The organism is Enterobacter sp. UPMP2061, from assembly GCF_053709615.1.
Genome location: NZ_JBSKJP010000018.1, coordinates 1 through 56521, shown reverse-complemented (window position 1 = coordinate 56521; position 56521 = coordinate 1). Strand labels below are relative to the sequence as shown.

At 55.6% G+C, this 56521-nt stretch carries 58 protein-coding genes, 3 tRNA genes and 1 other annotated feature (1 of these 62 cut by a window edge); of the genes, 34 read left to right on the top strand and 27 right to left on the bottom strand.

Going from position 1 to position 56521, the window contains the following annotated elements:
* From ACWKXX_RS21560 to ACWKXX_RS21520, 9 genes are all read right to left on the bottom strand, one after another.
* On the bottom strand, nt 1-249 hold the 5' end (the start) of the coding sequence (locus ACWKXX_RS21560) for a GNAT family N-acetyltransferase (protein ID WP_261666452.1). Its footprint begins 261 nt before the window's first position; 249 of the gene's 510 nt are visible here — the first part of the coding sequence; its start codon is at nt 247-249; its stop codon lies off the left edge, out of view.
* Entirely contained in the window at nt 249-2540 is a 2292-nt protein-coding gene (opgB, locus tag ACWKXX_RS21555; RefSeq protein WP_017383843.1) for a phosphatidylglycerol--membrane-oligosaccharide glycerophosphotransferase, read from the bottom strand. The genes ACWKXX_RS21560 and opgB overlap by 1 nt, the downstream gene beginning before the upstream one ends.
* A gap of 271 nt (nt 2541-2811) precedes the next feature.
* On the bottom strand, nt 2812-3294 hold the full coding sequence (locus ACWKXX_RS21550) for a DUF2501 domain-containing protein (protein ID WP_015572603.1): 483 nt from the start codon (nt 3292-3294) through the stop codon (nt 2812-2814).
* Between the two features lie 84 nt (nt 3295-3378).
* Nucleotides 3379-4116, bottom strand: coding sequence for a DNA replication protein DnaC (gene dnaC / locus ACWKXX_RS21545; protein ID WP_003856580.1), 738 nt, complete (start codon nt 4114-4116; stop codon nt 3379-3381).
* Nucleotides 4113-4658: a primosomal protein DnaT gene (dnaT, locus tag ACWKXX_RS21540; protein ID WP_003856579.1), complete on the bottom strand. Its 546-nt coding sequence runs from the start codon at nt 4656-4658 to the stop codon at nt 4113-4115. The genes dnaC and dnaT overlap by 4 nt, the downstream gene beginning before the upstream one ends.
* 124 nt (nt 4659-4782) lie before the next feature.
* The gene (locus ACWKXX_RS21535) at nt 4783-5211 is read right to left on the bottom strand and encodes an organic hydroperoxide resistance protein (protein WP_003856578.1); all 429 of its coding nucleotides are present in this window, start codon (nt 5209-5211) and stop codon (nt 4783-4785) included.
* An 84-nt stretch (nt 5212-5295) separates the two neighbouring features.
* A complete protein-coding gene (locus ACWKXX_RS21530) occupies nt 5296-5748 on the bottom strand; it encodes a MarR family winged helix-turn-helix transcriptional regulator (RefSeq protein ID WP_023295883.1) in 453 nt (150 codons plus the stop codon).
* A gap of 44 nt (nt 5749-5792) precedes the next feature.
* The gene (locus ACWKXX_RS21525; RefSeq protein ID WP_015572605.1) at nt 5793-6266 is read right to left on the bottom strand and encodes a threonine/serine exporter; all 474 of its coding nucleotides are present in this window, start codon (nt 6264-6266) and stop codon (nt 5793-5795) included.
* Nucleotides 6257-7033 carry a threonine/serine exporter family protein gene (locus ACWKXX_RS21520; RefSeq protein WP_017383842.1) on the bottom strand — a complete coding sequence of 259 codons (777 nt, stop codon included), beginning with the start codon at nt 7031-7033 and terminating at the stop codon, nt 6257-6259. The genes ACWKXX_RS21525 and ACWKXX_RS21520 overlap by 10 nt, the downstream gene beginning before the upstream one ends.
* Before the next feature lie 389 nt (nt 7034-7422).
* On the opposite strand from ACWKXX_RS21520, the gene ACWKXX_RS21515 reads away from it, so the two are divergent.
* Nucleotides 7423-8160 carry a helix-turn-helix transcriptional regulator gene (locus ACWKXX_RS21515; RefSeq protein WP_017383841.1) on the top strand — a complete coding sequence of 246 codons (738 nt, stop codon included), beginning with the start codon at nt 7423-7425 and terminating at the stop codon, nt 8158-8160.
* Nucleotides 8157-8798 (top strand): DNA-binding transcriptional activator BglJ, encoded by a 642-nt coding sequence (bglJ, locus tag ACWKXX_RS21510; protein WP_015572607.1) that lies wholly within the window; start codon nt 8157-8159, stop codon nt 8796-8798. The genes ACWKXX_RS21515 and bglJ overlap by 4 nt, the downstream gene beginning before the upstream one ends.
* A gap of 31 nt (nt 8799-8829) precedes the next feature.
* Here bglJ and ACWKXX_RS21505 read toward each other — a convergent pair whose 3' ends face one another.
* Nucleotides 8830-9288, bottom strand: coding sequence for a YbaK/EbsC family protein (locus ACWKXX_RS21505; RefSeq protein WP_003856572.1), 459 nt, complete (start codon nt 9286-9288; stop codon nt 8830-8832).
* A gap of 328 nt (nt 9289-9616) precedes the next feature.
* Between ACWKXX_RS21505 and ACWKXX_RS21500 the strand changes: the two genes are divergently transcribed.
* A complete protein-coding gene (locus ACWKXX_RS21500; protein WP_003856571.1) occupies nt 9617-10963 on the top strand; it encodes a PTS cellobiose transporter subunit IIC in 1347 nt (448 codons plus the stop codon).
* 77 nt (nt 10964-11040) lie between these two features.
* Here ACWKXX_RS21500 and fhuF read toward each other — a convergent pair whose 3' ends face one another.
* Entirely contained in the window at nt 11041-11829 is a 789-nt protein-coding gene (fhuF, locus tag ACWKXX_RS21495) for a siderophore-iron reductase FhuF (protein WP_023303051.1), read from the bottom strand.
* Nucleotides 11830-11924: 95 nt separating this feature from the next.
* Nucleotides 11925-12989 (bottom strand): GGDEF domain-containing protein, encoded by a 1065-nt coding sequence (locus ACWKXX_RS21490; protein WP_003856569.1) that lies wholly within the window; start codon nt 12987-12989, stop codon nt 11925-11927.
* A 216-nt stretch (nt 12990-13205) separates the two neighbouring features.
* On the opposite strand from ACWKXX_RS21490, the gene ACWKXX_RS21485 reads away from it, so the two are divergent.
* Nucleotides 13206-13475: a DUF1435 domain-containing protein gene (locus tag ACWKXX_RS21485; protein WP_026080652.1), complete on the top strand. Its 270-nt coding sequence runs from the start codon at nt 13206-13208 to the stop codon at nt 13473-13475.
* A 42-nt stretch (nt 13476-13517) separates the two neighbouring features.
* Here the strand turns inward: ACWKXX_RS21485 and ACWKXX_RS21480 are convergent.
* The 4 genes from ACWKXX_RS21480 to rsmC form a co-directional block, all read right to left on the bottom strand.
* Nucleotides 13518-13604 (bottom strand) — tRNA-Leu (locus tag ACWKXX_RS21480).
* A gap of 32 nt (nt 13605-13636) precedes the next feature.
* Nucleotides 13637-13722: transfer RNA gene (locus ACWKXX_RS21475), tRNA-Leu, on the bottom strand.
* Nucleotides 13723-13750: 28 nt separating this feature from the next.
* Nucleotides 13751-13837: transfer RNA gene (locus ACWKXX_RS21470), tRNA-Leu, on the bottom strand.
* 144 nt (nt 13838-13981) lie between these two features.
* Nucleotides 13982-15010, bottom strand: coding sequence for a 16S rRNA (guanine(1207)-N(2))-methyltransferase RsmC (gene rsmC, locus ACWKXX_RS21465; protein WP_017383838.1), 1029 nt, complete (start codon nt 15008-15010; stop codon nt 13982-13984).
* A 102-nt stretch (nt 15011-15112) separates the two neighbouring features.
* On the opposite strand from rsmC, the gene ACWKXX_RS21460 reads away from it, so the two are divergent.
* The 8 genes from ACWKXX_RS21460 to ACWKXX_RS21425 all read left to right on the top strand — a co-directional run bounded on the left by ACWKXX_RS21460 (nt 15113) and on the right by ACWKXX_RS21425 (nt 21478).
* Entirely contained in the window at nt 15113-15526 is a 414-nt protein-coding gene (locus tag ACWKXX_RS21460; protein ID WP_023295888.1) for a DNA polymerase III subunit psi, read from the top strand.
* Nucleotides 15495-15938: a ribosomal protein S18-alanine N-acetyltransferase gene (gene rimI, locus ACWKXX_RS21455; protein WP_261666450.1), complete on the top strand. Its 444-nt coding sequence runs from the start codon at nt 15495-15497 to the stop codon at nt 15936-15938. The genes ACWKXX_RS21460 and rimI overlap by 32 nt, the downstream gene beginning before the upstream one ends.
* Before the next feature lie 19 nt (nt 15939-15957).
* Nucleotides 15958-16635: a pyrimidine 5'-nucleotidase gene (yjjG, locus tag ACWKXX_RS21450; protein WP_254309577.1), complete on the top strand. Its 678-nt coding sequence runs from the start codon at nt 15958-15960 to the stop codon at nt 16633-16635.
* Between the two features lie 92 nt (nt 16636-16727).
* Nucleotides 16728-18317 carry a peptide chain release factor 3 gene (gene prfC, locus ACWKXX_RS21445; protein ID WP_006810210.1) on the top strand — a complete coding sequence of 530 codons (1590 nt, stop codon included), beginning with the start codon at nt 16728-16730 and terminating at the stop codon, nt 18315-18317.
* A gap of 303 nt (nt 18318-18620) precedes the next feature.
* Nucleotides 18621-19238, top strand: coding sequence for a molecular chaperone OsmY (gene osmY, locus ACWKXX_RS21440; protein WP_015572610.1), 618 nt, complete (start codon nt 18621-18623; stop codon nt 19236-19238).
* Nucleotides 19239-19362: 124 nt separating this feature from the next.
* Entirely contained in the window at nt 19363-19524 is a 162-nt protein-coding gene (locus tag ACWKXX_RS21435; RefSeq protein ID WP_003856556.1) for a DUF1328 domain-containing protein, read from the top strand.
* A 122-nt stretch (nt 19525-19646) separates the two neighbouring features.
* Nucleotides 19647-20699 carry a patatin-like phospholipase family protein gene (locus tag ACWKXX_RS21430; RefSeq protein ID WP_003856550.1) on the top strand — a complete coding sequence of 351 codons (1053 nt, stop codon included), beginning with the start codon at nt 19647-19649 and terminating at the stop codon, nt 20697-20699.
* Nucleotides 20696-21478, top strand: a complete 783-nt coding sequence (locus ACWKXX_RS21425) for a TatD family hydrolase (RefSeq protein ID WP_032652508.1) — start codon at nt 20696-20698, stop codon at nt 21476-21478. Before ACWKXX_RS21430 ends, ACWKXX_RS21425 begins: the two co-directional genes overlap by 4 nt.
* Here the strand turns inward: ACWKXX_RS21425 and ACWKXX_RS21420 are convergent.
* Both ACWKXX_RS21420 and ACWKXX_RS21415 read right to left on the bottom strand, forming a co-directional pair.
* Complete coding sequence (locus ACWKXX_RS21420; RefSeq protein ID WP_048973366.1) at nt 21473-22333, bottom strand: YjjW family glycine radical enzyme activase; 861 nt, start codon at nt 22331-22333, stop codon at nt 21473-21475. The two genes, ACWKXX_RS21425 and ACWKXX_RS21420, sit on opposite strands and share 6 nt — an antisense overlap.
* Nucleotides 22308-23843: a YjjI family glycine radical enzyme gene (locus ACWKXX_RS21415; RefSeq protein WP_048973367.1), complete on the bottom strand. Its 1536-nt coding sequence runs from the start codon at nt 23841-23843 to the stop codon at nt 22308-22310. Before ACWKXX_RS21415 ends, ACWKXX_RS21420 begins: the two co-directional genes overlap by 26 nt.
* Nucleotides 23844-24105: 262 nt before the next feature.
* Here ACWKXX_RS21415 and deoC point away from each other — a divergent pair, with 262 nt between their 5' ends.
* From deoC to deoD, 4 genes are all read left to right on the top strand, one after another.
* Nucleotides 24106-24885, top strand: a complete 780-nt coding sequence (gene deoC, locus ACWKXX_RS21410) for a deoxyribose-phosphate aldolase (RefSeq protein WP_003856543.1) — start codon at nt 24106-24108, stop codon at nt 24883-24885.
* Nucleotides 24886-24984: 99 nt separating this feature from the next.
* Nucleotides 24985-26307, top strand: coding sequence for a thymidine phosphorylase (gene deoA / locus ACWKXX_RS21405; RefSeq protein ID WP_017383831.1), 1323 nt, complete (start codon nt 24985-24987; stop codon nt 26305-26307).
* A gap of 53 nt (nt 26308-26360) precedes the next feature.
* Nucleotides 26361-27584: a phosphopentomutase gene (deoB, locus tag ACWKXX_RS21400; RefSeq protein WP_003856540.1), complete on the top strand. Its 1224-nt coding sequence runs from the start codon at nt 26361-26363 to the stop codon at nt 27582-27584.
* Between the two features lie 126 nt (nt 27585-27710).
* Nucleotides 27711-28430, top strand: a complete 720-nt coding sequence (gene deoD, locus ACWKXX_RS21395) for a purine-nucleoside phosphorylase (protein WP_003856538.1) — start codon at nt 27711-27713, stop codon at nt 28428-28430.
* 85 nt (nt 28431-28515) lie between these two features.
* Here the strand turns inward: deoD and lplA are convergent, their stop codons facing one another.
* A complete protein-coding gene (lplA, locus tag ACWKXX_RS21390; RefSeq protein WP_015572614.1) occupies nt 28516-29532 on the bottom strand; it encodes a lipoate--protein ligase LplA in 1017 nt (338 codons plus the stop codon).
* 39 nt (nt 29533-29571) lie between these two features.
* The gene (locus ACWKXX_RS21385; RefSeq protein WP_015572615.1) at nt 29572-30216 is read right to left on the bottom strand and encodes a YtjB family periplasmic protein; all 645 of its coding nucleotides are present in this window, start codon (nt 30214-30216) and stop codon (nt 29572-29574) included.
* Nucleotides 30217-30333: 117 nt separating this feature from the next.
* Here ACWKXX_RS21385 and serB point away from each other — a divergent pair, with 117 nt between their 5' ends.
* The 3 genes from serB to nadR all read left to right on the top strand — a co-directional run bounded on the left by serB (nt 30334) and on the right by nadR (nt 34031).
* Nucleotides 30334-31302, top strand: a complete 969-nt coding sequence (serB, locus tag ACWKXX_RS21380) for a phosphoserine phosphatase (protein ID WP_003856524.1) — start codon at nt 30334-30336, stop codon at nt 31300-31302.
* Between the two features lie 75 nt (nt 31303-31377).
* Nucleotides 31378-32763 carry a DNA repair protein RadA gene (gene radA, locus ACWKXX_RS21375; RefSeq protein ID WP_017383829.1) on the top strand — a complete coding sequence of 462 codons (1386 nt, stop codon included), beginning with the start codon at nt 31378-31380 and terminating at the stop codon, nt 32761-32763.
* Nucleotides 32764-32798: 35 nt separating this feature from the next.
* Nucleotides 32799-34031, top strand: coding sequence for a multifunctional transcriptional regulator/nicotinamide-nucleotide adenylyltransferase/ribosylnicotinamide kinase NadR (gene nadR, locus ACWKXX_RS21370; protein ID WP_015572616.1), 1233 nt, complete (start codon nt 32799-32801; stop codon nt 34029-34031).
* Between the two features lie 85 nt (nt 34032-34116).
* On the opposite strand, the gene ACWKXX_RS21365 is transcribed toward nadR, so the two are convergent.
* A complete protein-coding gene (locus ACWKXX_RS21365) occupies nt 34117-35118 on the bottom strand; it encodes a zinc-binding alcohol dehydrogenase family protein (RefSeq protein WP_032652513.1) in 1002 nt (333 codons plus the stop codon).
* A 108-nt stretch (nt 35119-35226) separates the two neighbouring features.
* Here ACWKXX_RS21365 and ACWKXX_RS21360 point away from each other — a divergent pair, with 108 nt between their 5' ends.
* The gene (locus ACWKXX_RS21360) at nt 35227-36126 is read left to right on the top strand and encodes a LysR family transcriptional regulator (protein ID WP_015572618.1); all 900 of its coding nucleotides are present in this window, start codon (nt 35227-35229) and stop codon (nt 36124-36126) included.
* Nucleotides 36127-36254: 128 nt separating this feature from the next.
* Here the strand turns inward: ACWKXX_RS21360 and ettA are convergent, their stop codons facing one another.
* Entirely contained in the window at nt 36255-37922 is a 1668-nt protein-coding gene (gene ettA, locus ACWKXX_RS21355; protein WP_006810191.1) for an energy-dependent translational throttle protein EttA, read from the bottom strand.
* 226 nt (nt 37923-38148) lie between these two features.
* Between ettA and sltY the strand changes: the two genes are divergently transcribed.
* Both sltY and trpR read left to right on the top strand, forming a co-directional pair.
* Nucleotides 38149-40086 (top strand): murein transglycosylase, encoded by a 1938-nt coding sequence (sltY, locus tag ACWKXX_RS21350; protein WP_017694548.1) that lies wholly within the window; start codon nt 38149-38151, stop codon nt 40084-40086.
* 55 nt (nt 40087-40141) lie between these two features.
* Nucleotides 40142-40471 (top strand): trp operon repressor, encoded by a 330-nt coding sequence (gene trpR / locus ACWKXX_RS21345; protein ID WP_003856511.1) that lies wholly within the window; start codon nt 40142-40144, stop codon nt 40469-40471.
* A gap of 27 nt (nt 40472-40498) precedes the next feature.
* Here trpR and yjjX read toward each other — a convergent pair whose 3' ends face one another.
* A complete protein-coding gene (gene yjjX / locus ACWKXX_RS21340) occupies nt 40499-41014 on the bottom strand; it encodes an inosine/xanthosine triphosphatase (protein ID WP_015572619.1) in 516 nt (171 codons plus the stop codon).
* 48 nt (nt 41015-41062) lie between these two features.
* Between yjjX and gpmB the strand changes: the two genes are divergently transcribed.
* Nucleotides 41063-41710: a 2,3-diphosphoglycerate-dependent phosphoglycerate mutase GpmB gene (gene gpmB, locus ACWKXX_RS21335; RefSeq protein ID WP_032671448.1), complete on the top strand. Its 648-nt coding sequence runs from the start codon at nt 41063-41065 to the stop codon at nt 41708-41710.
* On the opposite strand, the gene robA is transcribed toward gpmB, so the two are convergent.
* Nucleotides 41707-42576, bottom strand: a complete 870-nt coding sequence (gene robA / locus ACWKXX_RS21330; protein ID WP_003856504.1) for an MDR efflux pump AcrAB transcriptional activator RobA — start codon at nt 42574-42576, stop codon at nt 41707-41709. The two genes, gpmB and robA, sit on opposite strands and share 4 nt — an antisense overlap.
* Before the next feature lie 214 nt (nt 42577-42790).
* On the opposite strand from robA, the gene creA reads away from it, so the two are divergent.
* Nucleotides 42791-43261, top strand: coding sequence for a protein CreA (creA, locus tag ACWKXX_RS21325; protein WP_032103047.1), 471 nt, complete (start codon nt 42791-42793; stop codon nt 43259-43261).
* Between the two features lie 48 nt (nt 43262-43309).
* Here creA and arcA read toward each other — a convergent pair whose 3' ends face one another.
* Complete coding sequence (gene arcA, locus ACWKXX_RS21320; RefSeq protein ID WP_003856501.1) at nt 43310-44026, bottom strand: two-component system response regulator ArcA; 717 nt, start codon at nt 44024-44026, stop codon at nt 43310-43312.
* A 95-nt stretch (nt 44027-44121) separates the two neighbouring features.
* Here arcA and yjjY point away from each other — a divergent pair, with 95 nt between their 5' ends.
* The 7 genes from yjjY to ACWKXX_RS21285 all read left to right on the top strand — a co-directional run bounded on the left by yjjY (nt 44122) and on the right by ACWKXX_RS21285 (nt 50928).
* Nucleotides 44122-44262 carry a YjjY family protein gene (gene yjjY / locus ACWKXX_RS21315; protein ID WP_001541509.1) on the top strand — a complete coding sequence of 47 codons (141 nt, stop codon included), beginning with the start codon at nt 44122-44124 and terminating at the stop codon, nt 44260-44262.
* A 399-nt stretch (nt 44263-44661) separates the two neighbouring features.
* Nucleotides 44662-45348 carry a tRNA/rRNA methyltransferase gene (locus ACWKXX_RS21310; RefSeq protein WP_261666448.1) on the top strand — a complete coding sequence of 229 codons (687 nt, stop codon included), beginning with the start codon at nt 44662-44664 and terminating at the stop codon, nt 45346-45348.
* A 211-nt stretch (nt 45349-45559) separates the two neighbouring features.
* On the top strand, nt 45560-45628 hold the full coding sequence (gene thrL / locus ACWKXX_RS21305; protein ID WP_015572623.1) for a thr operon leader peptide: 69 nt from the start codon (nt 45560-45562) through the stop codon (nt 45626-45628).
* Nucleotides 45567-45684 (top strand) — a sequence feature (Thr leader region). (Overlaps the previous gene by 62 nt.)
* Nucleotides 45685-45708: 24 nt before the next feature.
* On the top strand, nt 45709-48171 hold the full coding sequence (gene thrA / locus ACWKXX_RS21300) for a bifunctional aspartate kinase/homoserine dehydrogenase I (RefSeq protein WP_023295899.1): 2463 nt from the start codon (nt 45709-45711) through the stop codon (nt 48169-48171).
* 1 nt (nt 48172) lies between these two features.
* A complete protein-coding gene (thrB, locus tag ACWKXX_RS21295; protein ID WP_022650380.1) occupies nt 48173-49102 on the top strand; it encodes a homoserine kinase in 930 nt (309 codons plus the stop codon).
* 3 nt (nt 49103-49105) lie between these two features.
* Nucleotides 49106-50392: a threonine synthase gene (thrC, locus tag ACWKXX_RS21290; RefSeq protein WP_045339648.1), complete on the top strand. Its 1287-nt coding sequence runs from the start codon at nt 49106-49108 to the stop codon at nt 50390-50392.
* A 248-nt stretch (nt 50393-50640) separates the two neighbouring features.
* Nucleotides 50641-50928: a DUF2502 domain-containing protein gene (locus tag ACWKXX_RS21285; protein ID WP_015572627.1), complete on the top strand. Its 288-nt coding sequence runs from the start codon at nt 50641-50643 to the stop codon at nt 50926-50928.
* A gap of 32 nt (nt 50929-50960) precedes the next feature.
* On the opposite strand, the gene yaaA is transcribed toward ACWKXX_RS21285, so the two are convergent.
* Entirely contained in the window at nt 50961-51734 is a 774-nt protein-coding gene (gene yaaA, locus ACWKXX_RS21280) for a peroxide stress protein YaaA (protein ID WP_015572628.1), read from the bottom strand.
* A 66-nt stretch (nt 51735-51800) separates the two neighbouring features.
* Nucleotides 51801-53234 (bottom strand): alanine/glycine:cation symporter family protein, encoded by a 1434-nt coding sequence (locus ACWKXX_RS21275; protein WP_032652520.1) that lies wholly within the window; start codon nt 53232-53234, stop codon nt 51801-51803.
* 262 nt (nt 53235-53496) lie between these two features.
* On the opposite strand from ACWKXX_RS21275, the gene tal reads away from it, so the two are divergent.
* From tal to ACWKXX_RS21260, 3 genes are all read left to right on the top strand, one after another.
* Entirely contained in the window at nt 53497-54450 is a 954-nt protein-coding gene (tal, locus tag ACWKXX_RS21270) for a transaldolase (RefSeq protein WP_003856481.1), read from the top strand.
* Between the two features lie 110 nt (nt 54451-54560).
* The gene (gene mog, locus ACWKXX_RS21265; RefSeq protein ID WP_047052506.1) at nt 54561-55148 is read left to right on the top strand and encodes a molybdopterin adenylyltransferase; all 588 of its coding nucleotides are present in this window, start codon (nt 54561-54563) and stop codon (nt 55146-55148) included.
* Between the two features lie 122 nt (nt 55149-55270).
* Nucleotides 55271-56521, top strand: a 1251-nt coding sequence (locus ACWKXX_RS21260; RefSeq protein ID WP_454540879.1) for an MFS transporter, incomplete at its 3' end; no start/stop codon positions are given.

The window sequence follows — 56521 nt, the reverse complement described above, 5'->3', positions numbered from 1 at the left end:
TTCCACAATAAACAGCGACGATGGATGAGCTTCGGCGAGAATAAAACCCACGGGCCTGTCGTCAGCCAGCGCCAGCCAGTTTAATCCGCGTCCGGCGTAACCGAGGTGATCTTCAACAGAAATAACCTCATTGTCTGCCAGCCAGGCCAGCTCAGGAACGTCGCGAAACCGCTGCCCCGCCGCGCGTTCAATGGCGGGCAGGGCAGCGACGTCGTCGATGCGCGTCGGGCGAAGAGTGAACGCCGTCATCAGCCAGCGCTGCTCACAATTTTAATCTCCACCATGCCGATCCCCAGCTTGCGCGGAGCGTGACCGAGAATATTCCCTTCGTTAGTGGACTGCGGATCGGGTGGCACAATGACCAGCGTATTGCTGCGCGTTGGGTTATCGAAATGCAGCGTGCTGGTGGTGACATCGTTGCTCAGCGTCAGCGTCTGTTCTTTATCACCGACGCGCACCGGTATAGGACGGTTTGCGTTGGGACCAAATGCCCTGGCGGTGATCACCAGATCGAATTTCTCCGGCAGCGGATGGGTATATTCAATTTTCACCTCATCGCCCAACTGCGCGTTAGACCAGCGCCCCCAGGATTCCGGCCGTGAAATACCGCTGAACTGCTTCACCTCTTCCGGCGCGCCGGCAACATTAAAGATGAAGCTGTCTGCTTTATAACGAATGTCGTTGTCGACGATTTTCAGCAGGTCTACGTTGCGCTGATAGCGTGCGGTATCAATAATCGTATCTTTAAACGCGGTTTTTCCCTGCCACTGCGGTTTGTCAACGTGTTGCACGGTCTGCTCGCCGCCGAGTTGCCCCTGAGAGACGCACCAGTCGGTGGACAGCGACAGCTGTTGCGACCAGAGCTGGCCCATTTTGTAGCATTTGTCGACCCAGACGAAATTATCGCGCGGGGCAAATTCCGCCAGCTGGAAGCGCAGTGGCGCGGAGTATTCGCTTTCCGGCAGCGGCTCGACGCGGTTATCCGACACGCGCAGCAGCAGCGGCAGGCGGAAATGGCTGCCGGAGAACGCGATCATTTTTTTATCCTGATCGATGGTGAAGTCTTTTATCTCTTTCGGGAAGTTCCACAGACGAATGATATCCGGCTTCCAGGCGAGGATTTTTTCCTTCATGTTGAGGAAGATTTCCGACAGGGACTGGCCCGACAGCGTACTGCGGCCCAGGCCAATGAAGTTATCGCCACCCAGAATATCCAGCACGGTAGCGCCGTTATCCATCGAGTTACGTTTAGCGGCAATGATCTCCTGCTGCGGTTTATCGCCGCGCAGCACAAAGAACAGGTTGCTGCGATCCAGCTTATTCAGTTCATCCCAGGCGCTGTTTTTCATCGCCAGATGGTCAGATGAGACGACGATGACCGTATTTTTGAAATACGGCGACGCTTTGATTTTCTCGATTAACGCCGCGATATGCTCCTGGCTACAGGTCACGGCGCTGAACGACTTGTTGTTTTTACCGTCAATGTCATAGCCCTGACGTTTACAGGTGCGTGAGACGAAACCATCCGGATGATGCGTGTCAACGGTCAACGCAAACAGCGAGAAGCGTTTACCGGCGCGGGAAAGCTCCTCGAATTTCTTCCAGGTTTCATCCAGAACGGTATCGTCGTAAAAGCCCCAGTCGTTGCGGTAGGCCGGATCGGCCACCGTGGTTTTCAGCTCTTCGGAACCATACAGGTGATCGAAACCGTGGGATTTCAGGAACACATCTTTCCCGGCAAAGCGCAGGTTAGCGCCCTGCATAAAGTAGTTTTCATAGCCCGAGTTTTTTAGGATATCGCCGAGGCAAATGTTCTGCGGGAAGAAGCTCGACATTGAGGCGGAGGCGTTGCCTTCAAACGGGGCGAACAGCGGAATGCCGCACTGAGAGGCCACCATCCCGGCGATGGTGTAATCCGTGCCAGGGAGCTGCATGGTGTGGCTGAAGTCGAGGCCCTGGTTTTTCAGCGCGCCAAGCTCTGGCGTCAGGTTCGGGAAAGCATCGTTATCAAAATAGGTGCGTTCCAGACTTTCGCCGTAGATATAGACCAGGTTGAGTCTGGGATTGTCGATCTTCTTCGAGGGTTCTTTGTAATAGGCCGCAAAGTCCGGATCGCCATCGCGCGACTGGGATTTTACCAGCTCGGTAATTTGATGGAATGCCGGGCTGGCATCCACGGAGGCCAGCGCCAGGCACAGCGCCAGCAGGCTGTAGCCATGATGATGCGGACGGTGACGGCGACGGCGCAGAACCCAGGCCAGCGCGGCGAAGATGCCCACCAGGGCGACCACCAGCCCCAGACCCGGAAGGATGTACTTACCCACACCAGCGCCGGTGAGGCTGTTGGTCAACGTGTAGAGCACCGCGTCGTTAATACCGTCGCCGGTAAAGTAATCGCTGGCATATAACGTAATGTTTAAAACAATAAAAATGCCGAGCACCACCAGGGTGGCCACAAACCACCAGGTGTGACGACCGGCTTTCCAGGCATAAACGCCGATGGAAGCCAGGAAAAGGACAAGGGACATTAACTCTGACAACAGCAGATCCTCATCATGCCGGACGCTTAGCCGACTAATTGCTTATTTTTTGGGTAATACAATGTAATTGCGATGTCGCTTAGCTGCAATTTTAGTGTCACGAAAGTGTGCTGTTGTTAGGATTTGGTTTATAAAATCGGATTTTTGAATACAGTCGCAGCGTGGCACACGGAGGCTGAGGTGGTGGCAGGGGGTAAAAAAACGCACTTCACGCCGCGGTGTAAGACTAACGTAATAAACCCGGCGTGTTGTGGCAGAAAATGGGAGGCGATCAGGAGAGGAAATTAACGCCTTGTTTCAGCACCAGATCGCAGGCTTTCGTTTTTACCTGTTTCGCCAGAGATGAATTTCCAAGGGTGCTGAGGTTCAGCTGCTGGCCATTTTGCGCGTTCAGCAGACCCTGAATACCGTCCATATAGTTGGTGTCCGCTTTCTGCTCCTGGGTGTCCAGACCCAGTTTACCCAGTACCTGGTTTTTGATGTTTTCGGTATCGGTAACGGAAGCCAGTTTCTGCTTCGCGCAGTATTCCAGAATGCCCGCCGCGTTGTTCATCGTTCCGGCGCTCAGGCTTTGGGAGCTGTTACTCAGCAGGCCGGTGAGGGACGAGGCTGACAGCCCGCCCTGGGAAGTGCCGCTCTCTTTGGTTAACTCACTTGCTGCGCTGGAGAGCGACTCCTGCCATGATGCGGCCTGCGCTGCGCCAGTCACCAGCAGGGCGCCAGTAAGGATGCTGATAAGAAACTGTTTTTTCATAATGATTTACTCAACAAGGTCCGTTTTGGGCCAAAAGTGGGTTCAGTATATACCTCTGCTCTTCCAGTGCTCCCTGGAAATATCTTAATACTCTTTGCCGGTGACGCGGCTGCGATAGCTGTCCCAGTCGAAGATGACGTACAGGCTGTTACCCAGCTTCATGCGATCCATCACCCGCTCGCCAAGAAGTCGGGTCATCTCGTCGATATTGTGGTTCGTCAGCATACCGGTTGGGCGTTTTGACGACGAACGGCGATCGACAATCTGATTGATGATCACTTTTTCGTAGCGGGACTCCGTCTGGACGCCGATCTCGTCGATGACCAGCAAATCCACGTTACTCAAATCATTCAGCAGCTGTTCTTCGCTGGTTTCGCGGTTACTGAAGGTGTCCTTCATGGCGGACATAATATCGGCCACGGTGATAATCAGCACTGACTTCCCGCGCAGCAGCAGCTCGTTGCAGATTGCGGCCGCAAGGTGATTTTTCCCCGTGCCGGGTTTTCCGCTAAAGATGAAGCTGGCAATGTTGCCGTCAAATTCATCCACGTACTGGCGCGCCTGGTTGAGGGCGTTCATCTGCCCCTGTGACTCGACCTTATAATTCTCGAAGGAGCAGTTCTGGTGCAGAGGGCGAATGCCCGAGCGGTTAAAGGTGCGCTGCATTTTCATCGCGCGGTTTTCGCGGGCGAGGGCAGCCGCGCGAATTTTACCTTGCTCTTTTTGCCATGCCAGCAGCTCTTCACCGGTGGTGAAGGCGGGCTTCACGTTGGCGGGCATCATCTTCTGCAAACGTTTCATCAGGTCGCCGACGTTTTTCATTTCGCACCTCGGAATCCATCAGGGATTTTTTTGTCCGGTTCTGAAAAGGCATTGATATCACGTTTTGGCTGGCCATTGTTGCTGGCGCGGTTGATTTGCAGACTGCGCGCGAACTTTTGCTGCCACTGAACATGGTGGAAGACTTTTCCTTCAGCCTGCCAGTAAGCGGTAAAGGCCGCCAGCTCTTCTGGCGTCGCGGGCTGCGCGAGGGCTATTCCCCATAAGGCCGCCTGCCGCTGAAAATCGGCGTCCGGCTGCCAACCGGCGTACATGGGAAATTTCCCCATTGGAACGGCCACCGGGGCGCTGGCGGGTTCGTCAAAAAACTGATTATCCAGCATGACATCGCTCGCCGGACGCGACAGCTTCGCTTCAATTTCCAGAAGCTGCGCCAGACGTTCCGGCGTGACCGCATAAAACGCCGGGGCGTTGTCGGCAAATACCGCGAGCGTGCCGCCTTCGGCGTGCGTCAACACACCGCGAGGATCGCGCATAAAGGCATCAATGCCAGCAATGCTGGTGGTCAGGATTCTGGAGGACATAACACTTTCTCAACTGATTACTACGGACGTGATTGAGGGTTATGGTAGCACAGAGAGAGGAGAGGAAAGGAGAGGATTTCCCCGGCGGCGTTACGCTTACCGGGGCTAAAATCACAAGGGCTGTTTACGCGATGATGTTCAGCGTCACGTCGATATTGCCGCGCGTCGCGTTAGAGTACGGACAGACGATATGCGCTGCATCCACCAGTTTTTTAGCTTCCGCTGCGTCCATCCCTTCAACGTGGATGTTCAGCTTCGCTTCGATACCAAAACCGGTTGGCAGCGGGCCAATCCCCACTTCGCCTTCAATAAAGGCGTCTTTTGGCAGAGCGAATTTGTCGCGTGCCGCAACGAACTTCATTGCGCCCAGGAAGCAGGCGGAGTAGCCCGCAGCGAACAGCTGTTCAGGGTTGGTTACTTCACCCCCCATGCCGCCCATCTCTTTTGGCACACCCAGTTTGACATCCAGAACGCCATCGGAAGACGTTGCGCGGCCATCACGGCCTCCGGTTGCTTTGGCTTTGGCAGTGTAGACAACTTTTTCTAAAGACATGGCAGGTTCCTCATCTTACGTTTATATGCACTATTAAATAGCGCACGATGTATTAAGTTAAAATCAGACGCGTAAAGTATAGCCTTACGCGCGATGAAGCTGTTGGCGCAAAAGTTCGAGCTGGTGCTTGAGCGCCAGCATGGTGTCGGTATCACACTGCGCTGCACAGCCCACGGCGTGGGGTATCGTCACGGCCTGCTGTTGCAGCGCCCGACCCGCGTCGCTCAGGGTGACGGCGACCTGACGCTCATCCTGACGGGAACGCTGGCGGAAGATTAATCCTGCGCTTTCCAGGCGTTTCAGCAGGGGAGTCAGCGTGGCGGAATCCAGGAACAGCCGCTCGCCAATGTCTGACACCGTAATATCATCCTGCTCCCACAGCACCAGCATCACCAGGTATTGCGGGTAAGTCAGGTTAAGCGGCGCCAGCAGTTGCCGGTACAGCTTGTTAAGCGCCAGATTTGCCGAATAGAGGGCAAAACAGAGCTGGTTATCCAGCAGAAGCGCGTTGGTAGTGTCGTTCGTTTTTGCGTCCATGAAATGAATATAGATAGCGCACGATACAATTGCAAGCGATTTTATTATACGCGTGGACGTTTGCGGTAAAGCCATAATCCGGGGATCGACAGGCCGATGGAGAGCGCGCCCACAATCGACGAGGCTTTAAGGAAATTGCTCAGAAGCAGGATCATCTGCGGTTCGCTGTAGCCAAAGTGGCTGATTTTGACGGCGGAGATCATCGCCGTATAGGCTGAAATGCCCGGGAACATAGGAATGACTGCCGCCACGGTGAACACTTTCGGGTGCGCCAGATACCAGCGGGACCACTGAATACCGATGCTGCCGACCAGCATGGAGGCGATAAACGTCGACCATTCGATATTAAAGCCCGAGGTCATCATGATCATACGTGAGCCGTGGCCAATGGCACCCAGCAGCGCACACCAGGGTAATGCACGCTGTGGTACGTTAAACACCATCGCAAAGCCAACGGCGGGAAGGGCTGCCAGGAGCATGTCCTGCGCCAGTGCGAGCAGAAAATCCATCACGCCCATCCGCGTAACCCCCAGAGTGTCATGGCCATTACCACCCCGATACAGGTCGCCAGCGTCAGCAGGCTGGCTATCGCCCAGCGCGCCAGACCGGTGTTGATGTGGCCTTTGAACATATCAGCGACGGCGTTGATTAAGGGAAAACCCGGCACCAGCAGCAATACGCTGGCGGCCATCGCAACAGTAGGCGTGCTGGCGAAGTAAGGCTGGCGCAAAAGCAGGCCGGATACGGTTGTCGCCACGAACGCCGTGATGCAGAAGTTAATTTGCGGATGCAGTTGCCTGTGCGTCAACAACTGGCGGACATACATCGCGATGCTGCTGGCAAAGAAGGTCACGACAGCGCCGTCCCAGCCGCCCGCGTTGAGCTTGCAGAAGCAGGCGCAGGAGAGTCCCACCATCAGCACAACCAGCCAGCGTGGATACCGGAGAGGTTTGATCTGGTTGAAGCGTTTCTCTATCTCCCTCAGATCGAGCAGCTTGTGTTCAGCAAGGATCACGATGTGCTGCACTTCCGTCACGACGTGCATGTTAATGCCGCGGTCATGATTTTTACGGGTGGAGGTCAGGCACTGTCCGTCTTTAATGGTGGTCAGCACAATGGCATTTGACGAGATAGAGCTCTCAACGCTGTCCATCCCCAGCGCCAGCCCAAGGCGTGTGGAAAGTTCTTCCACGAGGGCGCTTTCTGCCCCGTGCTGTAAGAGAAAAAGCCCGCACTGAATACATAGCCGCGTGGTAGCACGTTGCGTAGACCGATCTGCCTGCATGAAACGCCCTGAAGAGAAGAGAGATTGCTTACTTTTAACACAAAGGGCAGGGCCCTTTGCGCTGGGCCAGATCAACATTTGTGCAATCAGTCGCGTGAGCAGGGGGAGAAAACCGCACTTTCTATTTATTTAATGAATATAAAAATAGAGATTTATAAAGACAATATATTAAGTATTTCTAATTTCATATTTTCAATCTTTTCACGCAATCTTAATTAAAGTTTTGTGGTCTTTATGCGATATTAAGCCAGTATTGGGCGTTTCTTAACCCATGTGACATTTCTTCTGATTTGCGAGTATTAAGCCGTTTTGTACTGAGGGATGCAAGCGTGTTTAAACTCGTAGGGTTAGTTCGTTCTTAAATAATGAATTTATGACAGGGAGGGTCTATGTTGCCATTGAATGGTAAACACGGAGTGGTGATTAGTAGAGTGCCGGTCATGCAAAATGGGCTAGGTGGCGTCATGACGCGTCATTTTCCTGATTTTGAAATAACGTACTGCCGTTCGATGCAGGAGTTGACGCTACTACAATTGCGTCGCGCTGGGGTCGTTATTGCCGATATTTCAGGTGAGTATCGTAATCCTCGCGGCACGCTTGAGCAGTATTATGGATTAATGAATCAGTATCGGGACATTCACTGGATATTCCTTGTCTCGCGTCCCCTTTATCCACTTGCAGTAGAGCTTCTTATGCGTCCGGAAAGCACGCTGCTTTCGGATATGGAACCGATCGAAGGCGTTATTAACGCTATTCGCGCGGGCAGTGAACGTGCCGAGCGAATAAGCCAGACGTTATTAATACCGGAAACGTCCGATATTGAAGAAGAGAGTGAGCAAATGATTGCGCTCACCCACTCTGAACGCAAGGTGTTGCGTTTATTAGGTAAAGGTTGGGGAATCAACCAAATAGCCACGCTGCTGAATAAAAGTAATAAAACGATCAGTGCACAGAAAAACAGTGCAATGCGCCGCTTATCACTTCGCAGTAATGCCGATATGTACGCGTGGATAAGCAGTACCCAGGGAATGCGAGAACTCAGTTTAATGTCGGCTTATGGAGAGTTTGAGGAATGGAAAAGACCACTGCAACAAGACATATCGCCGTCATCGAAAGCTGCTCAATGAGCGCTGTAGGGCTGAAGCATCTCTTTGCGATGCCCGCCCTGAGCCATTACCAGGTGCACCTGTTTAGCAGATTCGCCAGCTTTAAAGCGGCGCTCGTGGATATCTCATTCTATGCGGTTATCTATTCACTGTCTGATGAGCGTGAAGAGCGGAGAAACTGTCTGGCCTGTTTACGGGATCTCACCTTCACCCACAGCGACGTCCAGCGTATCGTGCTGGCCTCTGACGAAATGGAGGCGAGGCTGGTCAGCCATCTTTCGCCTTCTCGCTTGCATGGGATAATCAGTAAATCGGTTCCGCTAAAGCAGCTAATGGAGGGGCTGGAGACATTACTCAGCGAAACGCATCAGGTGAATGACAACATGTACAATCACTGGTGTGTGAGCCAGAATCGTATGTTAAGCCCAACCGAAAGGGCAATACTGCGTTATATGTCATCGGGATTTTCAATCCCTGAAATTGCGGCGCAGCTTGAACGCAATATTAAAACCATCCGGGCGCATAAGTTTAACGCAATGGTAAAGCTGGGCGTCAATTCTGACGTGGGATTACTGGATGCGGCGGATATCCTGGCGCATCTCCCTGCCCGGGAAGTGCGTCGTTCAGCTCTCACCGTTCCTTCATTCTCTCAGCGTTAAGTGGTGCGCCAGAGTTCTTCTGGCGCAACGTTTAAATGCAGACATCGACCCATTTTGCTGCGGTCAGCTCCGCCATTCTGTCGGGCGATATACGCACCGCACTGTGGATGGCACCCGCTGCGGGTAACACTTCCGCGTACTGTTTTAATGTGATGTCACAGTAAACAGAGAGCGGATTTTCCAGTCCGAAAGGGCAGACGCCGCCGACAGGATGACCCGTCAGGGTGACTACCTCATCGCTGCTGAGCATGCGGGCTTTTGCGCCGAATGTCTCTTTAAGCTTTTTGTTATCCAGACGCGCATCGCCTTTTGCAACCACCAGAATCACGTCATTTTTAATTTTCAGTGACAGCGTTTTGGCAATTTGGCCGGGTTCAACGTTGTGCGCGGCAGCAGCAAGGGCAACAGTCGCTGTGCTTTGGTTAAGCTCAATGATCTCTATATCCGGAGCGTGTTCGGCAAAAAACTGTTGTACAGACTGCAAACTCATTGATTCCTCCTGACAAATATCCTGCGTAATCTGTCATAAGAATTTAGTCGCTGTAAATATCCCTTAAGTAACAAATATCCGTCAGGGGCGATTTCTGGATCGCCTTCACATTCACAGAAACCGGTTACAGTAACCGGTTGCAGAGCGTGATGCAGAGATTAATACTAAGTGTGTAACTTCCCCTGTATCTAATAATAAGAGCTAATTATGAAACCATTCCGTTTGAGCAGTACCGCAGGTACACGATCCGGCAAGGTTGTGACGCTGATGTATGGAACAACGTGTGACGTGAGAGCGTCCAAAACGAACGTCTGACAGGAGATCTGCTATGTCTGCCAACCACGCTGCATTTAATCTGATTTTCCGCTTCGTTGAAAATTATGTCAGCCCTATTGCCGGGCGCATCTCTTCCCAGCGTCACGTTATGGCTATTCGTGACGGGTTTATCTCAGCGATGCCGTTTATGATTGTAGGCTCGTTTTTATTAGTGTTCGCTTACCCGCCTTTTTCGCCTGATACCACCTGGGGTTTTGCTCGCGCCTGGCTGGATATGGCGAAGCAGTTTGAAGGTCAAATTCTGACGCCGTTTGATATGACAATGGGGGTGATGTCCCTTTATATCTGTGCGGCTATTGCCTACAACCTGGGCAAACATTACGTTAAAACGCATCAGCTGGATCCGTTCATGTGCGCGATGCTGTCGCTGATGGCGTTCCTGCTGGTCGCCGCCCCTAAAACCAAAGGCGCTTTGCCGGTCGATAGCCTGGGAGGGACCGGTATTTTCACCGCGATTCTGGTGGCGATCTATTGCGTTGAGATGATGCGTTTCCTGAAAGCACACAATATCGGGATCCGCCTGCCAGACCAGGTACCGCCGATGATCAAAAACTCGTTTGACCTGCTGATCCCGGTGCTGGTGGTGGTGCTCACGCTCTACCCGCTGAGCCTGCTGATCCAGTCGCAGTTCGGTATGCTGATCCCACAGGCCATCATGTCGATATTCAAACCGCTGGTCTCTGCGGCTGACTCGCTGCCTGCGATCCTGCTGGCGGTGCTGATTGGCCACCTGCTGTGGTTTGCCGGGATCCACGGCGCGGCGATTGTCTCCGGGATGCTGCAAATGTTCTGGCTGACAAACCTGGGGGCGAACCAGACCGCGCTGGCGGCGAGCCAGCCTTTGCCACACATCTTTATGGAAGCCTTCTGGACGTTCTTTATCGTTATCGGCGGATCGGGGGCGACGATGGGGCTGGTGTTCTGCTATCTGCGTAGCCGCTCCGCGCACCTGCGCTCCATTGGACGCCTGAGCGTGGTACCAAGCATTTTCAATATCAATGAACCGGTGATTTTCGGTACGCCGATTGTGATGAACCCGGTGTTCTTTATTCCTTTCCTGCTGGCGCCGATGGTTAATGCCGTGCTGGCATGGGCAGCGATGAAGTTTGATCTGATTGGCCGCGTGATTTCCGTTGTGCCGTGGACGGCACCGGCTCCGGTTGGTGCCGCCTGGGCGCTGGGCTGGGATTTCCGTGCAGCCATTCTGGTGCTGGTTTTGGCCTGCGTTTCCGCCATTATCTATTTCCCGTTCTTCAAGGTGTACGAGAAACAGTTGCTTCAGCAGGAAGCGGAAGAAGCACAGCGTAATGGAGAAGAGGAAAATCAGCAGGTCGCTTAGGTAAAAGCAAAACGGCAACGCAGGTTGCCGTTTTTAATGTTTGTTCCCTCTCTCTGCGGGTTTCAGGCCGGGCCAGACTACTTAAGCGTGCAATCGCCACACTGCTGGACGTCCGGCAAACGGTAGCGCTGACAGCAGGTACGACGTACCAGAAGTCCCTCACGCGGAACCACGGTGCGGTAAAGAGGGTTATCCCGTCCATCCGACAGCTGTCTGGCAAAGAAACAGCTCTGACGCAGTGCATCCACTTTCTCGTCGCCGAGCAGCGGCTTCATCTCCGTTAAATACCAGTGGATAAGATACCCGGTATTACTCCAGATCAGTTTGCCGTTAATCTCTCCCGTCGCTTCCAGCGCATCAATGACCGGAACCAGCGCTCTTGTAATCAGCCGTTCCATACGCGCCTGCGCTGACAGGTGTCTCGCGCTCGGATCTTCGTGTACATCAATCCAGAAACAGGCAGCGCGCCCGGTTTCATGAAACTCAACATGGAAATGTTCCGACGAGAGATCGAGCATCGTTTCCTGGGTCAACAGGGCCAGCATGACAGGCGGCACCATCAGCCCGATATACCACTGTGCCCAGAGGGATAACAGCGGTTTGTTTTCCCGCGTCAGGGTAGGTTGGTTACGATAAATATGGTCGGAATAGGTTGCCAGCAGTGACTGCAGCTCCGCAGGGCGTTGCCACTCAGTCAGCGTCAGAGCATGATGCGGCGGTGCTTCATCCAGTTTGATGAAATCCAGCAGATGGGCGCGCGTTACGGCAATTTTTTCCCGAATGGCATCCGCAAGCGTCGTTTCCCCGGCGGAGAGTGGAGCTCGCCAGAGCAGGGGCTCAACGATGTGTGCGGTACGAGTCGCCATAGTGTGGATTACAAATCTAAATGATAATGATTGCCAATCCTAACTATAGATAAAACCGAGCGCAAGCGTTTTATCCTGGCGCTGTGAAGGCGGTTTCAGGCGGTATGAAGCTCTTCGCTCAGCAGAATGCTGTTACGTCCCATATGCTTGGCTTCATAGAGGGCTTTATCGGCTTTCGCCAGCGCGCCCTCAACGTCTTCACCTTCGAACATGGCGATGCCGATGCTGATGGTCACGTTAGTGGCGACGCTTTCGTTAAACATATGGGGGATTTTAAGATCGTAAACCTTCTGACGTATGCGTTCAGCCGTCTGTCGCGCTTGCTCCAGCGGGATGTTACTCAACAGCACCATAAATTCTTCCCCGCCAAACCGGGCGACAACATCGCGTGAGCGCACGGCGTCGCGTATCGCAGCCGAGACCCTGATCAAGGCCTGATCGCCCATCATATGGCCATAATGGTCGTTGTAGGCTTTGAAGTGGTCGATATCCATTAGCAGCACGAAGTGCTCGCCAGCGTCAGGCCTGGGAAGATTCTCCAGCCGGCTTTGCAGCCCGCGACGGTTATATAGGCCGGTGAGCGGGTCCATCATGCTGAGATCGGTCAGGGTTTCGCGCTCCTCCAGCAGTTCGGAAAGCAGCTCCTGGGCGAAACGGTCATTGCGCCGCTGAAGAACATGATGGATACCAATGGCGACCACCGGCAGCGCGAAAAAATAGGCCATTCTCAGCCAGTTTTCGGACGGACTAAGCCACAGGCAGGATATAAAAGCGGGAAATGAATGTAACGTAAAGGCTTTAATATTACTTGCGAACGCCAGAGACCCTATAAAAAGCACTGTTAATAGCGCCATCATTAAATAGGTCGCGTGATCGTGCGTGATTAACAGAAATTTAGAGACGATCTGCCAGGCCCATAAAAGACCAAAAATAGCTGAAACAACAGGGATATTTATTTTTCGCGTGCTGTTTTTCCAGTGCCAGATAAGTAAGCCTGTGCTGATAGTCAGTACGGCAAAGAGCGGGACTGATAACACACGCACGGAATAGAGAGGGTTTGTTACCGAGAACAATGCTGATGCGGCGTTCAGAAATAAAAACAAACGTAAAGATAGCTGATATTTCTTGTTGACTAAAGACAGCCAGGATTGTGATGTCATATGCGTGCGTTTTTATTAAAACTCAATTAAAACAATGAGCAAGGTGTTGTTGTGTAATATTGGGCGCTACAAAATTGAATTTTTATTATCAGAAAAACTTTATCGGAAGTTAACAGGTGGGCAATTTATCACCTTACACATTCTCTGTCATTATGGGAAAGCAATTGCTGGCGCAATTTCTTACGTCGCATGCTGACAAGTGATAATTACTATCATATGATACTGGTTATCATTATCAGTGCGAGAGGTGAAACCATGTTGAGCAAAGCGCTGGGAAGTGGGTGGGGAATATTACTGCCTGGTTCCATTATCGGTGGGCTAATGTTTGCCGATCTCCCCATTGATGTCTGGAAAGCAATGATTGTTTCAGGCTTGCTGGTGACATCCGCAATGATCTGGCACAAACAGTTACGGCATTACGTGCTGCTGCCATCATGCGTTGCTCTAATCAGTGGACTGCTGGTGATTCTGATGAGTTTGAAATAAAAGGGAAAAACAGGAGGCACTGCTGAGGGGATGTAAGATAATTGGTGCGAGGGGGGGGACTTGAACCCCCACGTCCGTAAGGACACTAACACCTGAAGCTAGCGCGTCTACCAATTCCGCCACCTTCGCACAGTCATCTTACTGGTTTGATATCGCCTCGTTGGTGCGAGGGGGGGGACTCGAACCCCCACATCCTAAGGACACTAACACCTGAAGCTAGCGCGTCTACCAATTCCGCCACCTTCGCCCAGTGCGAGCAATATCAACGTGATTTATGGTGCGAGGGGGGGGACTTGAACCCCCACGTCCGTAAGGACACTAACACCTGAAGCTAGCGCGTCTACCAATTCCGCCACCTTCGCATACCATCGACACTGTAAAAGTATCGTAACCACGGAGGCGCATTCTAGATGTTTTCAGCTTTACGTCAACAGAAAATTGCGCACGTTGTTTTGATTGCTGCAAAAATGGGCGATGGCAGCGTCAGCCATCGCCGGACCGGGGGTTTACTTTTTCGCCTGGCGCGTCATCACGGTGCGATAGACCTTAAAGCGGCCCGTCTGGGCGATCACTTCGTGGAAGCCAAAGGTTTCATCCAGCACTTTCGGGTACGCGAGGAAGGCGTTCGCTACGATACGCAGCTCACCGCCGCTGTTGAGGTGACGGGTTGCGCCACGGATCAGCGTTTGCGCCGCTTCAAGGCTGGTCTCCATTCCGTCGTGGAACGGCGGGTTAGAGATGATCATGTCAAAGCGACCGGTCACGTCGGAGAAGACGTTGCTGGCAAACACGTCACCTTCTATGCCATTCGCAGCAAGCGTGGCGCGGCTGGCTTCTACTGCCGGGGCGCTCACGTCACACAGGGTTAAACGCACTTTTGGTGAGTGGCTGGCGAGAACCGTTGACAGCACGCCCGCGCCACAGCCGACGTCCAGCACCTTGCCCTTGGTGTGAGGCGTCAGGGTGGACAGCAGCAGCTTGCTGCCCGTATCGAGCGCATCACGGCTGAACACGCCCGGCAGGGTTTTAATGGTCAGGCCGTCAAGCTGGTACTCGTCCCAGAAGGCGTCGGCATCGAAGGTGGTCTGTTTTTCCAGACGACCATGGTACAGTCCGCAGCGACGGGCGCTGTCGATTTTCGTCAGCGGCGCCCAGGCTTCGAGCATCTGCTCTGCGCTACGCACCCCGCTGCGGTTCTCACCGACAACAAAAATATCGCAGCCGACCGGCAGCAGAGAAAGCAGGTTCATCAGCTGGAACTGGGCTTCCGGCTTGTTTTTCGGCCAGTAGTAAATGAGCGTATCGCAGTCAGCAATATCGCTCTGCTGAGCCGCCAGGCTAAAGCGCGCGCGCTCGCCCATCTGGCGGCTCAGCACCTGCCAGTGGTGATAGTACTGGGTGTGGGCACGGCTTTCAGCACAGTCGAAACGCGCGGGCAGGTCATCCTGCATATCTCCGGCAAACAGAATACGGCTTTCTTCGAAATCATCACTGTGACGCAGCAAGACTTCACTTGCCGGGGTAAATGCAGACATGAATTGTTCCTCAATAAACTCAGGCGGGGATTATAGTAGGTAGATGGCGCAGTTTCGACACATTTGCTATATTTGCGCGCCTGAGAGACAGGAGTTTTCGCTATGACATCCCGACGAGACTGGCAGTTGCAGCAGCTGGGCATTACCCAGTGGGCTTTGCGTCGCCCGACGGCGTTGCGGGGCGAAATAGCCATCTCCATACCTGCGCATGTCCGCCTGGTGATGGTGGCAGAAGCGCCGCCTGCCCTGAACGAGCCCCTGATTGAGGATGTCCTTCGCACCCTGAAGGTGACCCGCGATCAGGTATTACAGCTGGCGCCCGAAAGCGTCGCGATGCTTCCCCCTGACAGCCGCTGTAACAGCTGGCGAATCGGGGCGGTGGACGAGCTACCTCTTGAAGGAAGCCAGATCAGTTCGCCAGCGCTGGACGAACTGAAAGCCAACCCAAAAGCGCGTAGCGCGCTATGGCAACAAATTTGCGAATATGAACACGATTTCTTCCCTCACGACGGCTGACCTGACCACCGCGTTCGCGATTGAAACCCGCTCCCATGCCTTTCCGTGGAGCGAAAAGACGTTTGCCAGCAATCAGGGCGAACGCTATTTAAATCTCCGCCTGGACGTTGACGGTGCGATGGCTGCGTTCGCCATCACGCAGGTCGTTCTGGACGAGGCGACGCTGTTTAATATTGCGGTCGATCCCGCTTATCAGCGCCGCGGGCTGGGCAGGGAACTGCTTGAGCACCTCATTCGTGAGCTGGAAACCCGTGACGTTTTCACCCTGTGGCTGGAGGTGCGCGCGTCCAATGTCGCTGCCATCGCGCTCTATGAAAGCTTAGGCTTCAACGAGGCGACTATCCGCCGTAACTACTACCCCACCGCAGAGGGACGTGAAGACGCCATTATCATGGCTCTGCCGATTGGATAACGAAAATAAGGTTGTAACGATGAAATGGGACTGGATTTTCTTTGATGCCGACGAAACGCTGTTTACGTTTGACTCGTTCGGCGGCCTACAGCGAATGTTTCTCGACTATAGCGTGACGTTCACCGCGGAAGATTTTCAGGACTATCAGGCGGTGAACAAACCGCTGTGGGTGGATTACCAGAACGGAGCCATCACCGCGTTACAGCTTCAGCATCAGCGTTTTGACGTGTGGGCTGAACGGTTAAACGTCAGTCCTGGGGCGCTGAACGAGGCCTTCCTGAATGCGATGGCGGATATCTGCGCGCCGCTACCCGGCGCCGTTTCTCTGCTGGATTCGCTGAAAGGGAAGGTGAAGCTTGGGATCATTACCAACGGCTTTACCGCGCTTCAGCAGATCCGCCTTGAACGCACCGGCCTGCGCGATCATTTCGACGCGCTGGTGATCTCCGAAGAGGTGGGCGTACCGAAGCCGGATCCGCGTATTTTCGATTATGCGCTGGCGCAAGCCGGCAATCCTGACCGCGATCGCGTGCTGATGGTGGGGGATACGGCAGAATCTGATATTCTGGGAGGTATGAGATCGAGCCTGTCGACCGTCTGGCTGAATGCGCATGGCCGCACGCTGCCGGAAGGCATCGAGCCGACCTGGACCGTAACGTCATTGAACGAACTGGAGCAGCTCCTGTGTAAACAATGATTGCCTGCCCCCTGTTGATGGGTAAAATAGCCGCATTTTTCGTATTCCATGATGCGCGGCCTGCTGCCGCGCTTACCTAAGAAGAATTGATTATGACGTTGTCTCCTTATCTGCAAGAGGTGGCCAAACGCCGCACTTTTGCCATTATCTCGCACCCGGATGCCGGTAAAACGACCATCACCGAGAAGGTGTTGCTGTTCGGACAGGCGATCCAGACCGCGGGTACCGTTAAAGGCCGTGGCTCCAGCCAGCATGCTAAATCCGATTGGATGGAGATGGAAAAGCAGCGTGGTATTTCGATTACCACCTCCGTGATGCAGTTCCCGTATCACGACTGCCTGGTGAACCTGCTGGACACCCCGGGGCACGAAGACTTCTCCGAAGATACCTACCGTACGCTGACGGCGGTGGACTGCTGCCTGATGGTGATCGACGCCGCGAAAGGTGTTGAAGATCGTACCCGCAAGCTGATGGAAGTCACCCGTCTGCGCGATACGCCGATCCTCACCTTTATGAACAAACTCGACCGTGACATCCGTGACCCGATGGAGCTGATGGATGAAGTGGAAAACGAGCTGAAGATTGCCTGCGCGCCCATCACCTGGCCGATTGGCTGCGGCAAGCTGTTCAAAGGGGTTTACCACCTCTATAAAGACGAAACCTACCTGTACCAGACCGGCAAGGGCCACACCATTCAGGAAGTCCGCATTGTGAAAGGTCTGGACAACCCGGAGCTGGACGCCGCTGTCGGTGAAGAGCTGGCCGCCCAGCTGCGCGATGAGCTGGAGCTGGTTAAAGGCGCGTCGCACGAGTTCGACAGAGAGCTGTTCCTGAGCGGTGAAATTACCCCGGTCTTCTTCGGTACCGCACTCGGCAACTTCGGCGTTGACCATATGCTCGACGGTCTGGTGGAGTGGGCCCCGCAGCCGATGCCGCGCAAAACCGACACCCGCGAAGTAGAAGCGAAGGAAGAGAAGTTTTCCGGCTTCGTCTTTAAAATTCAGGCCAACATGGATCCGAAACACCGCGACCGCGTCGCCTTTATGCGCGTGGTCTCCGGTAAGTACGAGAAGGGCATGAAGCTGCGTCAGGTCCGTATCGGTAAAGACGTGGTGATCTCCGACGCGCTGACCTTCATGGCGGGCGACCGTTCGCATGTAGAAGAAGCCTATCCGGGTGACATCATTGGTTTACACAACCACGGCACCATTCAGATTGGCGATACCTTCACGCAGGGCGAGATGATGAAGTTCACCGGTATCCCGAACTTCGCGCCGGAACTGTTCCGCCGCATTCGCCTGCGCGATCCGCTGAAGCAGAAGCAGCTGCTGAAAGGCCTGGTCCAGCTTTCCGAAGAGGGCGCGGTACAGGTGTTCCGCCCCATCGCCAACAACGATCTGATCGTAGGCGCGGTGGGTGTGCTCCAGTTCGACGTGGTGGTTGCCCGTCTTAAGAGCGAGTACAACGTGGAAGCGATTTACGAATCGGTGAACGTGGCGACCGCCCGCTGGGTTGAATGTTCAGACGTGAAGAAATTCGAAGAATTTAAACGTAAGAACGAAGTTCAGCTGGCGCTGGACGGTGGCGATAACCTGACCTATATCGCCCCAACCATGGTAAACCTGAACCTGACGCAGGAACGTTATCCTGATGTTCAGTTCCGCAAAACGCGCGAGCATTAATTTCCTTTCAGAGCACGGCAGCCGCCGTGCTCTTCTTTAATTCCTGTGTTATTAAACCCTTGCGGAATGTTCTTAATTCACCGCAATTTTTCGCTATTCGTTCGTTTTTTCCCCAATTCTGAATGCACCCCTCTGATTGTGATCTATATTTAACTCAGTGTTTAGCACCGGGCGTGGATGAATTAACTGTTCAATGCATGTCCATTGGTTCTCCATTTTGCCCCGGTGTTAATTCGCAATATATAAAACCAAGATTAGGGAAGTATGTCGCCCAAATAATGGGCAAAACACAGGAATAAATCGATGAATATGACAAGACTGAAGATTTCTAAAACTCTGCTGGCTGTAACATTGGGTAGTGTCCTGGTAAGCGGTTCTGCTCTGGCGGAAACCAGCACCATGGATAAAGCGCAAAATTCCGCCAATACCGCAGGGGAAAAAATCGATAGCTCTATGAATAAAGTCGGTAATTTCATGGATGACAGCTCAATCACAGCAAAAGTGAAAGCCGCACTGGTGGATCACGAATCCATCAAGAGCACCGATATTTCTGTTAAAACCGACAATAAGGTTGTCACCCTGAGCGGTTTCGTTGAAAGCCAGACCCAGGCTGAAGAAGCCGTTAAAGTGGCAAAAGGCGTTGAGGGCGTAAGCTCCGTCAGCGACAAATTGCACGTACGTGACAGCAAAGAATCGTCGGTGAAGGGCTATGCCGGAGATGCAGCAACTACCAGCGAAATCAAAGCTAAACTGTTAGCTGACGACATCGTGCCATCCCGTATGGTGAAAGTTGAAACCACCGATGGTGTGGTCCAGCTGTCCGGTACGGTTGAGAATCAGGCACAAAGCGATCGTGCCGAGTCAATTGCGAAAGCTATTGATGGTGTGAAAAGCGTCAAAAACGATCTGAAAACGAAGTAAAGCAGTACCATTCGCCCGCAGGCTGAAAACTGCGGGCGAAATAAAAACGATTCTGGAAAAGCCGGTGAGTGACCTGAGCGCTCACGTTTAGCGGCCGACATTAACTATGGTAAAGGAGAGGCTTATGTTTCGTTGGGGCATTATATTTCTGGTTATCGCGTTAATTGCCGCCGCATTGGGCTTTGGTGGACTGGCGGGTACCGCGGCATGGGCAGCGAAAATTGTCTTCGTCGTCGGTATTATTCTGTTCCTGGTCAGCCTGTTTACGGGTCGACGTCGCCCGTAGCAAACGCAATATTTATTAAACAAACTCAAGCCAGTCCTCGTGACTGGCTTTTTCTCGTTTGAGAACCACCGGGGAAGTGCGTTACTGTGTCTCATCAAAATAATGAAAACAGGAAGGCAGAGGTGGGGCAACGAATTCCCGTTACGCTCGGCAATATTGCGCCGCTGACGTTAAAACCGTTTCATGCAGGCCAGCTTGCGCTGGTCTGTGAAGGGGGAGGGCAGCGCGGTATTTTCACTGCTGGCGTGCTTGACGAATTTATGCGCGCACAATTCAACCCGTTCGATCTCTATTTCGGTACCTCTGCCGGGGCGCAGAACCTCTCCGCCTATGTCTGCAACCAGCCCGGCTATGCGCGCAAAGTGATTATGCGCTACACCACCTCCAAAGAATTCTTCAATCCGGTACGCTTCGTACGCGGCGGGAACCTGATCGATCTCGACTGGTTACTGGATGCTACCTCCAGCCAGATGCCGCTGGCCATGGATACCGCGTCACGTCTGTTCGATACCGGCAAAGAGTTCTGGATGTGCGCCAGCCGTGGCGATGACTATTCGCCGGGTTACTTTTCGCCGCAGAAAGAGAACTGGCTGGATATCATCCGCGCGTCCAGCGCGATCCCGGGATTCTACCGCACCGGCGCCCTGCTGGAGGGGATAAGCTATCTTGACGGCGGTATCAGCGACGCGGTGCCGGTACAGGAGGCGGCGCGGCGCGGGGCAAAAACCATTGTGGTGATCCGCACGGTGCCTTCGCAGATGTATTACACCCCACAGTGGTTTAAGCGGATGGAACGCTGGCTGGGCGACAGCAGCCTGCAACCGCTGGTGAATATCGCGAAGCAGCATGAAACCACCTACGGCGCGATGCAGCGTTTTATTGAAAAACCACCGGGCAAGCTGCGCATCTTTGAAATTTATCCGCCTAAGCCGCTGTTGAGCATGGCGCTGGGCAGTCGGCTGCCTGCGTTGCGTATGGATTACAAAACGGGGCGGCTGTGCGGGCGTTACTTCCTGGCGACCGTCGGGAAAATGCTGGCGGAGCAACCGCCTCTTCATCGGCATAAAAGCATCATTTTGCCGCCTGCCGTTGTGGCCAATGACGCGGTGGCGATGCCGCTGGTGGACGCGCCGCAGGCCAACGATGGCTTACTCGATAACGAGGATCTGGCGTGACGCACTGCTTTATCGATACCCATTGCCACTTTGATTTCCCGCCGTTTAGCGGGGAGGAAACATCAAGTATTGCGCGCGCGGCTGAGGCCGGTGTGAGAGCCATTATTGTGCCCGCTATTGAAGCGGCGAGATTCGACAAAGTTCTGGCGCTTGCCCGGGAGCACGATGCGCTGTATGCCGCGCTGGGTCTGCATCCGATCGTTATTGAGCACCATCTTGATGACCATCTCGACAGGCTGGATGCCACGCTGCAAAATGCGGATACGAAGCTGGTTGCCATCGGTGAGATCGGCCTCGATCTCTATCGTGAAGATCCGCAGTTTGAGCGCCAGCAGACGATCCTGGATGCGCAGCTCCGGCTGGCAAAGCGCCACGATCTGCCGGTGATCCTCCACTCCAGACGTACCCATGACAAACTGGCGATGCACCTGAAGCGTATCGACGTGCCGCGCAGGGGCGTGGTCCATGGTTTCGCTGGAAGCCTTCAGCAGGCGCAGCGTTTTATTGAGCTGGGCTATAAGATTGGCGTCGGTGGCACCATTACCTATCCGCGTGCCAGCAAAACCCGTGATGTGATGGCGCAGCTCCCGCTGACCTCGCTCCTGCTGGAAACGGATGCGCCTGACATGCCGCTGAATGGTTTTCAGGGCCAGCCCAACCGCCCGGAGCAGGCGGCACGCGTTTTTGATGTGCTGTGTGAGCTGCGTCAGGAGCCTGAAGATGTGATTGCCAGCGCGCTGCTGGAAAACACCCGCGCGGTCTTCGGCATCACGCTATAAATAAAGGGCCGGGCGGATCACCGTGATCTGCTGCCGTTCCAGGGCCTGCGCCAGCGGCTCGATGTCCTCCGGCGTGGCGCTCCGCCATCGCGCCGCCTCCCCGTAAACCCCATGAGCATGAAACGCGTTGATCCGCACAGGAACGTTCCCCAACGCGTGGATAAAAGCGGTCAGCGATGGCAGATGGTGCAGATAATCACACCGAGCGGGGATCACCATCAGGCGCAGCTCCGTCAGGCGATGACGATCGGCCAGCCAGCGGATGCTCTGCTTGATCTGCGTGTTTTCGCGCCCGGTCAGAAAACGGTGATGTTCATTGCCCCAGGCTTTCAGATCCACCATCGCGCCGTCAAACACCGGTAACAGCTTTTGCCAGCCGGTTTCGCTTAACAGGCCGTTGCTGTCCACCAGGCACGTCAGATGGCGCAGGGACGGATCGGCTTTGATCGCGGTGAACAGCGCAACCAAAAACGGCAGCTGCGTGGTGGCCTCACCCCCGCTGACGGTCACGCCCTCAATAAACGGCGCGGACGTGCGAACCCGGGAGAGGATCTCCTCGACGCTATAGCGCTGCGCCATCGGCGTCGCCTGCTGCTGACACAGGTGCAGACAGGTGTCGCACTGCTGACAGTGACTCTCCTGCCACCAGACGCGCCCGGCCTGAATTGCCAGCGCATCATGAGGACAGTGGGGAACACAGTCGCCGCAGTCGTTGCAGCGCCCTATCGTCCACGGGTTGTGGCAGGTTTTGCAGCGCAGGTTACAGCCCTGGAGGAACAACGCCAGGCGGCTGCCCGGCCCGTCCACGCAGGAGAAGGGTATGACCTGACTAACTAAAGCGCATCTGCTGTTCATGGCTTATCACGCGCGGCTGACGTTCCAGAATACGGGTATTGCGCGCGGCCTCCTCGCCGAGCCAGGTGGTGTTGGTGCGCGAGCCGGCCTCCCGGTATTTCTCCAGATCGGAGAGCCGCACCATATACCCGGTGACGCGCACCAGGTCGTTTCCGGCTACATTCGCGGTGAACTCACGCATACCGGCGTTGAACGCCCCCAGGCACAGCTGCACCACAGCCTGAGGATTGCGTTTAACCGTTTCCTCCAGGGTGAGAATATCGCTGATCCCCGAATGATAGTGTTTATGATGCGGCGCCACGGCCAGCAGGTGGCTGACAGGGTCCGGTTCGTCGCCGTACGGCAGACGTGCGCCCGGCGTGGTGTCAGAATCGGAACTGATCCCAGACTGGGCATGCAGCATCGCGCGGTGCTGCCAGCCGTGTTTCACCGGCGTGTTTTCAACAAACGCCGCAAGCTGTTCACTGATGCGGTAGCCCAGCGCATTGGCCTGTTCGTTCTTACCGTAACGTCCCGTAATGCCTGCTTTCTCGCACAGCACATTCACCGCTTCGGCCAGACCGTACATGCCAAACATCGGCACAAAGCGATCGGCATCAATCAGCCCCTCTTTCACCAGGAAGCTATTCTCAAAGAAGCCGGATTGTTCATATAGAAAATCGCAGCGCGCATTGATGATCGCGATTTGTTGTTGGCAGTAGTGGGGAAGGGTACGGGTGAAAAAGTCTTCCGGTGAGCGGCTGTGTTCCGCGATCGCTTTCAGGTTAAGGCGCACCAGCGTGCTGCCGCCGCCCGCCAGCGGCAGGGAGTTGTAACAGCTCACCACGCCATAGCGACCTTTTGTGAAAATTTTATCATTCACCGGGCCATTAGAAATATGCGGTTTACTACATTCACAAATGTTTTCCGCCACGCTCAGCAGCAGATCGCTGGGGGTTACATCCGGGTCGTAGATAAAGGTCAGGTTCGGCGCAACCTGCTTCAGTTCGGCATCCGCGCGAAGGATGGCTCGGGTGACAGGCGTATCCGCCGGGCCGATATTGGCATGCATAAACGCATCGGGCAGGGTTCTGTCCAGGTAACGCCAGAAACGTTTTATTCGGCTATCGATTTCATCCTGTGTTAGAATTTTAACATAGGGGCTGAGTATCTCATCGAGCTGGCCCAGATAGACCGGCATCGATGTGACGGACGGAACATGGTGATAAAGGATAGTGAGCAGCGAGAGGGCATCATCCAGATCTTTCGCCCCTTCCAGCTCCAGCCATTCTGAGCCGTTAGCCAGAAATTTAGCGTAGTCCGGCAGCACGTAGCGCGGTTTGTAAGGCGCATGGCCTTCGAACATGTCGCAGATGAATCCCTCGTCCAGCGCGGCCCGGGCCGCCTCTGGCAGAGCGGGATAGGGCAGATTGTTCTCTGCTTCCAGCGCCAGAAAATGACGTTTTTGTTCCGGGGTTAACACCGGGCTGGTCACAATGTGCTGGCAACGTTGTTGCAGGGCGTCGGGCATGTTCACTTCCTTGGTTGTTCTGCGGATGGTGAACGAATTGTAGGAAGCCAGCCTGGTGGCGCTTTTGATCAGACAGGGGATATCGCCGATTTAGTCAGCAATTAACGCACTAAAATTTGAAGAAGATCTCATTACAGTAATGCAAATTTGCACACAGTTTTCATTAACTGTGATGAATGTCGAAGTGTGGATGCGGGTGAATGTTAGAATACTCACAGACCCGCAAGGTAAAATTTATACGGCACTGCCGTTGGAGAATGTTATGACCGATTTAACTGCAAGCAGCCTGCGCGCGTTGAAACTGATGGACCTGACCACCCTGAACGATGACGACACCAATGAAAAAGTCATCGCCCTGTGCCATCAGGCGAAAACGCCAGTGGGTAACACCGCCGCCGTCTGTATCTACCCGCGCTTTATCCCGATTGCCCGCAAAACGCTGAAAGAGCAGGGCACGCCGGACGTGCGCATTGCCACCGTAACTAACTTCCCGCACGGCAATGACGATATCGAGATCGCGCTGGCAGAAACCCGCGCGGCGATTGCGTACGGCGCGGACGAAGTTGACGTGGTATTCCCGTACCGCGCGCTGATCGCCGGCAACGAGCAGGTCGGTTTTGACCTGGTGAAAGCCTGTAAAGACGCGTGTGCGGCGGCAAACGTGCTGCTTAAAGTGATCATCGAAACCGGCGAGCTGAAAGAAGAGGCGTTGATTCGTAAGGCGTCTGAAATCTCCATCAAAGCGGGCGCGGATTTCATTAAAACCTCTACCGGTAAAGTGCCGGTCAACGCTACTCCGGAAAGCGCACGCATCATGATGGAAGTCATCCGTGATATGGGCGTGTCCAAAACCGTTGGCTTCAAACCGGCGGGCGGCGTGCGTACCGCGGAAGACGCGCAGCAGTTCCTGGCGATTGCCGACGAGCTGTTCGGCGCCGACTGGGCTGATTCCCGCCACTACCGCTTCGGCGCGTCCAGCCTGCTGGCCAGCTTGCTGAAAGCGCTGGGTCACGGTGACGGTAAGAGCGCAAGCAGCTACTAAGTTGAATTGCCGGGTGGCGCTACGCTAACCCGGCCTACAGGAGCGTAGGGCGGGTCAACATATCCGCCGCCATTCACCCGATTCCGCATGGAGGTTACCGTGTTTCTCGCACAAGAAATTATTCGTAAAAAACGTGATGGTCATGCATTAAGCGACGAAGAAATCCGCTTTTTTATCAATGGCATTCGTGATAACACCATCTCTGAAGGGCAGATTGCGGCTCTGGCGATGACCATTTTCTTCCACGATATGTCGATGCCTGAGCGCGTGTCGCTGACCATGGCGATGCGAGATTCAGGAACCGTTCTGGACTGGAAAAGCCTCAACCTTAACGGCCCAATTGTGGACAAACACTCCACCGGCGGCGTGGGCGACGTGACGTCTCTGATGCTCGGCCCAATGGTGGCGGCCTGTGGCGGTTACATCCCGATGATTTCCGGGCGCGGCCTGGGTCATACCGGCGGTACGCTCGACAAACTGGAAGCCATTCCGGGCTTCGATATCTTCCCGGATGACAACCGCTTCCGCGACATTATTAAAGACGTTGGCGTGGCGATTATCGGCCAGACCAGCTCTCTTGCTCCGGCTGACAAGCGTTTCTACGCGACGCGTGACATTACCGCGACCGTAGACTCCATCCCGCTGATCACCGCCTCTATCCTTGCCAAAAAACTGGCGGAAGGTCTGGATGCGCTGGTGATGGATGTGAAAGTGGGCAGCGGCGCGTTTATGCCAACCTATGAACTCTCTGAGGCGCTGGCCGAAGCGATCGTTGGCGTCTCCAACGGCGCGGGCGTGCGCACCACTGCACTGCTGACGGACATGAACCAGGTGCTGGCCTCCAGCGCCGGTAACGCGGTTGAAGTCCGTGAGGCCGTGCAGTTCCTCACAGGCGAATACCGTAACCCGCGCCTGTTCGATGTCACCATGGCGCTGTGCGTTGAGATGTTAATCTCCGGCAAGCTGGCCAAAGACGACGCGGAAGCCCGCGCGAAGCTTCAGGCGGTGCTGGACAACGGCAAAGCGGCGGAGATCTTTGGTCGGATGGTGGCGGCGCAGAAAGGCCCGACCGACTTCGTGGAAAACTACGCGAAATACCTGCCCACCGCGATGCTCAGCAAAGCGGTCTATGCGGACAGCGAAGGCTTTGTCTCGGCTATGGATACCCGCGCGCTCGGCATGGCTGTTGTGTCTATGGGCGGCGGTCGTCGTCAGGCATCGGACACCATTGATTACAGCGTCGGCTTTACCGATATGGCCCGTCTGGGCGACAGCGTTGACGGCCAACGTCCGCTGGCGGTGATCCACGCTAAAGATGAAGCCAGCTGGCAGGACGCGGCGAAAGCGGTGAAGGCGGCAATATCTCTTGACGATAAAGCACCGGAAACCACACCGACGGTCTATCGTCGTATCACTGAATAGCGGTATACTGATCTGATCGCATTTTTATGAAGCACTAAGTACGGAGAACAATTATGAAACGTGCATTTATTATGGTGCTGGACTCATTCGGCATCGGCGCAACCGAAGATGCAGAACGATTTGGTGACGTGGGTTCCGATACCCTGGGTCACATCGCGGAAGCCTGTGCAAAAGGCGAAGCGGACAACGGTCGTAAAGGCCCTCTGAACCTGCCAAACCTGACCCGTCTGGGGCTGGTAAAAGCGCATGAAGGCTCTACCGGTAAGATCGCAGCCGGTATGGACGGTAACGCGGAAGTGGTGGGGGCCTACGCGTGGGCGCACGAGCTCTCTTCCGGGAAAGATACTCCGTCCGGTCACTGGGAAATTGCCGGCGTGCCGGTGCTGTTTGACTGGGGTTACTTTTCCGATCACGAGAACAGCTTCCCGCAGGAGCTGCTCGATAAGCTGGTGAAGCGCGCCAACCTGCCGGGCTACCTCGGCAACTGCCACTCTTCCGGTACCGTGATTCTGGATCAGCTCGGCGAAGAGCATATGAAAACCGGCAAGCCGATTTTCTATACCTCTGCTGACTCCGTGTTCCAGATCGCCTGCCATGAAGAGACGTTTGGCCTGGATAAACTGTACGAGCTGTGCGAGATCGCCCGTGAAGAGCTGACCGAAGGCGGCTACAACATTGGCCGCGTTATCGCGCGTCCGTTTATCGGCGACAAAGCGGGTAACTTCCAGCGTACCGGCAACCGTCACGATCTGGCCGTGGAGCCACCGGCGCCGACCGTGCTGCAAAAACTCGTCGACGAGAAAGACGGCCACGTGGTTTCCGTGGGTAAAATCGCGGACATTTACGCCAACTGCGGCATTACCAAAAAGGTCAAAGCGACCGGTCTGGATGCGCTGTTCGACGCCACCATCAAAGAGATGAAAGAAGCGGGCGATAAGACCATTGTCTTCACCAACTTCGTGGACTTCGACTCCTCCTGGGGCCACCGTCGCGACGTCGCCGGGTATGCTGCGGGTCTGGAGCTGTTTGACCGCCGTCTGCCAGAGCTGATGGAGCTGGTGGGGGAAGATGACATTCTGATCCTGACCGCTGACCATGGCTGTGACCCGACCTGGACCGGTACCGACCACACCCGTGAGCACATTCCGGTGCTGGTGTACGGCCCGAAAGTCAAACCGGGCTCGCTGGGTCACCGTGAGACCTTCGCGGACATCGGCCAGACGATTGCGAAATACTTTGGTACGTCTGACATGGAATATGGCAAGGCTATGTTCTAAACGGATTGGGTGCGGCCTGATGCCCTCACCCCGGCCCTCTCCCACCGGGAGAGGGAGAAACAGAATGTAGGCCGGGTAAGGCGTAGCCGCCACCCGGCAAAAACAACAATGTAAAAGGAACTGAAGATGGCAACTCCTCACATTAATGCAGAAATGGGTGATTTCGCTGACGTCGTATTGATGCCGGGCGACCCGCTGCGCGCGAAGCACATTGCAGAAACCTTCCTCGAAGACGTGCGTGAAGTGAACAACGTGCGCGGCATGCTGGGCTTCACCGGCACCTATAAAGGCCGCAAAATCTCCGTGATGGGTCACGGCATGGGTATCCCATCCTGCTCCATCTACACCAAAGAGCTGATCACCGATTTCGGCGTGAAGAAAATCATCCGTGTCGGCTCCTGCGGCGCAGTGCGCATGGACGTTAAGCTGCGTGACGTGGTGATCGGCATGGGCGCGTGCACCGACTCTAAAGTCAACCGCATTCGCTTTAAAGATCATGATTTTGCAGCCATCGCTGACTTTGACATGGTGCGTAACGCGGTTGACGCGGCAAAAGCGCTGGGCGTTGACGCGCGCGTGGGCAACCTGTTCTCTGCCGATCTGTTCTACTCGCCAGAAGGCGACATGTTCGACGTGATGGAAAAATACGGCATTCTGGGCGTGGAAATGGAAGCGGCCGGTATCTACGGCGTGGCGGCTGAATTCGGTGCGAAAGCGCTGACCATCTGCACCGTGTCTGACCACATCCGTACCCACGAGCAGACTACCGCTGCCGAGCGTCAGACCACCTTCAACGACATGATCAAAATCGCGCTGGAATCCGTTCTGCTCGGCGATAAAGAGTAATACCTGTTGTGCCGGGTGGCGGCTTCGCCTGACCCGGCCAGCGGTTTTCCAGGCCCGCTAAGCAGAGCGCCAGCGGGCTTTTTTATTAGCGTACTGCCTGCGCAATCCACGCCGATAACTCCCGCAACTCTTGTTCCTGTTCCGGAAAATCAACACGTAACGCGTCACACTCCTGTTGCAGCATATCTGCCCGATAGAGACAGCCCTGCAAACGTGCAGCCAGCGCTTCTAACGGTGCCGGATTAAGACTATCCGTAAATACCTGAGTACGAGAGATATGGCCTTTCTCGACGTCAAAGTGCAGCTCAACGCCGCCCCAGGTAAATCGCTCATCCAGCAGGTGTGAAAACGCCGGTGCCTGACCGAAATTCCACTCCCAGCTGCTCTGGCGGGCGAAGGTTTCCGCGAAGTTTGGCAGATCCGGGGTTTTATCCGGAGAAATCACCTCGGCTTCTACGCGTTCACCGTAATGCCTGAAAAAGGCCTCGCGGATCGCATCGCAAATGCGTTCATGGGTAATCCCCGGCAGGAGCTCCACCAGATTCGCCACGCGACCGCGCACGGAGGTAATTCCCTTAGCCTGGAGCTTTTTCTTGTCCGGATTCAGATAGTTTGCCAGACGGCTCAGATCGGCATTCAGCAATAATGTGCCGTGGTGGAATCCGCGATCCATCGTTTCGCGGTAGGCTGAGCCTGACACTTTCCGGTCGCCTTCAGGCGTTTTCACGACCAGATCGTTACGTCCCGAGGCTTCAGCCGTCACGCCGAGTGAATTGAGCGCGTTAAGCACAATGGAGGTCGAGATGGTTTTGTCGTATTCCGGCTTGCCCGCCATAAAGGTAAAGCAGGTGTTGCCCAGATCGTGAAACACCGCACCGCCGCCGCTGCTGCGGCGCGCCAGGCGGACGTTGTCCTCTTCCATACGGCGGGTGTTACACTCTTTCCACGGATTTTGCGCGCGACCAATAACGACCGTATCGGCGTTGCGCCAGAGAAACAGGACGCGCTGGGTGGCAGGCATCTGGCGGAAGATGCACTCTTCCACCGCCAGGTTAAACCAGGGATCGTAAGAGTCAGAGATTAGCAGGCGTAACGTCGACATGGCAGATTTCCTTTTCCGAATCATCCGCCTACTTTATCATTATTCTTTCTTCTCGCTCTCTTCCTCTTCGGGAACCGACTTGCTGGCGGTTAACAGGAACGGCGACTGCTGCCAGCGGGTGCGTTTGCCCTGGAGCAGCGTGCGCGCCAGTACCACGCCAATCGCCAGCGAGAGCAGCAGCATCAGGCGCAAAATATTGGTGGTGTTATCCACCTGTTTGGCTTCGGTTGGCAGGGTGTGGGTGTCGAGTGTCAGACGTAAATAGCCGAGCGGACCATTCTTGCCCTGAATGGGTTCGACGATTTGTTGGTTGAAATAACCCCCGGCTTTTTTGCCATCCAGCGCCAGCCTGTCGCGCACGTCGACATGCTCACCCGCGCGGGCAATCAGGTCGCCCTGTTCATCGTACACGCCCGCATCCAGAATGCGGCTGTTTTCCGTAAGCTGGCGCAATACCTGGGCTATTCGCTTATCATCCGGCGTTTCGGTGCGCATAGACGGCGCAACGTTGAGCGTCACCTGGCGCGCCAGCGTCCGGGCCAGTTCCTCAAACTGCGGGTTACGCTGTCGTTGGTGATTCTGGCTAAACCAGGATGCCCCCTGCATCAGCGCCACTAATAGTGCGAGACAGATCAGGACAATCACGGCGCGATGAAGCCGGAATTTCAGTTTTGCGCGAGCCATATTCCACCTGCTTAAAATTTACGGCTTAATGTTGCCAGAAGTGATGGTTACAGGGTAGCCTCATGCGTTATTTTCCCTCTGGAACCTTCCGGCGCGAACGAAATTACAGGAGCTTCAATGCCGAACATTACCTGGTGCGACCTGCCAACGGATGTCTCTTTATGGCCAGGATTGCCGCTCTCTTTAAGTGGCGATGAGGTGATGCCTCTCGATTACCACGCTGGCCGTAGCGGCTGGCTGCTGTACGGACGCGGCCTGGATAAGCAACGCCTCACCCAGTATCAAACCAAACTGGGCGCAGCGATGGTCATCGTTGCGGCCTGGTGCGTGGAAGATTATCAGGTTATTCGCCTGGCGGGTTCCCTGACGCAGCGCGCCACGCGTCTGGCGCACGACGCCGGGCTGGACGTTGCCCCCCTCGGCAAAATTCCGCACCTGAAAACGCCCGGCCTGCTGGTAATGGACATGGACTCCACCGCCATTCAGATCGAATGTATTGACGAGATTGCTAAACTGGCGGGCAGCGGCGAGCTGGTGGCGGAAGTCACCGAGCGCGCGATGCGCGGCGAGCTGGATTTCACCGCCAGCCTGAGACAGCGCGTGGCGACCCTGAAGGGGGCCGATGCTAACATTTTGCGTCAGGTGCGCGATGAACTGCCCCTGATGCCTGGGCTGACGCAGCTGGTGCTCAAGCTGGAGACGCTCGGCTGGAAAGTGGCGATTGCCTCCGGCGGGTTCACCTTCTTTGCCGACTACCTGCGTGACAAGCTGCGTCTGACCACCGTGGTGGCAAACGAGCTGGAGATCATGGACGGCAAACTCACCGGACAGGTCATCGGCGACATCGTGGATGCGCAGTACAAAGCCAATACGCTGACGCGTCTGGCGGAGAAATATGCCATTCCGGTCGAGCAGACCGTCGCCATCGGCGATGGCGCGAACGATCTGCCGATGATCAAAGTTGCCGGGCTGGGTATTGCCTACCATGCCAAGCCGAAAGTGAATGAAAAGACGGAAGTCACTATCCGTCATGCTGATCTGATGGGGGTGTTCTGCATTCTCTCCGGCAGCATTAATCAAAAATAGCGGCCTGCTTTTGTAGGCCGGGTAAGCGTCAGCGCCACCCGGCGCGCAGACCGCACAGAAATAACGAGGTAAACCGTGGCGAAAGCTCCAAAACGCGCATTTGTCTGTAATGAATGTGGTGCGGATTATCCGCGCTGGCAGGGGCAATGCAGCGCCTGCCATGCCTGGAACACCATCACCGAAGTGCGTGGTGTGGCGGCTTCGCCGAGCGTGGCCCGCAATGAACGGCTGAGCGGCTATGCGGGCAATGCAGGCGTGTCGAAGGTACAAAAACTTTCGGATATCAGCCTGGAAGCGCTGCCGCGCTTTTCCACCGGATTCAAAGAATTTGACCGCGTGCTCGGCGGTGGCGTAGTGCCGGGCAGCGCCATTCTGATCGGCGGTAACCCGGGCGCGGGTAAATCGACCCTGCTGCTGCAAACGCTCTGCAAGCTCGCCGAACAGATGAAAACCCTGTACGTCACGGGGGAAGAATCACTTCAGCAGGTGGCGATGCGCGCGCACCGCCTCGGCCTGCCGACCGGCAATCTGAATATGCTTTCGGAAACCAGCATCGAGCAGATCTGCATGATCGCCGAAGAAGAGCAGCCGAAGCTGATGGTGATTGACTCCATTCAGGTGATGCATATGGCTGACATTCAGTCGTCACCGGGAAGCGTGGCGCAGGTGCGTGAAACCGCGGCCTACCTGACGCGCTTTGCCAAAACGCGCGGCGTGGCGATTGTGATGGTTGGTCATGTGACCAAAGACGGCTCGCTGGCGGGACCGAAAGTGCTTGAACACTGTATCGACTGCTCGGTGATGCTCGATGGCGATGCGGATTCCCGTTTTCGTACCCTGCGCAGCCATAAAAACCGCTTTGGCGCGGTGAATGAGCTGGGCGTGTTTGCCATGACCGAGCAGGGGCTTCGCGAAGTCAGCAACCCGTCGGCCATCTTCCTGAGCCGTGGCGACGAGATCACGTCCGGTAGTTCGGTGATGGTGCTGTGGGAGGGGACGCGTCCGCTGCTGGTTGAAATTCAGGCGCTGGTGGATCAATCGATGATGGGCAACCCGCGGCGCGTGGCGGTCGGTCTGGAACAGAACCGCCTGGCGATCCTGCTGGCGGTGCTGCACCGTCACGGCGGTCTGCAAATGGCGGATCAGGATGTGTTCGTCAACGTGGTTGGTGGGGTGAAGGTTACGGAAACCAGCGCGGACCTGGCGCTGCTGCTGGCGATGGTCTCCAGCCTGCGCGACAGGCCGTTGCCGCAGGATCTGGTGGTGTTTGGCGAGGTGGGGCTGGCCGGCGAGATCCGCCCGGTGCCGAGCGGTCAGGAGCGTATCTCCGAAGCGGCAAAACATGGCTTCCGCCGCGCGATTGTTCCGGCCGCCAACGTGCCGAAAAAAATCCCGGAAGGGATGCAGGTTTTTGGCGTTAAAAAACTCGCAGATGCGTTAAATGTCTTTGACGACTTATAATTACGTATTCGATTTTGCAGGAGGCACCGTAATTTATGTCATCATTTGACTACATCAAGACCGCTATCCGCCAGAAGGGCTGCACGTTGCAGCAGGTGGCGGACGCCAGCGGCATGACCAAGGGCTATCTGAGCCAACTGCTGAACGCCAAAATCAAAAGCCCCAGCGCGCAGAAGCTGGAAGCGCTGCACCGTTTTCTGGGGCTTGAATTTCCGCGGATGCAAAAGAACATTGGCGTGGTGTTCGGTAAGTTCTACCCGCTGCATACCGGGCATATCTATCTGATCCAGCGCGCCTGTAGCCAGGTCGACGAACTGCATATCATCATGGGTTATGATGAAACCCGCGATCGCCAGCTGTTTGAAGACAGCGCCATGTCGCAGCAGCCCACCGTGCCGGACCGCCTGCGCTGGCTGCTTCAGACCTTTAAGTACCAGAAAAATATACGCATTCATGCTTTTAACGAAGAGGGCATGGAACCGTACCCGCACGGCTGGGACGTGTGGAGCAACGGCATCAAAGCGTTTATGGAAGAGAAGGGCATTGCGCCTAACTGGATCTACACCTCTGAAGAGTCCGACGCGCCGCAGTTCCGTGAGCATCTGGGCATTGAGACGGTGCTGATCGATCCTAAACGCACCTTCATGAACATCAGCGGGGCGCAGATCCGCGAGAACCCGTTCCGTTACTGGGACTACATCCCGACCGAGGTGAAGCCGTTCTTCGTGCGTACGGTGGCGATCCTCGGCGGCGAGTCGAGCGGGAAATCGACGCTGGTAAATAAGCTGGCTAACATCTTCAATACCACCAGTGCGTGGGAGTATGGCCGCGATTACGTCTTCTCACACCTTGGCGGCGACGAGATGGCGTTGCAGTATTCCGACTACGATAAAATCGCGCTCGGTCATGCCCAGTACATTGATTTTGCGGTAAAATACGCCAATAAAGTCGCCTTTATTGATACCGATTTCGTCACCACGCAGGCGTTCTGCAAAAAGTACGAAGGGCGCGAGCACCCGTTTGTGCAGGCGCTGATTGACGAATACCGCTTTGACCTGGTGATCCTGCTGGAAAACAACACCCCGTGGGTGGCCGATGGCATGCGCAGCCTGGGCAGCTCGGTGGACAGGCGGGAGTTCCAGACCATGCTGGTGGAGATGCTTAACGAGAACAACGTTGAGTTTGTACATGTGGAAGAGTCGGACTACGACTCCCGCTTCCTGCGCTGCGTCGAGCTGGTGAAGGAGATGATGGGGGAGCAGGGTTAATAACTTCCCCTCTCCCACCAGGAGAGGGGGCTTTAATCGCCCTCTCCCTTTGGGAGAGGGCCGGGGTGAGGGAATCAGTCCACACTCAATACTCAACCACCACCTTCCCACGCATATGCCCCTCCAGCACCCTGCGGTGCGCTTCGGTAATGCTTTCCACGCTTAGCCCGTGCAGCGTTTCGCTGAGCGAGCTTTCCACCACGCCGTTATCCACCAGCTTCGCCACCTCATCTAAAATCTCACCCTGACGCGCCATATCCGTGGTCTGGTACATGCTACGGGTGTACATAAATTCCCAGTGCAGGGCGGCAGATTTGGACTTCAGCTTGTCCTGGTTCAGCGGATGCGCGTTTTCAACGATGGAACAAATGTCTCCCTGAGGGGCAATCAGATCGCTGACCGCATCCCAGTGCCCGTCGGTATCGTTGAGGATAAAAATGTAATCCACAAAGGTGAGCCCCTGTTTCGCCAGTTCTCCCTTCAGGTCGTGGTAATTTACAACAATGTCAGCCCCGCGATCGCGACACCACCGGGCGGAATCTTCTCGTGAAGCGGTTGCGACGATCTTCACCTTGCTGTTGTGCTTCGCAAACGGGATCGCCAGCGATCCGACTCCACCCGCGCCGCCAATTATCAGCAGCGTTTTATCTGCGTCGGCATCCTGAATCTTCAGCCGTTCAAACAGGCCTTCCCACGCGGTGAGCGCCGTCAGCGGCAATGCAGCCGCGGCGGCCCAGTCAAGGCTTGCAGGCTTGTGCCCGACAATGCGCGCATCGATCAGCTGGTGCGTGGTATTACTGCCCGGACGGGTGATATCCCCCGCGTACCACACTTCGTCACCCGGTTTGAATCCGGTGACGCCAGCCCCAACGGCTTGTACGATACCGCTGGCATCCCACCCGAGAATGCGCGGCTCCTTCAGTCCGCTTTTGGCAATGCCTGCATGTACCTTGGTGTCCACCGGGTTTACGGAGACGGCTTTTACCTCCACCAGCAGATCGTGTTCACCGGGCTGCGGCATCGGCGGAGTGATTTCAACGAAGGTGGACGGATTTTCCGGGTTAACGGCAATGGCTTTCACTGACATGGTGTGCTCCTCAATGGCATGCGTTTTGTTGAGGCTAGTCTATTAAGTGGTCAGCTGCATGATAAGATGGACAATCCAGAACTCAGCGTTCGTACAGGGTGAACAATCATGTTTAAACAGCTTCAGGATATGGCGCTGTTTGCGCTGGTGGCCGAGATGGGCAGCTTTACCGCGGCGGCGCAGAAGGCGGAACTGCCGAAATCCAGCGTCAGCCAGCGGATTAGCCAGCTGGAGCAGCAGGTGGGGATCCGTCTGTTGAATCGCACCACGCGCAGGATCAGCCTGACGTTTGCAGGCGAGCACTATCTGGTGCACTGTCGCGAGATGCTGGCGGCCAGCGAGCGCGCGGAGTATGCCATTCAGCGGCTGCGCGAAAACCCCAGCGGGCGGCTGCGGATCACCTGTCCGGCGGGAATTGGCGCGACGCTGCTGGCGCATATGAATGCCGAGTTCCAGCTTCGCTATCCGGACGTGTCGCTGGATGTGTCGATCTCAGACGACGTGGTGGATCTGGTCGAGTCTGGCTTTGACGTGGCGCTGCGCACCGGCAAACCGCAGGATTCTTCCCTGATTGGCCGCATGATTGGGCACTGTCCGCGCTACATGCTGGCCTCGCCCCACTACCTGGCGCGTCGGGCGCCGTTAATCCATCCCCGACAGCTGGTGGAGCACCGCTGCATTACGCACCGGGCATGGTCGGAGTGGCTTCTGCGAAGCGAGAGTGAGGATTATCGGTATCTGCCGGATAACGCCCATATGACCGATAACCTGGTGTACGCCCGGGAATGCGCCATTGCCGGGGCGGGGATCACGCTGTTACCCGCATTCCTGCTGGAAGATAAGATCGAAAAGGGCGCGCTGGTGAAGGTGCTGCCGGCGTGGAGCGTTGAGGGAAACGATCTCTGGCTGGCCTACCCGAGCCGTAAGCTCAATTCGCCTGCGCTGATGAGCTATATCGACTTTGCGATGCAGTTTGATGAGGTGAAGCGGTATTACGTGGGCAAATAAAAAAGCCGGGTGGCGGCTTCGCCTTACCCGGCCTAAACACTGTGCGGCCTGATGCCCTCACCCTGGCCCTCTCCCACGGGGAGAGGGTACAAACATAAAAAACGGCAACCGAAGTTGCCGTTTTGCTTTTATTTCGCAATACGCTTGTACTTAATACGCTTCGGCTCCAGCGCGTCTGCGCCCAGCGTGCGTTTCTTGTACTCTTCGTATTCGGTGAAGTTACCTTCGAAGAACTCCACCTTACCTTCGTCCTGGTAGTCCAGGATGTGGGTTGCGATGCGGTCCAGGAACCAGCGGTCGTGCGAGATAACCATCGCGCAGCCCGGGAACTCCAGCAGGGCGTTTTCCAGCGCGCGCAGGGTTTCGATGTCCAGGTCGTTGGTAGGTTCATCAAGCAGCAGAACGTTGCCGCCAACCTGGAGCAGCTTCGCCAGGTGCAGACGACCGCGCTCACCGCCGGACAGCTCGCCCACGCGTTTGCCCTGGTCAGTGCCCTTAAAGTTAAAGCGGCCAACGTAAGCGCGGCTTGGCATCTCGGTGTTGCCGATACGCATGATATCCAGACCGCCGGAAACCTCTTCCCACACGGTTTTGCTGTTATCCATTGCGTCGCGGAACTGGTCCACGGAAGCCAGCTTCACGGTTTCACCCAGGGTGATAGAGCCGCTGTCAGGCTGTTCCTGACCGGACATCATGCGGAACAGGGTCGATTTACCTGCGCCGTTCGGACCGATGATGCCAACGATAGCGCCTTTCGGCACGGAGAAGGTCAGGTCGTCGATCAGCAGACGGTCGCCGTAGGACTTACGCAGGTTGGTCACTTCAACCACTTTATCCCCCAGACGTGCGCCAGGTGGAATAAACAGTTCGTTGGTTTCGTTACGTTTCTGGTATTCAGTGTTGTTCAGCTCTTCGAAGCGTGCCAGACGGGCTTTGCCCTTAGACTGACGGCCTTTCGCGCCCTGACGCACCCACTCCAGCTCTTTCTCAATAGACTTGCGGCGGGCCGCTTCCTGAGAGGCTTCCTGCGCCAGACGCTGATCTTTCTGCTCCAGCCAGGAGGAGTAGTTGCCTTCCCACGGAATACCTTCGCCGCGGTCCAGCTCCAGGATCCAGCCCGCAACGTTGTCGAGGAAGTAACGGTCGTGGGTAATCGCCACCACGGTGCCTTCGAAGTCGTGCAGGAAGCGCTCCAGCCACGCCACGGATTCCGCATCCAGGTGGTTGGTAGGTTCGTCAAGCAGCAGCATGTCTGGTTTTTCCAGCAGCAGGCGGCACAGCGCCACGCGGCGGCGTTCACCACCGGACAGGTTAGCGATTTTCGCATCCCAGTCTGGCAGACGCAGGGCATCAGCCGCGCGCTCCAGCTGCACGTTCAGGTTGTGACCGTCGTGCGCCTGGATAATCTCTTCATATTTGCCCTGCTGAGCGGCCAGTTTGTCGAAGTCCGCATCCGGCTCGGCGTATTTGGCATACACTTCATCCAGACCTTTCAGGGCGTTAACCACCTCGGATACCGCTTCTTCAACGGATTCACGCACGGTGTGTTCCGGGTTCAGCTGGGGTTCCTGCGGCAGGTAGCCGATCTTAATGCCAGGCTGCGGACGGGCTTCACCTTCGATGTCTGTATCGATGCCGGCCATGATGCGCAGCAGGGTGGACTTACCGGCACCGTTGAGACCCAGAACACCGATTTTTGCGCCCGGGAAGAAGCTCAGCGAGATATTTTTAAGAATATGACGTTTCGGCGGGACAACTTTGCCGACACGATGCATGGTATAAACGAATTGAGCCACGTTGGACTTCGCCTCTTTTATCGTGATGAGAATGAATTTCAGCCTCGAAGTGTAGCCTTTTTCACGCCCTAATCCCAGCCAGGAACGTCGGGAGTGTTAAAACGCGCAAGAAAGGTAAAAAAGTGTCCATGACGTGGCGCGTTGTGGGATGCCTGGTTAGCATAAGTTGATGTAACTTTGACGTGGCAAGACGCTGCAACTGACGAAAAACAATGAGGAAGAGCTTGTGGAAAAAGCCAAACGGGTGGTCTGGCGTCTGCTGGCTGCCAGCGTATGCGTAATGGCGGTAAGCCAGGCGGTGCATGCCGATTCACTGGATGAACAACGTAACCGCTATGCCCAGATTAAACAGGCATGGGACAACAAGCAGATGGATACCGTGCAGGCGCTGATGCCGACGCTGAAGGATTATCCGCTGTATCCGTATCTTGAGTATCGTCAGATCACGGACGATCTCATGAATCAACCGACCGTCACCGTGAATAACTTCATTCAGGCGAACCCGACCCTGCCGCCTGCGCGCACCCTGAAGTCCCGGTTTGTGAACGAGCTGGCCCGTCGCGAAGACTGGCGCGGCCTGCTGGCTTTCAGCCCGGATAAACCGGGCGCGACGGAAGCGCAGTGTAATTACTATTATGCGAAATGGGCGACCGGTCAGCAGGAGGAAGCCTGGACCGGCGCGAAAGAGCTGTGGTTGACGGGCAAAAGCCAGCCAAACGCCTGTGACCCGCTGTTCAGCGCCTGGCGCGCCTCGGGCAAGCAGGATCCGCTCTCTTACCTGGAACGTATTCGCCTGGCGATGAAGGCCGGAAACACCCGGCTGGTCACCGTGCTGGCGGGCCAGATGCCCGCAGATTATCAGACCATTGCGTCTGCCGTTATCAGTCTGGCAAACGATCCCAATACCGTGCTGACGTTTGCGCGTACTACCGGCGCGACCGATTTTACCCGCCAGATGGCGGCGGTGGCCTTTGCCAGCGTGGCGCGTGATGATGTGGAAAACGCCCGGCTGATGATCCCGCAGCTGGTGCAGGCCCAGCAGCTTAATGACGATCAAACTCAGGAGCTGCGCGATATTGTGGCATGGCGACTGATGGGGACAGATGTCACCGACGAACAGGCGCGCTGGCGTGACGATGCGGTGATGCGTTCGAACTCTGTCTCGCTGGTGGAGCGTCGCGTGCGCATGGCGCTGGGAACGGGCGATCGTCGTGGCCTCAATACCTGGCTGGCGCGTCTGCCGATGGATGCCAAAGAGAAAGATGAATGGCGTTACTGGCAGGCGGACATGCTGCTGGAACGTGGTCGTGAAGATGAAGCCAAAGAGATCCTCCACTCCCTGATGCAGCAGCGCGGATTCTACCCGATGGCGGCGGCGCAGCGTCTGGGCGAGGAGTACACCCTGAAGATCGACAAAGCGCCAGCCAACGCGAACCCGGCGCTGACGCAGGGGCCGGAAATGGCGCGCGTGCGCGAGCTGATGTACTGGAATCTGGATAATACCGCGCGCAGCGAATGGGCGAATCTGGTCACCAGCCGTACCACCGATGAGAAAGCGCAGCTTGCCCGCTATGCATTTGATAATCGCTGGTGGGATCTGAGCGTGCAGGCGACGATCGCCGGCAAACTGTGGGATCATCTCGAAGAGCGTTTCCCGCTGGCTTATAAGGATCTGTTCGATCGCTACACCAGCGGCAAAGATATTCCGCAAAGCTATGCGATGGCCATTGCCCGTCAGGAGAGCGCCTGGAACCCGAAAGTGCGTTCTCCGGTGGGTGCCAGCGGCCTGATGCAGATTATGCCGGGTACCGCGACGCACACGGTGAAGATGTTTAATATTCCAGGCTACAGCAGCCCGTCCCAGCTGCTGGATCCGGAGACTAACATCAACATCGGTACCAGCTACTTGCAGTACGTCTATCAGCAGTTCGGTAATAACCGTATTTTCGCGTCAGCGGCGTACAACGCCGGGCCTGGCCGCGTGCGGACATGGCTTGGCAACAGCGCAGGGCGCATCGACGCCGTGGCGTTTGTCGAGAGCATTCCGTTCTCGGAAACGCGCGGCTATGTGAAGAATGTGCTGGCTTATGACGCCTACTATCGCTACTTCATGGGGCAGAAAGATACCCTGATGAGCGATGCCGAGTGGCAGAGACGTTACTGATCGGCGCGGGTTGTGTTATGCTGTACTCGCTAATGAGTACAAGAGGCAGCATAACATGACCCAGCATTCCCCGTATTCCTCGGCCATGGCCGAACAGCGTCATCAGGAGTGGCTTCGTTTTGTGGAGTTGCTCCGCCAGTCTTACGACAAAGATCTGCATTTACCGTTGCTACAGCTGATGCTGACGCCCGATGAACGCGAAGCGCTGGGCACGCGGGTACGCATTATTGAGGAACTGCTGCGCGGCGAAATGAGCCAGCGCGAGCTGAAAAACGAGCTGGGCGCGGGCATCGCGACCATCACCCGTGGTTCAAACAGCCTGAAGTCGGCGCCGGTTGAACTGCGTCAGTGGCTGGAAGCGGTATTGCTGAAAAACGCCGGATGACGGCTTCGCCTTATCCGGCCTGCAAACTTAACGATAAATCGCGTTATGGAACGGACTTAACGCCAGAATAACGGCCTGGTGGTAAACGCCTGAACGCGTAAGCTTGCCACCCGTAAAGACGCCAATCGCCCCCTCTTTACGACCAATTTCATCAATGCCGGTGTAGTGCGACATTACCGGCCCCAGCGCCTCACCCGCGCGGACTTTCTCCAGTATGACTTCCGGCAGCGGCAGCGTGGCAGAACGCGCTTCGCCGCGCTGCTCACGGCTTTCGATGACAACCCAGCTGAAGGTCGCCCCTTCGTCGATGCCTGCTTCAATCGCGACCCAGAAGTCAGCGTCTGGCGCGGCGGCTTTTGCATTAGCCACGCGATTTCGTGCGCCAGCGCGTGTTTCCTCGCTGCCAAACGGCTGTTCCGGCACACCGCTCTCGACGCCGACGGCGTCAATATGGCAGGATCCTTCGCCGAAGATCTCTTCAAATGCCCTTAGAATTGCCTGAATTTTGGCAGGATTGGTGGTAGCAGAGACAACATGGTGCATAATTAAGCTCGATTTAAAAAATTCATCGCAGTATAACGGAAAAAAAGCATGTTACAGGTATACCTTGTTCGCCACGGTGAAACGCAGTGGAACGCCGAGCGACGTATTCAAGGCCAGTCAGACAGTCCTCTCACCGACAAAGGTGTGCAGCAAGCGTGGCAGGTGGCGGAGCGCGCCAGAACGCTGGGTATCACTCACGTCATCTCCAGTGATTTAGGCCGCACGCAGCAGACGGCACGCATCATCGCCGATGCCTGTGGCTGCGACGTGACCCTCGAACCGCGTCTGCGCGAGCTGAATATGGGCGTGCTGGAAAAACGTCCTATCGATACGCTGACGGAAACCGAAGAAGGCTGGCGCCGCACGCTGGTGAACGGCACTGAAGATGGTCGCATCCCTGAAGGGGAATCCATGCAGGAGCTGAGCGTGCGCATGCATGCCGCGCTGGCCGAGTGCCTGAAACTCCCGGCAGGTAGCCGACCGCTGCTGGTAAGCCACGGTATCGCGCTGGGTTGCCTGGTGAGCACCATTCTGGGACTGCCGGCTTACGCCGAACGCCGTTTGCGTCTGCGCAACTGTTCCATTTCCCGTATCGACTATCAGGAAAGTGCCTGGCTGGCATCGGGGTGGGTAGTTGAGATGGCAGGGGACATTTCGCATCTTGATGCCCCTGCACTGGATGAGTTGCAGCGTTAACGACGTACCGGAATCAGGAATTCCATACGCAGATTGATAGGGCCTTCTTCCGGTTTAGCATCTTGCGCCGGATAGTAGCGCTCAATGTCCTGACCTTTACGGCGATTCAGATTCAGCATCGGCATGCAGGTCCCGTAAACGGTCAGGATGAACTCCTGAACGCCCGTTCCTAAACCTTCGTATGAGAACATTACATACTCGCCGCCTTCCAGCACGACAGGCTTCGAGCCATGAATGTAACCGTTCGCCATGTCAGGCGTCAGCGCCGTGGTATAGAACACCTCCTGCTCGTCGTCTTTTTCCTGGCTGGGATGCGTTTCGTTCAGGCCATACAGAATCGGCGGGATCGCCGGAGCATGGCTTAAAAATTCGCGCCAGAACTGAACGCGCATCTGATGGCGGAACTCGGAGATCTGCTCCAGGGAACAGGAGTAGCTCTGCGTGGTGCCGACCAGGTGCGTTTCCGGCAGGGTGATGATTTCATATTTTGGCATCGCAAACTCGCCCAGACGCAGCGGCGGACGCATACCAAAGGAGCTCCAGTCCGGCGAGCGGCGATAAAGCGCTGGCGTTAACGAGAACTGTTTTTTAAAGGCGCGGGTGAAGGTTTGCTGTGAATCGAAGCGATATTGCAGGGCAATATCCAGGATTGGTCGCGCGGTCAGGCGCAACGCGACAGCAGACTTTGATAAACGACGTGCGCGAATATAGGCACCGATAGCATGACCGGTGACATCCTTGAACATCCTTTGCAGATGCCACTTGGAATAGCCTGCTTTTGCCGCCACATTATCCAGTGACAAAGGCTGGTCGAGATGACCTTCCAGCCAGGTGAGCAGGTCGCGAATAATTCCAGCCTGATCCATATACTATCCTCATCCTTAAAACTGCCGCAGGTGCCTGTTTACAGGTTAGCGGATAATAGCATTTTTTGACGTTTTAGCATTCAGTGTTTTTTTTGCGCATAAATGCTTTTTGTAGTGATTTATGTGCGGATATATTCTAATCCTGTGATCTTGCTACATTTTTATCTAACCTGTTGAATAATCGCTCAGCGTAATTTTTATGAATGGTAACAATATGAAATACAAGGTTTTAGTCTTTACAGCACTGGCGCTGATGGCAGGGCGCGTGGCACAGGCGGAGCAAATTGGCTCCGTGGATACTGTGTTTAAAATGTTTGGGCCGGACCACAAAATTGTGGTGGAAGCCTTTGACGATCCGGACGTTAAAAACGTCACCTGCTATGTCAGCCGGGCAAAGACCGGCGGGATTAAAGGCGGCCTGGGGCTGGCTGAAGACACGTCTGACGCGGCCATCTCCTGCCAGCAGGTTGGCCCGGTGGAATTGAGTGACAAAATCAAAAACGGCAAAGCGCAGGGCGACGTCGTATTCCAGAAACGGACCTCGCTGGTGTTCAAAAAGCTACAGGTGGTCCGTTTTTATGACGCGAAGCGTAACACCCTGGCTTATCTAGCTTATTCCGACAAAGTCGTGGACGGCTCACCGAAAAACGCGATAAGCGCGGTACCGATTATGCCGTGGCATTGATAAAAAAAACGGCGCAAATGCGCCGTTTTTTACTGCGTGACGGGAGAATTACTCCTGGAGGTCACCGCAGAAACGATAGCCTTCACCATGGATCGTGGCGATGATTTCCGGCGTATCCGGCGTAGATTCGAAGTGCTTACGAATACGACGGATGGTTACGTCAACGGTACGATCGTGTGGCTTCAACTCACGACCGGTCATTTTCTTCAGCAGTTCTGCACGGGACTGAATCTTGCCCGGGTTCTCGCAGAAGTGCAGCATCGCGCGGAATTCACTGCGCGGCAGTTTGTACTGCTCACCGTTCGGGCTAATCAGCGAACGGCTATTGATATCAAGTTCCCAGCCGTTGAATTTGTAGCTGTCGACGCTACGACGCTCTTCACTTACCGTACCCAGATTCATGGTGCGGGACAGCAGGTTGCGTGCACGAATGGTTAACTCGCGAGGGTTGAACGGCTTGGTGATGTAGTCATCCGCGCCGATTTCCAGACCAAGAATTTTATCAACCTCGTTGTCACGGCCCGTCAGGAACATCAACGCGACGTTCGCCTGTTCACGCAGTTCGCGCGCCAGAAGAAGCCCGTTTTTGCCCGGCAGGTTGATATCCATAATCACCAGGTTGATATCATTTTCAGAAAGGATCTGATGCATCTCTGCGCCATCGGTCGCTTCAAAGACATCGTAGCCTTCTGCTTCGAAAATGCTCTTTAACGTGTTGCGTGTTACCAACTCGTCTTCAACGATAAGAATGTGCGGGGTCTGCATGTTTGCTACCTAAATTGCCAACTAAATCGAAACAGGAAGTACAAAAGTCCCTGACCTGCCTGATGCATGTCGCAAATTAACATGATCGGCTTAACGTGACTAAAGTACGTAATTGCGTTCTTGATGCACTTTCCATCAACGTCAACAACATCATTAGCTTGGTCGTGGGTACTTTCCCTTTGGACCCGACAGTGTCAAAAACGGCTGTCATCCTAACCATTTTAACAGCAACATAACAGGCTAAGTGACACCGGACACCCAATAAAACTACGCTTCGTTGACATATATCAAGTTCAATTGTAGCACGTTAACAGTTTGATGAAATCATCGTAGCTGAATGCTAGCCTTTGTCACAATTTTTCAATAAACCAACTAGTTGCGGACATTGATTGATAAACGGTACGAATCCAATCAGAAAAGAGTATTCATATGGTCATTATCATTACAAAACATAAGGATAATGGACTTCTGTTAACATTCTAACTGATTGTTCAGCCACAAAATAGTTTAGCTTTTTTTAATTGTTATGAAACGCTATTTCGGTGATTTGTGTTGCAAAATTGTAAATTCGTGCTGCGTAATATGTTGAACTGAATCACATTTTTACCTGCTAACTGATTAAAAAGAGAGCGTAAATGCATCTGTCGATTGTGCTGGTGGCACCAGCAAGAGCTGAAAATATTGGCGCTGCGGCGCGTGCCATGAAGACTATGGGGTTTACCGATTTGCGTATTGTGGACAGCACGGCGCATCTGGAGCCTGCTGCGCGCTGGGTGGCGCACGGTTCGGGTGATATTCTCGATAATATAACCACTTACGCTACGCTCGCCGACGCACTCCACGATATTTCGTTTACCGTCGCGACGACCGCGCGCAGCCGGGCGAAGTTTCACTATTACGCCACGCCTGCTGAACTGGTGCCGATGCTGGAAGAGAAAAGCCAGTGGCTGGAGAAAGCCGCGCTGGTGTTTGGGCGAGAAGATTCCGGGCTGTCTAACGAAGAGCTGGCGCTGGCTGACGTGCTGACGGGCGCGCCGATGGTGGCGGATTATCCGTCACTCAATCTGGGGCAGGCGGTGATGGTCTATTGCTATCAATTAGCATCCTTAATACAAATTTCTCAGCCACCGGTGACAGTTTCGGATGAAAACCAGCTGGCGGCACTGCGTGTTCGTGCAAATAACCTTCTTGAGCAGTTGGGCGTCGCTGACGATCAGAAAATGGTGGACTGGTTACAGCAGCGCCTGGGGCGTCTTGAGCAGCGCGATACGGCAATGCTGCACCGATTGCTTCATGATATTGAAAAAAAATTAGCCGAGTAAAATAGTGTCATAGGTTTTTATTATGGCCGATCCTGCTGATGTCTGGGGTTGCATCTGGGTTATTCCGATGAAAATAAATCTGCCCGCAGCGGGACGTGAGAATGTCCCGAATTGTGATCGAATTAAAAATTCATTGACTTAAGGGGCTCGATCCTTTAACCCTAAAAGAATAGAGCACAGACAGATAATAATGACAGAGTACACAACATCCATGAAACGCATCAGCATCACCACCATTACTACAACCATCATCATTACCACAGGTAACGATGCGGGCTGACGCGTACAGGAAAAACAGAAAAAAGCCCGCACCTGAACAGTGTGGGCTTTTTTTTCGGCTAAAGGAAATGAGGTAGAACCATGCGAGTGTTGAAGTTCGGCGGTACGTCAGTGGCAAATGCAGAACGTTTTCTGCGTGTTGCCGATATCCTGGAAAGCAACGCCAGGCAGGGGCAGGTTGCCACCGTGCTCTCTGCCCCGGCCAAAATCACGAACCACCTGGTGGCGATGATTGAAAAAACCATCGGTGGTCAGGATGCACTACCGAACATCAGCGACGCCGAGCGTATCTTTGCCGATCTGCTTCAGGGGCTGGCCGACGCCCAGCCTGGTTTCCCGCTGGCGCAGCTGAAAAGCACCGTTGAACTTGAATTTGCCCAGATTAAACACGTTCTTCACGGTATCAGCCTGCTTGGTCAGTGTCCGGACAGCATCAACGCGGCGCTGATTTGCCGGGGTGAAAAACTCTCTATCGCCATCATGGCAGGCGTGCTGGAAGCGCGCGGTCACCACGTGACGGTCATCGATCCGGTTGAAAAACTGCTGGCTGTGGGCCACTACCTTGAATCCACCGTCGACATTGCCGAGTCGACACGCCGTATTGCGGCGAGCAAAATCCCGTCTGACCATATGATCCTGATGGCAGGCTTTACCGCCGGTAACGAGAAGGGCGAACTGGTGGTGCTGGGGCGTAACGGCTCTGACTACTCCGCCGCCGTGCTGGCCGCCTGTTTACGCGCAGACTGTTGTGAGATCTGGACTGACGTCGACGGCGTTTATACCTGCGATCCGCGCCAGGTGCCGGACGCCAGGCTGCTGAAGTCGATGTCGTACCAGGAAGCGATGGAGCTTTCCTACTTCGGCGCTAAAGTTCTTCACCCGCGTACCATCTCCCCGATTGCCCAGTTCCAAATCCCTTGCCTGATTAAGAATACCGGTAACCCTCAGGCGCCGGGCACGCTGATTGGCGCCAGCGCGGATGAAGATGACCTGCCGGTGAAAGGCATTTCTAACCTCAATAACATGGCGATGTTCAGCGTCTCCGGCCCGGGGATGAAGGGCATGGTCGGCATGGCGGCACGCGTCTTTGCCGCTATGTCCCGCAACGGGATCTCCGTGGTGCTGATCACGCAGTCTTCTTCCGAATACAGCATCAGTTTCTGCGTTCCGCAGGGTGATTGCCTGCGTGCCCGTCGCGCGCTGGAAGAAGAGTTCTATCTGGAGCTGAAAGAAGAGCTGCTGGAGCCGCTCTCGATTCAGGAACGTCTGGCGATTATCTCTGTGGTCGGCGACGGCATGCGCACCCTGCGCGGTATCTCCGCCAAATTCTTTGCCGCGCTGGCGCGGGCTAATATCAATATCGTGGCGATTGCCCAGGGCTCATCAGAGCGTTCCATTTCCGTTGTCGTGGATAACGATGACGCCACTACCGGCGTGCGCGTGGTGCATCAGATGCTGTTCAACACCGACCAGGTGATTGAGCTGTTCCTGGTGGGCGTCGGTGGTGTCGGTGGCGCGCTGCTGGAGCAGGTGAAGCGCCAGCAGGAGTGGCTTAAGAAGAAACATATCGATTTGCGCGTTTGCGGCATTGCGAACTCGAAAGCGTTGCTGACTAACGTCCACGGTCTGAATCTGGAAAACTGGCAGGCGGAGCTGGAAGAGGCGAAAGAGCCATTTAACCTGGGCCGCCTGATCCGCCTGGTGAAAGAATATCACCTGCTTAACCCGGTGATCGTTGACTGTACCTCCAGCCAGGCGGTGGCCGATCAGTACGCGGATTTCCTGCGCGAAGGGTTCCATGTGGTGACGCCGAACAAAAAGGCCAACACCTCGTCGATGGATTACTATCACCAGCTGCGGCTGGCGGCGAGTAAGTCGCGCCGTAAGTTTCTGTATGACACCAACGTGGGCGCGGGCCTGCCGGTCATCGAGAACCTGCAAAACCTGCTCAACGCGGGCGACGAACTACAGCGTTTCTCCGGCATCCTCTCCGGCTCCCTGTCGTTTATCTTCGGCAAGCTGGACGAAGGGATGAGCTTGTCGGAAGCCACCCGCGCCGCGCGCGAGCTGGGCTACACCGAGCCGGATCCGCGCGACGACCTCTCCGGCATGGACGTGGCGCGTAAGCTGCTGATCCTGGCGCGCGAAACTGGCCGCGAGCTGGAGCTTTCGGATATCGTGATTGAGCCGGTGCTGCCAGCAGAATTTGATGACAGCGGTGACGTCAGCGCCTTTATGGCCAGGTTGCCGCAGCTTGACGACGCCTTTGCCGCACGCGTTGCGAAAGCCCGTGATGAAGGTAAGGTATTGCGCTATGTTGGCAACATTGAAGAAGACGGCGTCTGCCGGGTGAAGATTGCCGAAGTGGATGGCAACGATCCGCTGTACAAGGTGAAAAACGGCGAGAACGCCCTGGCGTTCTACAGCCATTATTATCAGCCACTGCCGCTGGTGCTTCGCGGCTATGGCGCAGGGAATGATGTGACGGCGGCGGGCGTGTTTGCCGATCTGCTGCGTACCCTGTCATGGAAGTTAGGAGTTTAAGATGGTTAAAGTATATGCCCCGGCTTCCAGCGCCAATATGAGCGTCGGATTTGACGTGCTGGGCGCGGCGGTCACGCCGGTGGACGGTTCGCTGCTGGGCGATACGGTTACGGTTGAGGCGGCAGAGCGCTTCAGCCTGAATAACATCGGCCGCTTCGCCAGTAAGCTGCCGTCTGAACCGCGCGAGAATATCGTTTATCAGTGCTGGGAACGCTTCTGTCAGGAGATCGGCAAAAACGTGCCGGTCGCCATGACGCTGGAAAAGAGCATGCCGATTGGTTCGGGGCTGGGCTCGAGCGCCTGCTCGGTGGTCGCCGCGCTGGTGGCGATGAATGAGCATTGCGGCAAGCCGCTGAACAACAGCCGTCTGCTGGCGCTGATGGGCGAGCTGGAAGGGCGCATCTCCGGCAGCATTCATTATGATAACGTGGCGCCGTGCTTCCTTGGCGGCATGCAGCTGATGATTGAAGAAAATGGCATCATCAGCCAGCAGGTGCCAGGGTTTGATGAGTGGCTGTGGGTGCTGGCCTATCCGGGCATTAAAGTGTCTACCGCCGAAGCGCGTGCGATCCTGCCGGCGCAGTATCGTCGTCAGGACTGTATCGCCCACGGGCGTCATCTGGCGGGCTTTATTCACGCCTGCTACACCCGTCAGCCGCAGCTGGCGGCGAAACTGATGAAAGACGTCATTGCCGAGCCGTATCGCACGAAGCTGCTGCCGGGCTTTAACGAAGCGCGACAGGCATCCATGGATATCGGCGCACAGGCGTGCGGCATCTCCGGCTCCGGCCCGACGCTGTTCGCCTTATGCGACAAGCCAGACACCGCGCAGCGCGTGGCGGACTGGCTCTCTAAACACTACCTGCAAAATCAGGAAGGCTTTGTTCATATTTGCCGTCTGGACACGGCTGGCGCACGAGTACTGGGATAACGAATGAAACTCTACAACCTTAAAGATCATAACGAGCAGGTCAGCTTCGCGCAGGCGGTAACGCAGGGGCTTGGCAAAAATCAGGGGCTGTTCTTCCCCCACGACCTGCCGGAATTTCAGCTGACCGAAATCGATGAGCTGCTGAAGCAGGACTTTGTCACCCGCAGCACCAAAATTCTGTCTGCCTTTATCGGCGACGAAATCCCGCAGGAGCTGCTCGAAGAGCGCGTGCGTGCGGCGTTTGCTTTCCCGGCGCCGGTGAAGCAGGTGGAGCCTGACGTTGGTTGTCTGGAGCTGTTCCACGGCCCGACGCTGGCGTTCAAAGATTTCGGCGGTCGCTTTATGGCGCAGATGCTGACCCACATCAGCGGCGACAAACCGGTGACCATCCTGACCGCGACTTCAGGCGATACCGGTGCGGCGGTGGCCCATGCGTTCTACGGCCTGAAAAACGTCCGCGTGGTGATCCTCTATCCGAAAGGCAAAATCAGCCCGCTTCAGGAAAAACTGTTCTGCACCCTTGGGGGCAATATTGAAACCGTGGCGATCGACGGTGATTTCGATGCCTGTCAGGCGCTAGTGAAGCAGGCCTTCGATGACGAAGAGCTGAAGGCGGCGCTGGGGCTGAACTCTGCCAACTCCATCAACATCAGCCGTCTGCTGGCGCAGATCTGCTACTACTTCGAAGCGGTGGCGCAGCTGCCGCAGGAGGCGCGCAATCAGCTGGTGGTTTCCGTGCCAAGCGGCAACTTCGGCGACCTGACGGCAGGCCTGCTGGCGAAATCCCTCGGCCTGCCGGTGAAGCGCTTTATCGCCGCCACCAACGCCAACGACACCGTGCCGCGTTTCCTGAAGGACGGAAAATGGGCGCCGAACGCGACTCAGGCCACGCTCTCCAATGCGATGGATGTGTCACAGCCTAACAACTGGCCGCGTGTGGAAGAGCTGTTCCGCCGTAAGGTCTGGCGTCTGGGCGATCTGGGTTACGCAGCGGTGACGGACGAAACCACGAAAGCCACCATGCGCGAGCTGAAAGCGGTGGGCTATACCTCTGAGCCGCACGCGGCGATTGCCTATCGTGCCCTGCGCGATCAGCTTCAACCGGGTGAGTATGGTCTGTTCCTCGGCACCGCCCATCCGGCCAAGTTCAAAGAGAGCGTGGAAGCGATCCTGGGGGAAACGCTGCCGCTACCAAAAGAGCTGGCCGATCGCGCCGACCTGCCGCTGCTGTCTCATGAGCTGCCCGCAGACTTTGCCGCGCTGCGTAAGCTGATGATGACCCGAGCGTGATTGTGCTGCCCGGTGGCGGCTTCGCCTTACCGGGCCTACAACGGCGAACTCATCGTAGGCCGGGTAAGCGCAGCGCCACCCGGCTTTTTTGTGAAGAAATTAAGGAGAAAAACAGCAGGAAAAAAGCAGAAATTCCCAATAAATGCGGTCACTTAGCGTTTAGGATTGCAGAGAATAACATCCCCCGTCCCCATCACGTACTCTCCTTACATCGGCCCACGTTGGGCAAGAAGAATAAGGAGTCACCTATGTCTACACTGAAACCTGCACTTATCGCGCTTTCACTGATGCTGGTCGCTCCCATGGCGGTGCAGGCAGCTGAGATCACCCTCGTGCCAGCGGTAAAACTGCAAATTGGCGATCGGGATAATAACGGGCACTACTGGGATGGCGGCCGCTGGCGCGACCATGACTGGTGGAAAGCGCACTATGACTGGCGCGATAACCACTGGCGTCCACACGATGAACATCGCGATCGTGACGATCACCACCGTCATGACGATCGTCGCCCGGGCCCGGACCGGAAGCACCATTAACACAAACCCCGCCAGCTGGCGGGGTTGTCTTTTTATTGCTCGTGACGCTTAAACACCAGCTCGTTTTTTCCTGACGATGCCTCGTCGAAAAAATACCCTTCACTGTTAAAGCCAGTGAGCTGCTCTGGCTTCGTCAGACGGTTTTGAATGATGAAGCGGCTCATCAGACCGCGCGCTTTTTTGGCGTAGAAGCTGATCACTTTAAATTTGCCGTTTTTCTCGTCGAGGAATACCGGCTTGATAATGTCCGCATCCAGCTTCTTCGGCTTCACCGATTTGAAGTACTCATCAGAGGCCAGGTTGATCACCACGTTGTCCCCCTGGGCTTGCAGCGCCGCGTTAAGCTTGTCGGTAATGACATCGCCCCAGAACTGGTACAGATCTTTACCTTTAGCGTTTTCCAGGCGGATACCCATCTCCAGACGATACGGCTGCATCAGATCCAGCGGTCGCAGCACCCCGTACAGGCCCGATAACATGCGCAGATGCAGCTGGGCAAAATCGAAATCGGCTTCGCTAAACGTTTCTGCTTGCAGGCCAGTGTAGACGTCACCTTTGAAGGCCAACAGCGCCTGGCGGGCGTTGGCGGGCGTGAAGTCAGGCTGCCACTCATGAAAACGGGTGGCATTCAGGTCGGCGAGTTTATCGCTGATGCTCATCAGCGAAGCGATTTGCGGAGCCGAAAGCTTACGCGCCTCGTGGATCAGCTGTTGCGAGTAGTCCAGCAATTCCGGCTGGGTATAACGCTCAGTGGCGAGCGGGCTCTGGTAGTCGAGCGTTTTGGCAGGTGAAATCAGAATCAGCATATCCAGTCCTTGCAGGAAATTTAGAGCGACTTTAACAAAAAATCGCCCTGAATTGATCGATAGCTGTTATTGCCGCGGCAAATCATCCCAGGTGCCAGGGGCAATTTGTGACTCGATTTCGGGATAGCGTGAGGCGTCAAAGACGGGCTGTACGCCGAGCTTGCGCTGACGCAGATAATCGCGCGCGATCAGCGCCACAACCGGTGAAAGCAGCAAAATGGCCGTCAGGTTCGTGATGGCCATCAGCGCCATAATGACGTCCGCTATTTGCCAGATCATCGGCATGCTGAGCAGGCAACCTACAAACACCATCGCCAGCACGCCCGCGCGAAGGATGTTGCGGGCCAGACGCGAGTCAACTTTCAGGAAGATAAGGTTGTTTTCGGCATAGATATAGTTCACCGCAATGGAACTAAAGGCAAAAAGTCCCACGACAAGTGCGACAAGGCCCGCGCCCCAGTCGCCGACGAGGGAGACCAGCGCCTGTTGTACCCAATGAATGCCTGCCGTACTACCGGACGGTTGTTCAGCGGCACCGGCCAGCAGCATTATCATCGCGCTGGCGGAGCAGATAACAATGGTGTCTGTGAAGACGCCAATCATCTGTACAATGCCCTGCGCGGCGGGATGTGGGGGCCAGGATGCGGCCGCTGCGGCGGCATTCGGCGTGGAGCCCATTCCCGCTTCGTTGGAGAACATACCCCGCTGAAAACCCGCAGTGAGTGCCTGGCTAAGGGTGTAACCCAGCGCGCCGGAAGCCGCTTCGCGCCAGCCGAACGCGCTTTGGAAAATGGTGACGATGACGTTCGGCACCTCGTCGATATGTATCGCGCATACCATCAGGCTGGTGGACACCCACAGCAGCGCCATCAGCGGAACCAGCCACTGCATCAGGCGGGCAACCCCTTTGAGCCCGGTCACAATGGTCAGCAGGGTGAGAAGGGCAAGCGCGCCGCCCGTCAGCCACTCCGGACAATTGAAGGCAAAGCGCAGCGCGTGGGCGACGGAATTTGCCTGAACGGTATTGAAAATAAGGCCATAGGCAATCAGCAAAAAGATCGAGAACAGAACGCCCATCCAGCGCATTCCCAGCCCGCGAGCCATATACCAGGCGGGACCGCCGCGAAACTGACCTTTGCCGTCTTTTTCTTTGTAGAGTTGCGCAAGCGAGCATTCAGCAAAGGAGGTGGCCATACCGATAATCGCCGTCACCCACATCCAGAATACCGCGCCCGGACCGCCCGCGCCGATCGCCAGCGCGACACCGGCCAGGTTACCGCTGCCGACGCGCGCGGCCAGGCTGGTACAGAGCGCCTGAAACGAGGTCAGGCCGCCCGGCTGTGGGGTGACGCTGTTTTTCAGACTTCTGCCAAATTTGCGGATATAGCGAAACTGAATCAGACCGCTGCGCCACGTAAACCAGATACCTGCTCCTGAAAGCAGGTATATCATGATCGAACCCCAGAGGACTTCGTTGATAAAGAAAAAGAAATCAGGCACTAACGTCCCTCTTGTTGATGCCAAAGTGAATATGTAAGCGCTACCACTGATTGTGCATGCTGTTACTTAGCAGCCTGTTAATATTCTGAGTTTATCATACTCTGCCTAAGCGCACTGTCTGCGGTTGCGCTGCCTCTCACTCGTGTTATCATCAGGGCAGACCGGTTACATCCCCCTAACAAGTAAACCTGTCATTTTTCCGCTGCTGGCAAGCTGTCGGTAGTGTGAATTATCCAGGGCACGTTAAAAGAGAAACACTATCATGACGGATAAATTGACCTCCCTTCGTCAGTTCACCACTGTCGTCGCTGACACCGGAGATATCGCGGCAATGAAGCTGTACCAGCCGCAGGATGCCACAACCAACCCTTCTCTGATCCTTAACGCCGCGCAGATCCCTGAGTATCGCAAACTGATCGACGAGGCGGTGACCTGGGCAAAAGCACAGAGCAATGACCGCGCGCAGCAGGTTGTGGATGCCACTGACAAACTGGCAGTGAACATCGGTCTGGAAATCCTGAAGCTCGTTCCTGGCCGTATCTCTACCGAAGTTGATGCTCGCCTGTCCTACGACACCGAAGCGTCTATCGCCAAAGCAAAACGCCTGATCAAACTGTACAACGATGCGGGCATCAGCAACGACCGTATCCTGATCAAACTGGCCTCTACCTGGCAGGGCATCCGCGCTGCTGAGCAGCTGGAAAAAGAAGGTATCAACTGTAACCTGACTCTGCTGTTCTCCTTCGCGCAGGCGCGTGCATGTGCCGAAGCTGGCGTATACCTGATTTCTCCGTTCGTGGGCCGTATTCTGGACTGGTACAAAGCCAACACCGACAAGAAAGAGTACGCGGCGTCTGAAGATCCAGGCGTGATTTCTGTGACTGAAATCTACGAATACTACAAACAGCACGGCTATGAGACCGTTGTTATGGGCGCAAGCTTCCGTAACGTCGGCGAAATCATTGAGCTGGCTGGCTGTGACCGCCTGACCATCGCCCCTGCGCTGCTGAAAGAGCTGGCAGAAAGCGAAGGTGCTATCGAGCGTAAACTGTCCTACACCGGCGAAGTGAAAGCGCGCCCTGAGCGCATCACCGAGTCTGAGTTCCTGTGGCAGCACAACCAGGATCCAATGGCGGTAGACAAGCTGGCGGACGGTATCCGTAAGTTTGCTATCGACCAGGAAAAACTGGAAAAAATGATCGGCGACCTGCTGTAATCATTCTGCGTGACCGGGCTCCCGGTCACGCGTCTTTCCCCCGCCTCTGTCTGAATTTTCTCTCTGCGTGTATCATTCCCATTAATCAGTACTTTTTGAATGGAATGGATATGAATACCTTACGCATCGGCTTAGTGTCGATTTCAGACCGCGCCTCCAGCGGTGTTTATCAGGATAAAGGCATCCCTGCTCTGGAAGCGTGGCTGGGCAGCGCGCTGACTACCCCGTTTGAGATCCAGACTCGCCTGATCCCGGATGAGCAGCCGATCATCGAGCAAACCCTGTGTGAACTGGTGGATGAGATGAGCTGCCACCTTGTGCTGACGACGGGCGGCACCGGCCCCGCGCGCCGCGATGTGACGCCGGACGCGACGCTGGCTATCGCCGATCGTGAAATGCCGGGCTTCGGTGAACAGATGCGCCAGATCAGTCTACACTTTGTCCCGACGGCCATTCTTTCCCGTCAGGTCGGGGTGATTCGCAAACAGGCGCTGATCCTGAATCTGCCGGGCCAGCCGAAGTCGATCAAAGAGACCCTCGAAGGGCTTAAAGCGGAAGACGGCAGCGTTATTGTCCACGGTATCTTTGCAAGTGTACCGTATTGTATACAACTGCTTGACGGTCCGTATGTGGAAACTGACGGCAACGTGGTAGCAGCATTTCGCCCTAAAAGCGCTCGCCGCGAAACAATATCCTGAAAATTATTAAAATGTGACATTAGCGCCAGCCGCAGTAGCGTGTAAATGGATTTACGATATAGTAATTTTTTCTTTACGATTGCTGTAAAAAATAATCCACAACACATGCACAATGGTTCGCTATGTCACATAACACCCGACCTCTGAATCGACAGGACTACAAAACCCTCACGCTCGCTGCCCTGGGCGGCGCGCTGGAGTTTTACGACTTCATCATCTTTGTCTTCTTCGCCGCCGTCGTGGGGGCGCTATTTTTCCCGGCTGATATTCCGGAATGGCTGCGTCAGGTGCAAACCTTCGGCATTTTCGCTGCCGGGTATCTGGCGCGTCCGCTGGGCGGCATTGTCATGGCGCACTTTGGCGATCTGGTTGGGCGCAAGAAGATGTTTACCCTCAGCATCCTGCTAATGGCCGTGCCGACGCTGGCGATTGGCCTTTTGCCTACCTATGAGTCGATGGGCATTATCGCCCCGTTATTGCTGCTGATGATGCGTATTCTCCAGGGCGCGGCCATCGGTGGAGAAGTGCCTGGCGCCTGGGTGTTTGTCGCTGAGCACGTCCCGGTGCGCCGCATCGGCATTGCGTGTGGAACGCTGACCGCAGGGCTGACGATCGGGATCCTGCTTGGCTCCGTGGTTGCAACCATCATCAATACCAGCATGACGCAACAGGCCGTTCACGACTGGGGCTGGCGCATTCCGTTCCTGCTGGGCGGGGCGTTCGGGCTGGTGGCAATGTACCTGCGACGCTGGTTGCAGGAGACGCCAATATTTCTGGAGATGCAGCAGCGGAAGGCGCTGGCGCAAGAACTGCCGGTGAAAACCGTGGTGGTGCGGCATAAAAAAGCGGTAGTGGTGTCGATGCTTCTGACCTGGCTGCTGTCTGCGGGTATCGTGGTGGTCATTTTGATGTCGCCGGTCTGGCTGCAAAAACAGTACGGTTTTGCGCCTGCCGTGACGTTACAGGCGAACAGTATCGCGACAATTATGCTCTGCTTTGGCTGTCTGGCCGCCGGGCTGGCGGCGGATCGTTTCGGCGCCAGCGCGACCTTTATTGTCGGCAGCCTGCTGCTGGCCGCGTCGAGCTGGGCATTTTATCATCTTGCGGGCTCCCATCCTGAACAGCTGTTCCTGCTGTACGGTGTCGTCGGGCTGTGCGTGGGCGTCGTTGGCGCCGTACCGTACGTGATGGTCCGCGCCTTCCCGCCAGAGGTACGCTTCACCGGGATCTCTTTCTCTTATAACGTCTCGTATGCCATTTTCGGTGGGCTGACGCCGATTGTGGTGACGGTGTTGATGGGTGTGTCACCCCTTGCACCGGCGTGGTACGTGCTGGCGTTATCGCTGATGGGGCTGGTTTTGGGAGTGTGGCTT

Coding starts and splice junctions, on each gene's coding strand:
- trpR (WP_003856511.1), top strand. CDS start 40,142: ATGACCCAGCATTCCCCGTATTCCTCGGCCATGGCCGAACAGCGTCAT.
- mog (WP_047052506.1), top strand. CDS start 54,561: ATGAATACCTTACGCATCGGCTTAGTGTCGATTTCAGACCGCGCCTCC.
- yjjG (WP_254309577.1), top strand. CDS start 15,958: ATGAAATGGGACTGGATTTTCTTTGATGCCGACGAAACGCTGTTTACG.
- gpmB (WP_032671448.1), top strand. CDS start 41,063: ATGTTACAGGTATACCTTGTTCGCCACGGTGAAACGCAGTGGAACGCC.
- bglJ (WP_015572607.1), top strand. CDS start 8,157: ATGAGCGCTGTAGGGCTGAAGCATCTCTTTGCGATGCCCGCCCTGAGC.
- robA (WP_003856504.1), bottom strand. CDS start 42,576: ATGGATCAGGCTGGAATTATTCGCGACCTGCTCACCTGGCTGGAAGGT.
- rimI (WP_261666450.1), top strand. CDS start 15,495: ATGAACACGATTTCTTCCCTCACGACGGCTGACCTGACCACCGCGTTC.
- thrB (WP_022650380.1), top strand. CDS start 48,173: ATGGTTAAAGTATATGCCCCGGCTTCCAGCGCCAATATGAGCGTCGGA.
- dnaT (WP_003856579.1), bottom strand. CDS start 4,658: ATGTCCTCCAGAATCCTGACCACCAGCATTGCTGGCATTGATGCCTTT.
- ACWKXX_RS21500 (WP_003856571.1), top strand. CDS start 9,617: ATGTCTGCCAACCACGCTGCATTTAATCTGATTTTCCGCTTCGTTGAA.
- arcA (WP_003856501.1), bottom strand. CDS start 44,026: ATGCAGACCCCGCACATTCTTATCGTTGAAGACGAGTTGGTAACACGC.
- ACWKXX_RS21530 (WP_023295883.1), bottom strand. CDS start 5,748: ATGGACGCAAAAACGAACGACACTACCAACGCGCTTCTGCTGGATAAC.
- creA (WP_032103047.1), top strand. CDS start 42,791: ATGAAATACAAGGTTTTAGTCTTTACAGCACTGGCGCTGATGGCAGGG.
- fhuF (WP_023303051.1), bottom strand. CDS start 11,829: ATGGCGACTCGTACCGCACACATCGTTGAGCCCCTGCTCTGGCGAGCT.
- ACWKXX_RS21310 (WP_261666448.1), top strand. CDS start 44,662: ATGCATCTGTCGATTGTGCTGGTGGCACCAGCAAGAGCTGAAAATATT.
- ACWKXX_RS21535 (WP_003856578.1), bottom strand. CDS start 5,211: ATGTCTTTAGAAAAAGTTGTCTACACTGCCAAAGCCAAAGCAACCGGA.
- ACWKXX_RS21360 (WP_015572618.1), top strand. CDS start 35,227: ATGTTTAAACAGCTTCAGGATATGGCGCTGTTTGCGCTGGTGGCCGAG.
- deoB (WP_003856540.1), top strand. CDS start 26,361: ATGAAACGTGCATTTATTATGGTGCTGGACTCATTCGGCATCGGCGCA.
- ACWKXX_RS21435 (WP_003856556.1), top strand. CDS start 19,363: ATGTTTCGTTGGGGCATTATATTTCTGGTTATCGCGTTAATTGCCGCC.
- osmY (WP_015572610.1), top strand. CDS start 18,621: ATGAATATGACAAGACTGAAGATTTCTAAAACTCTGCTGGCTGTAACA.
- thrC (WP_045339648.1), top strand. CDS start 49,106: ATGAAACTCTACAACCTTAAAGATCATAACGAGCAGGTCAGCTTCGCG.
- ACWKXX_RS21515 (WP_017383841.1), top strand. CDS start 7,423: ATGTTGCCATTGAATGGTAAACACGGAGTGGTGATTAGTAGAGTGCCG.
- ACWKXX_RS21420 (WP_048973366.1), bottom strand. CDS start 22,333: ATGAACAGCAGATGCGCTTTAGTTAGTCAGGTCATACCCTTCTCCTGC.
- ACWKXX_RS21505 (WP_003856572.1), bottom strand. CDS start 9,288: ATGAGTTTGCAGTCTGTACAACAGTTTTTTGCCGAACACGCTCCGGAT.
- dnaC (WP_003856580.1), bottom strand. CDS start 4,116: ATGAAAAACGTCGGCGACCTGATGAAACGTTTGCAGAAGATGATGCCC.
- yjjX (WP_015572619.1), bottom strand. CDS start 41,014: ATGCACCATGTTGTCTCTGCTACCACCAATCCTGCCAAAATTCAGGCA.
- ACWKXX_RS21520 (WP_017383842.1), bottom strand. CDS start 7,033: ATGCAGGCAGATCGGTCTACGCAACGTGCTACCACGCGGCTATGTATT.
- deoD (WP_003856538.1), top strand. CDS start 27,711: ATGGCAACTCCTCACATTAATGCAGAAATGGGTGATTTCGCTGACGTC.
- ACWKXX_RS21525 (WP_015572605.1), bottom strand. CDS start 6,266: ATGGGCGTGATGGATTTTCTGCTCGCACTGGCGCAGGACATGCTCCTG.
- ACWKXX_RS21460 (WP_023295888.1), top strand. CDS start 15,113: ATGACATCCCGACGAGACTGGCAGTTGCAGCAGCTGGGCATTACCCAG.
- nadR (WP_015572616.1), top strand. CDS start 32,799: ATGTCATCATTTGACTACATCAAGACCGCTATCCGCCAGAAGGGCTGC.
- tal (WP_003856481.1), top strand. CDS start 53,497: ATGACGGATAAATTGACCTCCCTTCGTCAGTTCACCACTGTCGTCGCT.
- serB (WP_003856524.1), top strand. CDS start 30,334: ATGCCGAACATTACCTGGTGCGACCTGCCAACGGATGTCTCTTTATGG.
- ACWKXX_RS21485 (WP_026080652.1), top strand. CDS start 13,206: ATGATACTGGTTATCATTATCAGTGCGAGAGGTGAAACCATGTTGAGC.
- lplA (WP_015572614.1), bottom strand. CDS start 29,532: ATGTCGACGTTACGCCTGCTAATCTCTGACTCTTACGATCCCTGGTTT.
- thrA (WP_023295899.1), top strand. CDS start 45,709: ATGCGAGTGTTGAAGTTCGGCGGTACGTCAGTGGCAAATGCAGAACGT.
- prfC (WP_006810210.1), top strand. CDS start 16,728: ATGACGTTGTCTCCTTATCTGCAAGAGGTGGCCAAACGCCGCACTTTT.
- ACWKXX_RS21365 (WP_032652513.1), bottom strand. CDS start 35,118: ATGTCAGTGAAAGCCATTGCCGTTAACCCGGAAAATCCGTCCACCTTC.
- ACWKXX_RS21490 (WP_003856569.1), bottom strand. CDS start 12,989: ATGACATCACAATCCTGGCTGTCTTTAGTCAACAAGAAATATCAGCTA.
- deoC (WP_003856543.1), top strand. CDS start 24,106: ATGACCGATTTAACTGCAAGCAGCCTGCGCGCGTTGAAACTGATGGAC.
- ACWKXX_RS21415 (WP_048973367.1), bottom strand. CDS start 23,843: ATGCCCGACGCCCTGCAACAACGTTGCCAGCACATTGTGACCAGCCCG.
- yaaA (WP_015572628.1), bottom strand. CDS start 51,734: ATGCTGATTCTGATTTCACCTGCCAAAACGCTCGACTACCAGAGCCCG.
- ACWKXX_RS21385 (WP_015572615.1), bottom strand. CDS start 30,216: ATGGCTCGCGCAAAACTGAAATTCCGGCTTCATCGCGCCGTGATTGTC.
- ACWKXX_RS21285 (WP_015572627.1), top strand. CDS start 50,641: ATGTCTACACTGAAACCTGCACTTATCGCGCTTTCACTGATGCTGGTC.
- rsmC (WP_017383838.1), bottom strand. CDS start 15,010: ATGTCTGCATTTACCCCGGCAAGTGAAGTCTTGCTGCGTCACAGTGAT.
- ACWKXX_RS21550 (WP_015572603.1), bottom strand. CDS start 3,294: ATGAAAAAACAGTTTCTTATCAGCATCCTTACTGGCGCCCTGCTGGTG.